A 43,602-nucleotide genomic window follows, 5' to 3' on the forward strand; every position below is an offset into this window, starting at 1 on the left:
CGGCGGCGCGCGCGCCCCGCGGCTCCGACGGCGGTGGCGGTGCCCCGGGGCGGCTGGTCGGAGGCGGCGCGCGCGGCGGGGGCGTCCGGCGCGGCCATCGCGCTCGCGGAGGTGCGGGACGAGCTGGCGGAGCGCTTCTCCCACGGGCTGGCCTCCGTGTCCCCGCGCGCGGTGGAGCCGCTGGTGGCGCGGCTGCGGGAGCTGGGCCTGGAGAAGCCCGCGGCGCTGCTGGAGGCGCTCGCGCAGCGCCCGGAGGCAGGGGCGCGGCTGGACGACTTCATCAAGGTGTACCAGGTGCTGGGCATCGCCCTGGTGCGGCTGGCGGGCGCGGTGCAGGTGGAGGCGGGGACGCTGGAGCCCGTCGCCACGCACCCGAGCGTCCGCGTGCGCCGGCCCGAGACGCCGCTGCCGCCCGACGAGGCGCTCCGGCGGCGGGCCCGCGGCGAGCTGACGCGCTACGAGGCGGCGGAGCACATGGCGCGCCACTACGCGGCCCTGCCCGCCGAGACGCTGCTGGCGTCGCTCTACCCGGCCTGGAGCGACGGCGCGGCGGGCCCCGCGCTGGCGGCGGCGCTGGCCACCGTCGAGCGCCCCCGGGTGCTGGAGGTGGCCCGGCAGGCCCTCCACGAGCGCCACGGCCGCACGGTGCGGCGCACGGCCCTGCTCGTGCTGGCGCGGCTGGGGGGCATCGAGGCGCGGGCGCTGCTGGAGGTCGTGGCGCGGGATGATTCGGACGCGGGCATGCGGCGGCGCGCGGGCACGCTGCTCGAGAACCTCCTGGCGGAGCGCCAGGGCCCCAAGGCCGTGGCGGAGCTGGCGCGCAAGCGCAAGGCGCGGCTGATGCCGCTCGCGCACACCGCGCTGACGGCGGTGAAGAAGGAGGCGCGCGACCTCGCGGTGGAGTCGCTGAAGGACCTGGGGCTGCCGCAGGTGATTCCGGTGCTGCGTCAGGTGCACCACGGGGACCCCGCGCCCACGCTGCGGCAGCAGGCGGCGCGGGCGCTGGCCTGGCTGGGGGACGCGGACCTGCTGGACCCGGCCGTGTGCGCGGTGGAGACGCGGGAGACGGCCGAGGCCCCCGCGGAGCTCGCCGCCGAGGTGCTGGGCCTCCTGGGGGACTCGCGGGGCGCGGAGGTGCTGCTGTGGGCCGTGGCCGACGGGTGGCGCTCGAGCGACGCGGAGCTGGCGCTGCGCGAGCTGGGGCTCGGCGTCCTGGAGCCGGCGATGCGGCTGCTGGACGTCCGGCCGGAGGTGATGGAGCGCAAGGCGCTGCGCCAGCTCTTCGACCGGCTCCCCGGGGAGCCGGTGGCCGCGGCCCTGCTCACGCGCGTGGAGGCGGCCCGCGAGCGCCCCGACCGGATGTCCCGGTTCGAGGCCCTGCTGTCGCTCGCCACGGCGAACCTCCACGGCGCGGCGAAGCCGGTCGCCGAGGCGCTGCTGGCGATACCGGAGTTCGCCGCGGACAAGCGGCTCGCGCGGGCGGCGAGGAAGGCGCTCGGCCAGAAGGCGTGAGCGTCACCCCGTCTGCGAGGACGCGGGGGGCCTGCGCACCTGGGACTCCAGGAAGGAGCCGAGCGCGGCGTTGACGAGCGACGGCTCCTCCACCGTGGAGGAGTGCCCGCCCCGAGGCAGCCGCGCCAGGCGCGAGCCCGGGATGAGCTGGTGCAGGCGCTCGGCCTTGGCGGGCACGGTGGCCACGTCCTCCTCGCCCACGATGACGAGCGTGGGCACGCGGATGTTGGGCACCTCGTGGGACACGGCGTTGCGGCGGATGACGCCGTTGACGGCGCGCCAGATGTCGCGGCGGTTCTCCAACAGCCGCGCGCGCCACAGGGCCCGCTCCTCCGCGCGGTTGGGGTCCGACAGGAAGGTGCGGCCGAACATGATGCGCATCACCGGGTCCGCCACCGGGCGCAGGCCGGCGAGCCGGGCGATGAGGTTGAGCAGCGTGTAGCGCGGCACGTTGGCCAGGGGCTCCGGGTCCGCGGACGTCTCCACCAGGGTGAGCGAGCGCAGCAGCTCCGGCCGGCGCGCGGCGATGCGCATGCCGATGAAGCCCCCCATGGACAGGCCCACGAAGTGGCACGGCCCCAGGCCCAGCTTGGAGATGAGGTCCAGCGCGTCCAGGTACAGCGTCTCCATGTCGATGGCGTTCACCGACGGCACCGCGCTGCGGCCCTGGCCCCGGTGGTCGTACGCGACGCAGCGGTAGCGGCCTCGCAGCGCGTCAACCTGCGGGTCGAACAACCGGGTGCTCCACAAGAGCCCGTGACTGAAGAGGATGGGCTCGCCCGCCCCACCCGTATCCTCGTAGTGCAGCTCGGTTCCGTTGACGTTCAGCATCGGCATCTGGCGGTTCCTCCCCGGTCCGGGAAGATAGGCCAGTCCGTGACGCGTCACGGCGCCAGTCATGGCGCGGTGCGCGAGCTGTCGACTCTCCGACGCCGGATGAGGTCGTCCGTGCCCCGGTTACCAGAGCCCCAGCGATTGGAGCAGGGGGGCGGCCTGGGCGGGGGTCGCGGACACACCGGTGAAGAAGCGCGCGGCCGCCTCGGGGGAGGGGTCCTCCCAGACGAGCTGCCCGGTGGCCTCGTCGCGGCCGCACCGGGTGAAGGTGGCGCGCACCTGCTCGGGAGACTCGAAGGCGAGCAGGTCCAGGAGCAGCGGACTCTGGCTGGTGAGGAAGCTCTGCCGCTCCCCCAGGGTCGCCACCGTGGCGCGCACCAGGTCCGGGTGGAGCGAGTGCGCCACCTCGTCCGCCAGGGCCACCGCGCGCGCCTGTCCCAGGTAGTGCAGCAGGGCCAGGAGGCGCTTCTGGCCATGGCCCAGCGCGCGCGCCGACACGCGCGTGCCCCCGGGGCCCAGGAAGACCAGCTCCAGGCCCCCCAGCGTGAGGGACTCGTACTGGCGCCCCTCCTGGGGGGCGTCGGTGGGGACGAGCACCGCCTCCGCGCCGGCGAAGCCCAGGAGCCGGGCCGCCTCCTTCAGGAAGGGCACCGCGTCCGAGGGCACGACGTAGCGGGGCGCTCCCCACTGCTCCGCGGCCAGCCCCCGCAGGCCGTCCAGCAGGTCCTTGGAGGCGAGCCCCGAGCCCGCGGCGAGCACGCCCTGGGCGCGGCGCGACAGGCGCAGCTCCACCTGGAAGAGCTGCTCGAAGTAGCCCAGGCCCTCGTCGAAGCGGACCAGCCCGGCCAGCGCGGACACCTCGCGGGCCATGGCCAGCAGCGGCTCCACCGCCGCCGTGCCCTCGCCCGTCTTCTCCACCCAGGCGATGCCGCCGGACATGAGCACCAGCCACAGCCGGCCGGCGACCTCCGGGGCGATGCGCTCCTGGACGACGAGGCCCGGGTCGTCCAGCGGGGAGACGGAGACCTGGATGCCCTCGCGGCGGATGACCAGCGGCCAGGCCATGCCCACCGGGGCGACGGAGATGTCCATGGAGAGCCCGGCGGCCACCGGCTCCGTGGGCGTGTTGCGCACGCGCACGGTGATGTGGCCCGTGTCCGCCGCCAGCGCGTACTCCACGTCGAGCAGCTCCTGCCCCAGCGCCGTGAAGTCGGAGCTGGCCACCGCCGCCAGCAGCTCCAACAACTGCGTCTTCCCCGTGCCGTTGCGCCCCAGCAGGACGTTGAAGGTGGGGCTGAAGGACAGCCGCGTGCCGGGCTTCACGGCGCGGAACTGGTGGACCTGGAGCCACTGGAGCTTGAGCATCCCCGCCAGCCTCCCTTCGAGGATGCGCCAGGGTCAACCCCGCGAGGAAAGCCCCCGGAACCACGACGGACCGGGTCGCGTCCCCACCGGAAATTTCGTCCACCCGCCCTCCCCGCGCGCGGGCCCGGACGGTGGGCCTCCCGACGACCCAGCAGGACGGCACAACCCAGTCCTCCCAGGGAAGCCCGCTTGTCTCGCAAAGGCGCGACAGGCAGCATCGCGGACGGTCCGTCATGCGCCCCGCCCGTCCCGCCCTGCTCGCCTTCGTCCTGCTCGCCCTGCTCGGTACGGCCGCGGCGGTCACCTACTCCCGGCTCCGCGTGGAGCCCCCCGCCGCGCCACGGGCCGCGACGCCCGCGCCCGTGGCGCCCCCCACGCCCACCGCGAGCGCCGCGACGCCGCCCCCCGCCGAGGTGAATGACGGCCACCCCGCGCGCGGCGCGTTCGCGGGCTCGGCGGCGTGCGGCGAGTGCCACGAGGACGAGCACGCCGCCTGGGGCAAGGACTGGCACGCGCGCGCGCTGTCCCCGGCGACGCCGAGGTTCGTCGTGGGGGATTTCAAGAAGCACCCCCACTTCAAGGGCGACTCCAGCGAGGCGTGGATGCGCCGCGACGGCGAGCGCCACTTCATGCGCACCAAGGGCGCGGACGGGCAGCTCGCGGAGTTCCCGGTGCAGTGGGTGGTGGGTGGCAAGCGGATGCAGGACCCCGTCACGCAGATGCCGGACGGCCGCTGGCAGGTGCTGCCGGTGTACTTCCACGTCACGGGCAAGGGCGAGTGGGTGGACTACTCGGAGACGAAGCAGGGCCTCTTGACGCCGGACCACCCGTTCTTCTGGACCAACTTCCGCCGCAGCACGCAGCACGCGTGCCTGGACTGCCACGTCACGGGGCTCGACGCGAAGTACGACCGGGCGACGCAGCAGTGGACGACGAGGTTCACGGACGCGGGCGTGGCGTGCGAGAGCTGCCACGGGCCCGGCGCGCGCCACGCGGACACGCAGGACCCGAAGGACATCGTCCAGCCCGCGGACCTGCCGCCGGAGCTGGGCTTCGCGGTGTGCGCGCAGTGCCACGGGCCGCGCCGGCCGCTGTTCCCCATCCTCGACGCCGAGCACCGCTTCCGTCCCGGCCAGCGCTACGAGGACTTCTACCAGCCCGTCGTCCTCTACGTGGGCAACGAGCGCTCCGGCGACTACTTCACGGACGGGCGCCCCAGCACCTCCAGCTTCGAGTACCAGGCCCTCATCCAGTCCCGCTGCCACATGCAGGGCGGCGCCACCTGCCTCACCTGCCACACCGCGCCGCACGAGCCGCAGGCCGCCAACGAGCTGCGCCGCGCGGACAAGCCCTCGCCCGCGGTCTCCACGGGTTCGGCCACCTGCCAGCAGTGCCACGCGAAGACGTTCGAGGAGGGCACGGCCCACACGCGCCACACCGCGCGCGCGGCGCAGGACTGCCTGTCGTGCCACATGCCGCCCGTCGTCTCCGGCGTGCTGGACAAGTTCGCGGACCACGCGCTGGACGTGCCCGCGCCGCAGAACACCACGCGCCACGGCATCCCCAACGCGTGCAACACCTGCCACACGAAGCAGACGCCCGAGGCCATGGCCCAGGCCCTGACGACGCTGTGGCCGAAGTCCGCGGAGCGTCAGCAGCGCCGCGTGCGGCTGGCGGACGCCTTCGACGACGCGACGGCGGAGAGCGGAGGCCGGGCGGCGCTGGAGGCGGTGCTCGCGGACACGCGGGAGACGCCGTCGCTGCGCGGCGTGGCGGCGCGGGTGCTGGCGCGGCGGCACAAGCGCGAGGCGGTGCCGCTGCTGCGCGCCGCGCTGAAGGGCGCCACCGACAGCCACCTGCGCTCGGACCTCATCGAGTCCATCGGCACGGTGGGCGGCAAGGAGGCCACCGAGGAGCTGGTGCCCTTCCTCCAGGACACGTCCACCTGGGTGCGGCAGGCCGCCGCGCTGACGCTGGCCAGCTTCGGGGACGCGCGCGGGCTGAGCGCCGTGGAGGCCCTGGCGAGCCGGCCGGAGACGACGGGGCTGGTGCAGCCCCACGTCATGCTGGGGCAACTGGCCATGCGGCGAAAGGACCTGACCACCGCGACGCGCGAGTTCGAGCGCGCGCTGGACCTGCAGCCCTACAACACGGACGTCCTCATCCGCCTGGCCGATGTCTATGTCTTCCAGGGACAGGAGGAGCGCGGCAAGCAGCGGCTGCAGGAGGCGCTGCGCTTCGACCCCCAGAGCCGCGCGGCGAAGCAGCGCCTGTCGATGCTCCAACAGGGCCGCTGAACGTCGGCCCTCCGGCGCGCGGGCACGCCGCCGGTAGCATCCACTGCTGAGCAGGCACGGGAGGCATCTGTCCGGCAGCCACGCGGGGGGCCCCGCGGTACGTGGTCACTGCGGGAAGCACCCCCTACCTCAGGGCGCTCGATATGAACGCCCTGCTGCTCGCCCTCCTGCTCTCGCGCGCCGGCCCCGTCGCAGGCGCGCCGCCCGTCCCTCCCGGGCCCGGCTCCGCCGCGCGACAGCGGACCCCTGGCGTCCTGCGCGCCGCGTCCCCGCCCCAGGCGACTGCCGGGGCGACGCCCCGGCAGGGCGCGGCGGGGAGCGCTCCGACCCCGGAGGAGCCGACCGGAGGCGCCACGCCCCGGACGGGCGCGCCCACGGAGGACACGGGGGAGCCGCCCGTCCCGGAGGTCTCCGACCCGCTGTTGACGCCGGTGCCTCCCGCGCCCGTCCTGGTGAAGTCCTGGGACGAGGCGCTGAACCTCGTGCGCCAGCGCTCCACCGACCTGCGCACGGCGCTCGCGCAGGTGGAGGCCGCGGCGGGCCAGGCGCGCATCGCGTTGGCGGCGCTGCTGCCCAACATCACCGGTACGGTGGCCGTGCAGCTCAACATCCTCGACCCCGACAACACGAGCCTGTTCTTCCTGGGCAGCGGCGGAGGCACGGGCGGGGGCGTGGGCGGCGGGATTGGCGGAGGCGGGACCGGGGACGGAACCGGCGGCGGGGGCGTGGGTGGAGGGAGCCTCGAGCAGGGGCGCCTCACCGCGTTCCAGGACGGGTCCACGCCGGTCGAGGAGATTCCGGAGAGCGCGTCGGTGCAGCCCACGAAGCCGCCGGCGGCGGGCATCCTCTCCGCCTCCGTGGCGCTGCTGGACTTCCAGGCCATCGCGGGGCTGCGCACCGCGCGCGAGGCCCAGCGCACCGCTTCGTGGTCCCTGGCGGAGACACGCCGGCAGATCAGCCGGACGCTGGCGCAGGCGCTGGTGCAGGTGGCCGCGCAGGAGCGGCTGGCGGAGGTCAACCGCGTCAACCTGCGCACGGCGCTGGAGCGCCTGGCGCTGGCGCAGCGGCGGCTGGAGCTGGGCGCGGGCACGCGGCTGGACGTGGTGCGCGTGGAGCAGGACACGGAGCGGGCGCGCGCGCTGGTGGTGTCGGGCGACGAGGACCTGCGACAGGCGCGCGAGTCGCTCGGCCTGGCGCTGGGGCTGACCCAGGCGGTGGGCCTGGAGCGAGGGGTCAACGTGGAGCAGATGCTGCGCCGCGCGCGCAAGGACTGCCGGCCCATCCAGGAGCTGGAGGAGCGCTCGGACCTGCGGGTGGCGCGCTCGCGCGTCCTCGTCGCGGAGCGCCAGGTGAAGGAGGTCACGGCGCAGTACCTGCCCTCGCTGTCCCTGAACAGCTCCACGGTGGCCATCACCGTGAAGAAGGACTGGGTGAACGTGCCGCTGTGGAACATCGGCGCCAACCTGGTGCTGCCCTTCTGGGACGGCGGCGTGCGCGAGGGCGCGCTGCGCCAGACGCGGGCGCAGGTGGAGGTGGCGCGCCAGGCGTCCGTGGAGCTGGAGCGCTCGGCCACCATCGAGCTGGTCCAGGCGCGCCGGGGCGTGGAGGTGGCGAGGGCATCCCGGGACATCTCCTCGCGCGAGCGTCGTCTCGCCGAGGAGAACGACCGGCTGACCCGCCGCAGCTTCGAGGTGGGCACTGGCACCAGCCAGGACCTCATCCAGACGGCGGCGGCGCTGCGGCAGGCGGAGCTGGCGCTGGTGGTGCGCGAGTTCCAGTTGGAGCAAGCCCAGGTCGAGGCATACCTGGCGGAGGCGGCATGCGACTGGTGAGGAGGACATGGGTGGCGGGGTGCGCGGCCCTGTTGCTGGCGGGGTGCAAGGGCTCCGACAAGGCGGACGGCCCCCAGGGCGGACAAGCCGGCGAGAACAAGGCCCTGCCGGTGCAGGTGCTGTCGCTGGCGCCTGGCGAGGTCCGCGACGCCGCCGAGTACGTGGGCACGCTCATCTCCCGCAGCAGCATCACCCTGTATCCACAGGTCGCCGGCTACGTGCAGGCCATCCCGGTGCGGCCCGGCGCCTGGGTGCAGCCCAACGAGGTCCTGCTGGTGGTGGACCCCCGCCGCGAGAGCGCCGGGCTGCGCGCCACCCAGGCCCAGCGCGCCTCCGCCCTGGCCCAGCGCGAGTTCGCGCGGCGCACGCGCGAGCGCAGCGCGCAGCTCCTGCGCGAGGGCCTCCAGAGTCGCCAGGACTACGAGCAGGCGGTGGCGCAGGCGCAGCAGGCGGACGCGGAGGCGCGCGCCATCGAGGCGCAAATCCAGTCGCAGAAGGTCCAGCTCGGCTATTACGAGGTGAGCGCGCCCTTCAAGGGCGTGGTGGGCAACTTCCCGGTGAAGGTGGGGGACTACGTCTCACCGCAGACGCCGCTCACCACGCTGGACCAGAGCAAGGTGTTGGAGATCTCCGTGGACGTGCCGGTGGCGCGGGCCCACGAGGTTCGCGTGGGACGGACGCCCATGGAGGTGCTCGACGCGGAGGGCAAGCCGGTGGTGGGCGCGCCCGTCTTCTACGTCGGCGCCATCCCCAGCGCCGCCACGCAGCTGGTGCAGGTGAAGGCGGCCTTCGAGAACACGGACGGCCTGCGCGCCGGGCAGCTGGTCCGCGTACGCGTCACCTACGACATCCGCGAGGCGCTCACCGTGCCCACCGCGGCGGTGACGAAGATCAGCAGCCAGTCCTTCGTCTTCGTCGCGACGCCGTCGGACGGGGGCACGGTGGCCAAGCGCACGCCGGTGGACGTGGGCGACGTGACGGGCAACAACTACGAGGTCACGGGCGAGCTGGACGCGGGCGTCACCGTGGTGGTGAGCAGCATCCAGCTCCTGCGCGACGGCCAGCCCATCCACCCCATGACGGGCAAGCCCGAGGCGCAGGGCATGGGCGGAGGCGCGGACGCGGGCACTGGCGGCGCGGCGGACGCGGGCACTGGCGCCCCGGACGCGGGGCACTGAGGGGACGGCATGTTCACGGACTTCTTCATCCGCCGGCCCATCTTCGCCAGCGTGCTGTCCATCATCATCACCCTGACGGGCGTCATCAGCATCCCGGGGCTGCCCATCGAGCAGTACCCGGACCTGTCGCTGCCCCAGGTCCAGGTGACGTCGACGTACGTCGGCGCGTCGGCGGAGACGGTGGAGAGCGCCGTCACCACGGTGCTGGAGCGGCAGCTCAACGGCGTGCAGGACATGCGCTACATCTCGTCCACCAGCAGCAACAACGGGACGAGCACCATCATCGTCACGTTCGACCAGGGGCGCGACCTGGACATCGCGGCGGTGGACGTGCAGAACCGCGTGGCCACCGCGTCGCCACAACTGCCCGCGGCGGTCAACGCGCTGGGCGTCACCGTCAACAAGGCGCAGACGCAGTTGCTCATGGCCTTCGGCCTGTTCGACCAGAACGGGCGCTACGACACGGGCTTCCTGAGCAACTACGCGGACGTCTACATCCGCGACGCCATCCTGCGCGTGAAGGGCGTGGGCGACGTGCGCATCTTCGGCGAGCGGCGGTTCGCCATGCGGCTGTGGCTGGACCCCACGGAGCTGGCGCGGCGCAAGCTGACGGCGAACGACGTGGTGGCGGCGCTCAGCGCGCAGAACGTGCAGGTGGGCGCGGGCAAGGTGGGCCAGGAGCCGGCGCCCAAGGGCCAGAACTACCAGTTCACCCTCCAGGTGAAGGGCCAGCTCGCCACGCCGGAGGAGTTCGGCGCCATCGTCGTGCAGCGCGGCGCGGACGGCTCGCTCGTGCGGTTGCGGGACGTGGGCCGGGCGGAGCTGGGCGCGGAGGACTACTCGCAGCTCCTGCGCTTCGACGGCAAGGACGCGGTGGGCCTGGGCATCTTCCAGCTCCCGGGCTCCAACGCGCTGGACGTGCGCGACGGCGTCCTCAAGGAGCTCTCGCGCCTGGAGAAGAACTTCCCCCCGGGCATGAAGTACCGGGTCGCCTTCGACACGACGGCCGCGGTGCAGGCCTCCATCGAGGAGGTGCTCATCACGCTGGGCGAGGCGGTGGTGCTGGTGGTGCTCGTCATCTTCGTCTTCCTCCACGGCTGGCGCAGCGTGCTGGTGGTGGCCACGACGCTGCCCGTCTCGCTGGTGGGCACGTTCCTCTTCGTCAGCGCGTTCGGGTTCTCGCTCAACACGCTGACGCTGTTCGGCCTCACGCTGGCCACGGGCCTGGTGGTGGACGACGCCATCGTCGTCATCGAGAACGTGGAGCGGACGATGGAGGAGGGCCTGCCGCCGCGCGAGGCCACCCAGCGCGGCATGCGCCAGGTGGCCGGCGCGGTGGTGGCCATCGCCCTGGTGCTGTCCGCGGTGTTCGTCCCCGTGTCCTTCTTCCCCGGCACCACGGGCTCCATCTACCGGCAGTTCGCGCTCACCCTCGCCTTCTCCATCAGCCTCTCCGCCCTGGTGGCGCTCACCCTCTCCCCCGCGCTGTGCGCGCGGCTCCTGCGGCCGCACGAGGGGCAGAAGTGGAAGGTGTTCCGCCAGTTCGACCGGGCGCTGGACCGCTTCCGCGACGGCTACGGCCACCTGCTCCAGCGGCTCATCGGCCCGCTGAAGTGGCCGGTGGTCATCGTCTTCTGCCTGTGCCTGCTGGCCACGGTCTGGGTGTACAGCGTCACGCCCTCCGGCTTCATCCCGGACGAGGACCAGGGCTACCTCATCATCGCGGTGCAGGGTCCGGAGGGGACGTCCCTGGACTACACGCGGCGGGTGCTGCTGCAGACCGAGGACGTGATGCGCAAGCAGCCGGAGGTGGCGGACATCTTCACCGTGGGCGGCTTCTCGCTGCTGGGCACGGGCGCCAACTACGGCACGCTCTTCGTCAACCTGCACCCGTGGGACGACCGCAAGAAGAAGGACCAGAGCGTGGCGGCCATGGTGGAGCGGCTGCGCATGCCGCTGCTCGCCATCGGCGGGGCGCGCGTGCTGCCCTTCCAGCCGCCGGCCATCCGCGGCGTGGGCAGCGTGGGTGGCTTCGAGTTCGTGCTCGAGGACCAGTTGGGCAACCGCACGCTGACGGAGCTGGCGCAGACGACGGAGTCCCTGGTGGGCCAGGCCAACCAGTCCCCGGTGCTGCGCAGCGTGTTCTCGTCCTACACGGCCAACACGCCGCTGCTGAACATCGAGGTGGACCGCGAGAAGGCGCTGTCGCTGGGGGTGCCGCTGGAGTCGCTCTTCTCCACGCTCCAGGTGTACCTGGGCAGCCAGTACGTGAACGACTTCACCTTCTCCAACCGCGTGTACCGCGTGTACGTGCAGGCGGCCATGCCCTTCCGCAGCAAGCCCAAGGACATCGGCTCGCTCTACGTCCGCGCGGCGTCCGGGGAGATGGTGCCGATGGAGAACCTGGTGCGCATCCAGCCCATCACCAGCGCGCAGAACATCCAGCACTACAACCTGTATCGCTCCGCGGAGCTGTACGGCCAGGCGGCGCCGGGAGCCAGCACCGGCCAGTCGCTCGACGCGATGGAGGCGAAGGCGCGCGCGACGCTGCCGGAGGGCTACACCTTCGAGTGGACGGGCCTGTCCCTGGAGCAGAAGGAGGCGGGCGGCAAGGTGCTGCTCATCTTCGCGCTCGGCATCGTGTTCGTGTTCCTGGTGCTGTCCGCGCAGTACGAGAGCTTCGCCCTGCCCTTCGTCATCCTCCTGGGCGTGCCGGTGGCCATGCTCGGGGCGCTGGGCTTCGTGAACCTGCGCGGGCTGCAGAACGACGTGTTCTGCCAGGTGGGGCTGGTGATGCTGGTGGGCCTGTCGAGCAAGAACGCCATCCTCATCGTCGAGTTCGCGGAGCAGCTTCGTCACCAGGGCCGGAGCGTCATGGACTCCGCCATCCACGCGGCGCAGACGCGCCTGCGTCCCATCCTGATGACGTCCTTCGCGTTCCTCATGGGCGTGGTGCCGCTGGTGCTGGCGTCGGGCGCGGGCGCGGCGGCGCGCAAGGCGCTGGGCACCACGGTGTTCGGCGGCATGCTGTTGTCGACGTTCGTCAACCTCATCTTCATCCCCGTGCTGTACGCGGTGGTGGAGGCGACACGCTCACGACTGCTCAAGCGTCACGAGCACGCGCGCCCGGGTGACGGCGGTGGCACACCGCCGAGCGAACCGCCGCAACAGCCGCAGCCGGCGTAATCCACGTATCGGTCCACTCCACTCCGCGTCCGGCCGGGGCCATCGAGACCCCATATCCCTCGCCGGAGGGTTCGCTATCTTCCGGTGATTCATGGCCCGCTCCACGCCTCTCGACGTCCAGCGTCGTCGGCTCTACGCGCTCAAGCGAGCGCCCGCGCTGCGCCACACGAGCAACACCGTGCTGCTCCAGTTGCTGGAGCTGGCCTGGGAGGTGAGCTGGGCGAAGGACACGGTGCTGTGTGAAGAGGGCCAGGAGGCGCAGGGCTTCTTCCTGCTGCTGGAAGGCGAGCTGGAGGCGCACCGCGACGACGAGCTGCTCTTGACGCTCCGCCCCGGGACGCCGCTGGGCTTCGAGGCGCTGGTGGGCGGGCGCTACACCGTCACGGCCCGGGCGGCCACGACCTGCAAGGGATTGTTCTTCCCGCGCGACGCGGTGTGGAACCTCGTGCAGGGGCGCGCCGGGCTGCGACAGGATTTGAAGCGGCTGCTGGCGAGCGCGCCGCGCGCGGAGGAGGAGGGGCCGCCCCAGGTGGAGGTGGTGGCCTTCGACAGCCAGGTGCGCGGCGCGCCGCTGTCCCGGCTCATCGCGCTCATGGCCAAGGTCATCAGCCATGACTTCAAGGACCGGGTCCTGCTGGTGCGCCCCTGCGCCGAGTCCCCGCCGGACGCGCCGGTGGTGAAGGGCGCGGATGGCGTGCTGCGCACCACGGTGCCCGTCACGGCGGACGGGGCGCCGGGCCGGCTGGAGCTGGCGCGGCTGCGCGACATCACCCGGGAGCACGACCCGCACTACGTCTTCCTGGATGGCTGCGACGTGGACGCGCCGCTCGTCGACAAGGAGGTGCGGCTGGTGTCCCGGCTGGACGACCTGCGCGCGCGGCGGGGGGAGGAGCGGCGGGTGCTGCCCACGGTGGTCATCGACCCGAGGGCGCCACCGCGCGGCGGGGCGCTGGGCGGCGAGCCCCATGAACACTCGCGGCCCATGACGGGGCTGCTGCCCTCGTGCGTGCTGCGGCTGGAGCTGGAGCGGTTGGAGCGGCTGGAGCTGGACGCGCGGCCCTTGTCGGCGCTGGGGTTGGAGCGCGCGGAGCGGGCGGCCCTGTCGCGATGGGCGCGGGCCCTGACGCACCGGCGCGTGGGGCTGGCGCTCAGCGGTGGCGGCGTGTGGGGCTTCTACCACGTACACATCCTGCGCTGGCTGGTGGCGCACGGCGTGCCGGTGGACTTCGTGAGCAGCTCCAGCATGGGCTCGCTGGTGGGGGCGTACTTCTGCGGCACCGCGCTGGACGGGCGTGATGGGTTGGAGGGGCTCGCGTGGCTGGAGGAGCGGGCCATGGGCCGGCAGCTCTCCCTGGCCGCGGCGGCGGCGTTCGTCACCACGTATTCGCTGGAGCGCTTCGTGGCGAAGGACCTGGGGGACGTGTCGCTGGAGGAGCTGCCCATCCGCTTCCTGCCGGTGACGACGGACCTGACGAGCGGGGACTGCGTGGCGCTCGAGCGGGGGCCGGTGGCGCGGGCGGTGCGCGCGAGCGGCTCCGCGCCGGGCATCTGGGCGCCGACGATGGTCCCGCCCGCGCGCTACGTGGACGGCGCCTTCACCAGCATGGTGCCCGCGAGCGTGCTGGTGAACGCGGGCGCGGACCTCGTCTTCTCCAGCAACATCTTCCCCTTCGGTCCGCGCGAGACGGCGTGGACGCCGGACAGCCGCATGGGCCGCTTCCTGGCGGGGCTCGACCCGGTGGCGCGAGTGCTGGACCTGGTCGCCAGCGGTGTGTTGCTGTTGCACCGCAACGGCGATGCGGAGAGCCTGATGGCCGACGTGAGCTACGACATCCAGTCCGCGGACGCGCCCTTGCTGACGGCCATGGAGTTCACCAAGGCGCGGGACATCCTGCGGCGCGCGGCGGGCGACGAGGCGCTCCAGTGGAAGCTGGAGGAGCTGAAGGCCCACTGGCGGCGGCTGCGCGCGCGGTGTGGCCCCCACGGGCGCCGGGGTGGGAGGCGACAAGCCGCATGATTCCGGTGCGCATCCTGGGGACGGCGAGCTTCCAGCCGGGGCCCGCCGTGACGACGGCGGAGCTGTGCGAGCGCGTGGGCCGGGACGCGGCGGAGGTGACGCGGAAGACGGGCATCCACACCCGGCACTTCGCGCCGCCGGGGATGACGAGCGCGGAGGTGGCGGCGAGGACGCTCGGTGACGCGCTGGAGGCGGCGGGGCTGGAGGCGAAGGCGCTGCGGCGCATCTTCTGCGTCACGTCCATGGGAGGCGACGTCACGACGCCCGCGACGGCGAACCGGGTGGCGGCGGCGCTGGGGCTCTCGGGGAGCTGTGACGCCATGGACCTGGGCAACGCGTGCATGGGCTTCCTGAGCGCCTTCGACCTGGCGGCGCGCTCGGTGGCGACGGGGTTGGGGCCGGTGGGCGTGGTGTCGGTGGAGCTCTTGTCGCGCACGACGACACCCGAGGACCCTCGGCCCTACCTGGTGCTGGGGGACGCGTCCGCGGCGGCGGTGTTGGGGACGGCGCGGCCCGGCGAGGGCGTGCTGGGCGTGGCGCTGGGCAACGACGGCTCGATGCCCACGGACGTGGTGCTGGAGAACCCGCACGCCACGGGGCGGCTGGAGCGGATGCGCTTCCTGACGCCGAGCCGGGAGATGACGCGCGTGGCGCTCGGGGCGCTGACGCGCGCGGCGCACACGGTGCTGGGCGAGGCGGGGCTGACGATGCGCGACGTGGAGTGGGTGGTGACGCACCAGCCGAACGGCAGCATGTTGGAGGCGGTGCTTCAGGCGCTGGAGGTGCCGCCGGAGCGCGGGGTGCGCGTGGTGGACACGGTGGGCAGCGTGGGCTCCGCGTCGCTGCCCACGAGCCTGGACCGGCTGCTGCGCACGCGTCCGGTGAAGCCCGGGGACCGCATCCTGATGGTGGGCGTGGGCGCGGGCGTGGCGCACGGCGCGGTGCTGTACCGGGTGGGAGGATGACGGGCGCGAGGAACCTGCCGCTGTCGACGTGGCTGACGTTCTTCGGCCTGCTGCGCCGCTACCACCGCTACGAGGTGGTGAACCTGGAGCCGCTGCTGCGGCCGGGGGCGAAGCTCATCGTCGGCTATCACGGACGCCCGCTGGCCGTGGACCTGTGCATGCTGACGGTGACGCTGCACGAGCGGCTGGGCTACCTGCCGCACGGCGTGGCGCACGCGGCGTTCGACCAGCTCCCCGGGATGCGCGCGGTGGCGGAGGGGCTGGGCTTCGTCACCGGGGATGACCCGCGACTGGCGGAGGCGGTGGCGCGCGGAGAGCATGTGCTGTTGCAGCCGGGTGGCACGCGTGAGGGGTGTCGGAGCTTCCGCCACCGCTACCGCGTGGACTGGGGGGAGCGGCTCGGCTACCTGCGGCTGGCGGTGCGGTACCGGTTGCCCATCGTCCCGGTGGGGGGCAGCGGAATGGATGACGCGTACCTGGGGCTCAATGACGGGTATGCGCTGGGGCGGCGGGTGGGCATGCCGGCGCGGCTGCCATTGTGGTTGGGATTGGGCGCGACGGGGGTGTGGCCATTGGCGCTGCCCTTCCCGGTGAAGATGACGCAGTGGGTGGGTGAGCCGCTGACGCGACACCTGGGGCCGGGGTTCGACGCGGAGGACCGGGCGTCGATGCTGGGGATGCATCGGGAGGTCGCGGGCGCGGTGCAGGCGCTGCTGGACCGGGCCCGTGGCCGACACGACGCGCGCGCGCGCGGAGAGGCAGCGGCGACATGAGCGACACGGAGGGACGCGGCGCGGAGGGTCGCCAGTGGGCACTCATCCTCGGGGCCTCCTCGGGCACGGGAGCGGGCATCGCGGTGGAGGTGGCGCGCAAGCCGGGGCTGGATGTGTTCGGCGTGCACCGGGGACGGTATGCCGAGCAGGCCGAGCGGTTGGAGCGACAGGTCCGCGAGGCGGGGCGGCGCGCGGTGCTGTGGCAGGCGGACGCCTCCACGCCCGAGGCGGCGGAGGCGGGGGTGGAGGCGCTGCGCGAAGTGGCCGGACCGCGCTCGGTGAAGCTGTTCGTGCATTCGATTGCCGGGGCCTCGGTGGGGCACTTCCTGTCGGAGGGAGAGGACCGGCTGCACGCGAAGCGGGTGCGGCGCACGTTCGACACGATGGCGCACTCGTTCGTGTTCTGGGCCCAGGCGCTCGTGGCGCGCGACATGCTGGCGCCCGGGGCGCGGCTGCTCGGCTTGCAGAACCCGTTGGACGATTCGCACCTGTCGAACACGGGGCTCATCAGCGCGTCGAAGGCGGCGCTGGAGATGTACGTGCGCTACCTGGCGATGGAGCTGGGGCCGCGGGGGCACCGGGTGAACCTGCTCAAGTTCGGCACGGTGATGACGCCGGCGCTCCAGCACGTGTACTCGCCGGAGGCACGGGCGCGACTGGAGACCGCGCATTCGCGAATGAACCCGGCCGGGCGCATGTGTACCGTGGAGGAAGTGGCGCGCTTCGTCGGCGTGCTCACGGGCGACGACGCGGCCTGGTTCAACGGCGCCACCATCGACTTCACCGGAGGCATGACGCTGCGCCTGCTCGACCTGGTGCTCAATCCGTGAAGCGACTCACGCGTCCCGCATCCGGAACGTGAGGCTGTAGAAGAACGGGGACACCTGCTCCGCCACCACGTCCGTGGCGCCCTCCGGGAGCAGCTCCGTGGGACAGTGCGGGTCGCGCGAGTAGAACGTAATCGCGCGGAACGCGGCGCGCTGGAGCAGGGACGGCCGGAAGTCCGGGTCCATCTGCTCGTCCACCACGACGATGGGCGTGCCCGGCTTCGCCACGCGCGCCAGCTCCTCGAGCGCGCGCCCCGGGTCGCGATAGCCGCCGATGCCTCCCACGCTCAGCACCCGGTCGAACGTCTCCGCCGGGAAGGGCAGCGCGTGCCCGTCCGCCATCAGCAGCCGGACCGCCCCGAACCGCCCGTGGCGCAGCCGACGCTGACACTGCCCCAGCATCCCCTCGCTCAGGTCCACCCCCCACACCTCCACCGGGAGGTCCGCGGGCAGCGCGCGCTGGATGAGCGGCAGGTTCGCCCCCGCCCCCACGCCCACCTCCAGCACGCGCACCGGAGCCTCACCCTCCAGCGCCTCCAGCTCCAACCTGCGCACGTAGCGCCCCCGCATCCGCGCCTCGGACACGGACTGGAGCAGCGGCGTCAGCACCGTCGTCAGCGGGTCATGCAGCGAGGGGAGCCCGTCGTAGATGACGCGCATCAACCGGTCCGTGCCACGCACCGCGTCCTCGCGGTACAGCCGGGCCAGCCCCGCCTCCACGCCCCAGGCCTCGCCACAACCGCCACAGCGGAGCTGGCCGGACTCCAGCCGCCCCGCCTCCTCCTGACCGTGGAACACCAAGGTCCCGCCACAGGCCGGACAGGCCAGCAGCGCGACGTCCCCCGCTTCCAGTCCGCTAGGCACCCGGCGGTTGTAGCACCCTCGCCAGCGTCAGGTCGTCCTGGGTCCCTAGCTGTGCGAAGCGTTCCACGGCCCGTGCCATGTGGGTGCTCCGTCCCGGGTCGTCCTCGGGCAGGTGCCGCGCCAGCTCGTACCGCGCGCGCGCCTCCTCGTAGGCCGTCTCCTTCGCCGTGCCCACCGCGATGCACTCGCGCCAGGCGTCGTACGCCCCCTGCGCGTCGCCCGACAGCCACGCCTCGTAGCCCCGCCACAGCCGCGCCGCGGGCTCACCGAACGGGAACACCCGCGCGAAGCCCTCCACCGCCCGGACCGCGGCCCGCGTGCTCTCCACCAGCGCCGCGTCCCGCCCGCCCTCGCGCTCCCACAGCGTGAGCAGCACCTCCGCCACCGTGGTGACGCCGAAGTACACGAAGTGCGCCACGGCCTTGCCCGCCGACAGCTTCTCCAGCGCCTTCTCCGCCGCCACCCGCGCCCCGGCCACGTCGCCCTCGCGCAGCCGCAGCAGCGCCTGCGTGCCCTCCACGATGATGCGGTCCGTGAGGCCACCCTGCGCCTCCGTCCACGCCACCGTCTGGTCCAGCGCGATGCGCGACTTCACCAGGTTGCCCAGCCGCAGGTGGATGAACGCCTGGTAGTGCAGCGCCCAGTGCTGCGTCTGCAGCGCCCCGCGCCGCCGCGCCGAGTTCTCCAGCCACTCCATCAGCGGCAGGCCCCGGTGGAACTTCCCCTGGTAGCACGACGCCACCGTGAGCAGCGCCCGGCACTCCTCCGCGAGCCGGAAGTCCCCCACCGAATCCACGATGCCGATGGCCCGCTCCAGCCACGCCTCCACCTCCGCCCACCGCGCGACGTACGTCGCGTACACGGCGTTGCGGTTGAGCACGTAGGCCAGGTCCGCGGGGCTGCCCACGCGCTCGGCGACCTCGCGCGCCCGCCCCATCCACACCTCGGCCACCGGACGGATGGGCACCGTGCCCGCCACCACCGCCATGTTCGTGTAGCCGCGCGCCAGCTCCGGGGACGCGCCCGCCGGCTCGCACAGGTTGAGCGTGCGCAGCCCCGCCCACAGCACCGGCAGCGCCTCCTGCGCGTAGATGAACGCGTCGATGAGCCGCATCAGCAGCCGGCCCGCCACCCGGCGCACCCGGCGCCGCTCCTCCGTCTCCTCGTCGTACGCGTCCGGCCGCGCGCTCTGCGCCAGCCGCAGCACCACCTGCGACACCGTGCCCAGCGCCCACCCCATGCGCGACGTGGGCACCGGCCAGCCGAAGTGATTGAGCGCGCGCTCCGCGTGCCGCCGGAACGTCTCCAGCTCCCCCAGCTGGAAGCGCGCCTCCGCCAGCAGCGCCTCCAGGTGCCCCATCCGCAGCACCTCGCGGGACGACACCCGCTCCAGCGCGCGCGTCAGGAACGGCAGCGCCTCGCGGCACGCGCCCACGCGCAGCGCCGCCTCGCCCGCGCGCTGCGCGTACTCCGCCTCACGGCGCGAGTCGCCCGCCTCGCCCCAGTGGTAGCACAGCGCCGCCGTCCACTCGTCGGGGACGTCGCGGTACGCCGCCTCGAGCGCCTCCGCCACGCGCCGGTGCAGCAGCGGACGCTCCGCCGCGGCCAGCTCCTCCAGCACGCCCTCGCGCAGCTTGTCGTGCGCGAAGCGCCAGTGGCCGTCCGCCACGTCCAGCACCGCCGCCGCCGCGCAGTCGGACAGCCAGCGCTCCACGTCCACGCCGGGCGCCGCCGCGCGCAACAGCGGCGCGTTCACCTGTCGCCCCAGGATGGCCGCCACGCGCAACAGGTCGCGCGAGCCCACCGGCACCTTCTCCAGGCGCCGTCGCACCAGCCGGCGCACGCCACCGGCGAAGACACGCTCGGGGAGCGCCTTCTCCCCCAGCCGGTCCAACCCACCCGCCTCCTCCGCCAGCGCGCGCGCCACCTCCACGAGGAAGAAGGGGTTGCCCTCCGTCTCGCGGCGCAGCAGCTCCACCAGGTGCGGCCGGGCCCCGGCCGGGCCAATCATCGACTCGCTGAGGACGGCGATCTCCCCCGCGTCCAGCCGGGGCAGCCGCAGCACGTCCAGCCCGGGCAGCTCCACCGGCAGCGTGGGCGCCTCGTCGTCGCGGAAGCTGCCCAGCAGGAGCAGCGGCAGCCGCGCCGCGCGCGCCGCCAGACGCGACAGGAGCAGGAGCGACTCGCCGTGGGCCCAGTGCAGGTCCTCCAGCACCACCACCGTGGGCTGCGCCAGCCGCTCGAACAGGTCCTCCACCAACTGGAGCAGGCGCGCGTGGGCCATCTCCGCGCCCAGCTCCGCGGGGTCCGCCACGGGCCGCCCCAGCAGCACCTCCAGGTCCGGCACCAGCGGCTTGAGGACGCTCGCCTCGCGCTCGTCCAACGGCACGAGCACCGACAACCAGCGCAGCACCGGGCGCCACTCCTGGTACGGACTGCCGCCGGCGGCCACCGCCTGCCCGCGCAGCACCACCGCGCCGCGCACCAGCGCCATGGGCCGCAGCTCGTCGAGCAGGCGCGACTTGCCCACCCCGCTCTCGCCGCCCACGAGCATGCCGCCACCGCGCCCCGCCAGCGCCGCCTCCAGCACGGAGCCCAGCCGCGACAGCTCCCGCGCGCGCCCCACGTAGCGCGCCGCCTGGAGGAAGCTCTCGCGGGTGGTGACGGTCTCCACCGGCACGGGCCGCCCCGTCGCGGTGCACAGCGCGGAGATGGCCGCGTCCGCGCTCCGGGGACGCTCGCGCGGGTCCTTCGACACCAGCCGCTCCAGCACCGTGCGCAGCGGCGCGGGGAAGCCCGCCGGGGCCTGCACCTTCCCGTCGAAGGGCAGCCGCCCGAACATCATCTGGCACGCCATGGCGCCCACGCTGAAGAGGTCCGTCACCTCCGAGGGCGGCTGGTCCTCGAACAGCTCCGGCGCCAGGTAGCCCGGCGTGCCGCCCGGCTGCGCGTGGTGCACCCGGTCGCGCCCCACCGCGAGCCCGAAGTCGAGCACCTTCACCTGCCCGCGCGTCACCAGCACGTTGGCGGGCTTGAGGTCGCGGTGGATGACGCCGCGCCGGTGCAGGTACGCCAGCGCGTGCAGCGTCTGCACCAGCAGGTCCACCTGCGTGCTCAGCGGCTGGTTGGCGCCCGCCTGCACCAGGTGCCGCGCGTCCTCCAGCAGGTCCATGGCCAGGTAGGGCCGGCCCTCCGCGTCGAAGCCGTAGTCCAGCACGCTGATGACGTGCGGATGGCGCACGGACGCCAGCGTCTGGAACTCGTGCGCCAGCGACAGGGCCAGCTCGTGGCGCGCCGCGGAGGACGGGGTGCTCTCACCCGGCGGCAGCTTGACCAGGTCCTCGACCGTCTTGTGCAGCCGCTTGATGGCGACGGGGCCCGCCAGCAGGTCCTGCGCGCGCCACACCGTCCCCGCACCGCCACGACCCAGGAAGTCCAGGATTCGGTAGCGCCCGCCCACGACCTCGCCCTCGGCGCGAAAACGCGCCGGCTCCTCGGGCCGAGGGACCATCGCTTCGAGTGGGAGAGGACGCATGTGCGGGGGGCCGCCCGGCACGCATGATAACGAGTTTCAGGAATCCCGGGAGTCGGATTCCCGGGCTGATACACGGGTTGTCACACACCCGGCACCCGTGGTGATTCCTCACTCCCTGAGAGGTAGGCCGCCCCGCGTCCGGCCGGTGGCTCAGCCGCCGATGAGGCTGGCCAGACCGCGGCCGCCCTGGATGGCGCCGTAGATGAGGGCGCCGAAGTAGCCCATGGTCCCCAGCGTCATCGCGTGGCCCGCGAGAATGGAGTAGCCGTCACGCTGCAGGATGCCGATGGCGAAGAACAGCGCGGCCAGCGCCGGCAGCGTGTTGCTGAAGGGCACCAGGCCGAACGGCGCCATCAAGAGCACGCCGGCCACGAAGAGCATGAACCCGTTGAAGCGGTTGGTGCTGGCGCCGTGGGTGAGCGCGAGCAGGCGCGGCTTGCTCAGGCGGTCCACCTTCATGAACACGTCGGCGCCCTTCTCCAGCGCGGGGGCCAGCGACACGCGCGACAGGCGGCGGTCCATGAACCGGCGCGGCAGCCACGGCACGCGGTTGAACATCACGCCCAGGCCGATGAGGACGATGAGGGCCCCGAACACCGTGGAGACGCCCGGGACGGAGACCGGCAGCAGGAAGGGGAAGGTGAGGATGCAGCAGAACAGCAGCAGGCCCTGCTCGCCACAGGCCTCCATCAACTCCCGGACGGTGAGCGACTCGGGCAGGCGCGCCGCCAGCGCGCGCAGCGTGGCGGACAGCTGGACCTGGGTGTCGGAGAAATTGGCGGACGAGGGCGTCGACGAGGGCGTGGACATGGACGCCCGGTGACTACCACGGTCTGGCGCCCCCCGCTCAACCCCAGGCGATGTCGTATACCGCCTTCTCGCCCTCTCGACGGACGACCTGCACCGAGGGGCGGGGCGCGCCGCTCGCCTCCAGGCCCGCGAGGAAGAGGCCCACGTAGAAGCCCGCCACCACCACGGGCTGGCAGGTGAGCGCGTAGCGCCCGGGCCCCACCGGCTCCAGCGTCGCCTGGAGGTAGTTGGTGCCGGTGCGCAGGTTGCGCGTCATCCGCGCCAGCATCCGGTCCGGGCCGAGCAGCCTCACGGAGGACAACAGCGCGCTGCCGATGAGGGTGGAGCCGAAGCCCTCGACGAAGCGGCGCCCCACGACGGCGGCGCCCTCCTCCAGCGGCAGCTCCGGGGCCAGCGTCTCCGAGGCCACCTTCAGGGCGCCCAGCCACACCTCGAGCGGGTAGGCCGGCGCGAGGCGCCCCTTGGGGTCCACCCCCACCTGCTTGAGGCGACCGACGCAGCGGTCATCCAGTTGGTCCCCCAGGGCACGGAGGAGTCCTTCGAAGCTCTGGGGGAAGACCAGCGGCTCAGGGGTGTCCAAGGCGGGCGGCATGCTAGCCACGGGCCGGGGCCTTCCGCATCCGGCAGGTTGCCGACCTGGGGGGTCGGAAGCGTCCTCCCGTGAACACCCGCCTCGGTCCGGGGAGCCGCCTGGGCCCTTCCCGCGCAGGGGAGTGTGGTGCCGCGTACGGGTCGGCACCGGCTTCGAGGCGGAGGTGAAGCCTCGGCTAGAGGCGCCGGGATGACGGGCACACCGGCACCCTCCGCTGCCGGCGGATGAGAACCTGGCACGCAATCACCACGAGCTGCAGGGACTGGCCATCGACGCGAGGCTCGGGGATGGCCTGCGCGAGGACGTGTGGCGGGACACGAACGCGCGCGTGACGGGGTCGGTGGTGAAGCAGATGCAGCAGGCGTTCGCGGAGAACTGGCTGGGTCCGTCGACTACGACCCGCGGTCCTTCACCGTGTTGGAGGAGGGCTCGCGGATGGAGGCGTTCTTCTTGGCGGACCTGTCACACGCGCGTGAGGTCGGGGTGGATGAGGTGCCTTAAGCCGGGGCGTCCGGTAGCGGCCAGTGACACGGGCAGGGCTGGGCAGCGCGGCGGGGCTGTGCTGAAGAAGGGCTCCCCTCTTCCGTCGGGAGTCACCATGGCATCACAGGACGCGCGTCTTCTCTTCGTCGCAGGAGCCACGGGGGCCACGGGCCGCAACGTGGTGAAGCAGGCGCTGGCGCGCGACGTGCCGCTGATCGCGCACGTGCGACCGAAGAGCGCGGAGACGGAGCCGGCGAAGGGGTGGCCTCGCAAGGCGGTGGTGGAGCTGGCGGACGGGCCTGGGCTGGCGAAGCAGATGCAGGGGTGCACGACGGTGCTGCAGCTCATCGGCACGATGCGCAAGCGCTTCGGGACCGGGGACACGTACGAGACGAGCGACATCGGCACGACGCGGCAGTTGGTGGAGGCGGCGAAGACGGCGGGGGTGGACCACCTGGTGCTGCTCAGCTCGATGGGCGCGGGGAAGCCCGTGGGGGCGTACCTGAAGGCGAAGGCGGAGGCGGAGCGGCTGGTGCGCGAGAGTGGAATCCCGTGGACCATCGTGCGTCCGCCCGCGTTCGAGGGCGAATACCACCGCCCGCCCGCGCTGTTGGGCGTGCTCGCGAAGCTGCGCCCGTTGCGCGGGCTGCGCCCCATTCATCTGGACCAGCTCGCGGCGGTGCTGCTGCGCGTGGCGGAGAAGCGAGCACCGCTGGGCGCGGTGCTCGAGGGGGACAGCTTGTGGGAAGAGGTCGCGGCGGCGGGGCGGTGAGGAGTCGATTCGTCCCGAGGACCACGGGAGAACACTTCCCTCCGTTGGTCGGCCCACACCATGCTGGAGCGTGGCGTCCCGCTCAGGGAGAAGCAGTCTGGATGGGAATTGGCTGCTTCTTTCGCTGAGAGTTCCCGAAGACCCAATTCCCTTCCGCCTTTTCGCCAGTCGGAGTCGTCAAGGTGGCATCCACGCGAACCTCATCGGGACGATTGGTCCCTGGAGTCAGGTACTCCGGAGTGATGCGCACCCTGACGGTGTTCCCGTCTCGGACATACCGAGCCAAGTCCATCTCCAGCTCATACCAATTGCGGACGAAGTGACGATCTACCCGCTTCTGCTTCGTGGGGCTTCTCGGGTCCTCCTCGTTCTTTCTCACCGAACCATTCTGATAAACCGTCTGCGGGAAGTAGTTGAGAAGTTCTGGCGGCCCGCCGAATTGGGCACCGATGAAATGCCCACCCTGGTCTCCGTCATACCTGAGATGCTCGTCACCAGGGCTCGTGCCTCCATTCGCGCTCTGGTCGGGCCCCGGCCTTGTCATGACGGGCGTCCGCTCGCCATTGGCGTCGACGTTGAACTCGAAACTACCCTCGAGCTGGAGTCCGTCGTCTCGCACGCCGTTCTTCGTATAGACGAGGTCTCCTTCAATCGAAGCAATCCGGCCGCGTTCATCCGTCACGTACAGATATCGCCCATCAATCCAATACGCACTGTTGGGCTTCGGCTGATTCAGCTCTGGATTCACTTTGCCCGTGGTGGCCTTGCTCGCCTCGACTCGAACGTCTTCGGGTCGAATCCCTGGGGGCAACGTTGTCGCGACCCAGGGAGGAACATTGGGAGGCAATCTGGAAGCAGGATCCCCGACAGGCGTGGTCGTGTCCTCCATGGCAACATGACCACGCCCCTTGTCCACTGAGTCGACCTGCGCGGCGTGTTCGCGAATCTGGTTCTCGATACTCGCGATGCGATTCTCCAAGTCCGCACGCTGCTGCGCCGTCGCGGGAACGGAACTGTTCGTCGCCCCCTTGATGCTCTGTTCGAGCTGCGCCTGGGTCGTCTGGAGACTCTCGAGGATGCCGGAGAGCTTCTTCACCTCCAGCCGTGACTCGAAGCCCTGGCTTCCGTATCCGGGCATACCGGTGATGGCCTGCTTCACCTTGTCGATGAGCTGGCGCACCTTGCCCACGGCGCCCTCGTAGCGCTGGAGGATGCGCGCCGTCTCCATGTGGGCCTGGATGTCCTCCTTCGTCGCGGCCGGGCCCGCCTCGATGCGGACCTTCCCATCGTCGTAGCGCACCTGCGTCGTGCGTCCCGGAAGCGCGGGGTTGCGCACCACGGGCACCGGCGCCTTCCCCGTGTTGTCGGTCCCCTGCTCCGGAGTCGCCGGCCTCGTCTCCGTCGTGCCGGGGTTCTCCGCGCGAGGCTTCTGCGGCCCGGGAGCGATGATGAGCTGTCCCGTGCCGGGGTTCACCCGGAACTGCTGCGGAGGCAACCGAGGAGCAGGCGGGCGCGCACCCTGCTCCGGAGCCGGAGTATTCGCCGTCGTCCCCGGCTGCGTCCCATTGCCCGTCTTCGACGTGTCCCCTGGCTTCGCGGACGTGCCCGTCTCTCCCGTGCTCCCCGTGGGCTTGCTCCCATCCGCGCCATTCGAGCCGCTGCTCCCCGACGAGCCACTGCTCCCGGACGAACCACTGCTCCCCGAGCTCCCATGCTTCTTCTTCTTCGACGTGCCCCCACCGTCCCCGTCGCCGCCCACTTCGATCTTGGGTCCGCCCTCGGCGCCGCTGCCCTCGGCGGTCATGTCGCGGTGCCGCGCGTTGATCTCGAAGTCCACCACGCCGAGCTTCGCGCCGAACCCCAGCTCGCGGTCCTTGTACGAACCGGTCGTGGTCGACTCCTCGTACTGCACACCCTCGAAGGCCGTGTCGAACTTGCCGTCGATGAGGTTCTTCATGACCTTCTGAAGGTCCTCACCGCGCAGGCCGCTGACCTCGGAGGTGTAGAACTTGCCCTCCTTCCCCAGGTCCATCGAGCCCTCGATGGAGATGGTCGTCTCCGCCGAGTCCACGAGGGCCGCCGTCGCCGGGCTCGCCACGAACGCCAGGAGGTCCTTGGGGTCCGCCGTGCTGGCGTCGAGCGGGATGCGCGTCTCCAGGCTCACCGTGCCGGTGACCTCGCCGCCGTACTGGCCGCCGAACTTGCCGAAGCCCGCGGCGACGCTCGCGCCGGCGGAGCCCTCGACCTCCAGCGTGCTCACCAGGTGCGTCGGCTTGCCGTTCGCGAACTCCACCCGGTAGCTCTGCGTCGCGCCGATGCTGGCGGACAGGTCCGCATTGGCGGGCCCCAACTTGAGGCCGAGTCCCGCCTCGGCCTCGGCGCCCAGGTTCACCTCCATCGCCGTCAGGTGGTCGAGCATGAACTTCTGGTCCTCGCCCCCCGAGGCGATCGCCGCCGGTCCCTTGCCCAGGATGACGGCCGCCTTCGCCGCCTCCTCCGGCGTGTCGAACGTCATCTCCATGCGCCCACCGGCCGACAGCGACGCGGACCCCACCACGCCCACGCCCACGTCGCCCGTCACCTCGGCGGAGAGCTGGTACTTGCCGTCCGAGGTCATCTCGACCTCGATCTCCCCGTCGATGCCGGCCTTGAGCCCGACCTTCCCATCGAGGTTCCCGCTCAACGTCAGCGTGTCGCCGGGGCTGTTGAGCGTCTTGATTTCATCCGCCAGCGCGCCCTCGACCGGCGCGGTCATCTTGTCGATGGCCGCGTCCACCGGCTTGAGCAGCACGTCCTTCGTGAAGCGCATCGTGTCCACGGCGACTTCGCCGGCCGACAAGGCCAGGTCCGTCAACGTGTCGACGGCGAACTCCTTGACGTCCTGGGTCCACGGAAGCTGGCGCTCCCGGTCGAGCGTCTTCGGCGCCTTGCCCTTCACGGGCTTCCCGTCGCCATCCACCTCGAAGCCGGCGTGGTCGTACTTCCAGCGGTTGCCGCCGGCCTCCTGGAGGGTCTTCGCCTCCAGCGGCTGGTGCTTCATCTGGAGCTGGCCGTTGGCATCCACCGTGCCAGACGCCTGCGTCACCACCTGCGTCCGGCTGGCATGTCCCTTCTCGAACGTGGAGCCATCCGGGTCGTACGACGTCACCGTGGTGCGGCTGGTCACGTTGCCCGGCGTCTTCGACGACACGGCGGGCAGCGAGTCCGTGGAGGTCGCGTCCTTGGGGCCACGCGTCACCTCCTGCTGGTTGCGCACCACCTGGATGCCATTGCCGTTGGCGTCCTTGGGCACGGCCTTGAGCTGCACCGAGTCCGACTTCTGCGTGGTGACGGCGGGCTCGCCCTTCGCGTTGTAGCGCGTCTCCTCGGTGAGGGTGAGGCTCGAGCCCCCTGGCTTCAGGGACGTGGCGGGGTTGTTCGCCTGGTGGTGGCCTTCCCCCTTGGACGCGTTGTCGAGCGCCTGGCGCTGCGCGGCCTCGTGGTCACCCACGGCCTTGGCGTCGAAGCCCGGCGTGTGCACCTCCGTGGTCTTCACCGACTTCGTCTGGACACCCCGCGCGTCGAACTGCGTCTCCGTCTTCACCGTCGCCGGGCCCTGGGGCACGTCGGGCCGGTTCGCCAGCTCCGCGGGAGGCTTCTCCATCTGGAGCTCCTCCGTGCGCGACTTCAGCACCGGAGGAGACTTCGTGATGTCGTAGGCGGACGTCGTGGAGGTGGTGGTCGCGCCCGTCTTCGGGTCCTGCTTCGTGGAGGACGAGCGCGACTCGAGGCTCTGGGGCGTGCCTCGCGCGTCCACCGTCCGCGTCCACGTGAGGTCCTCCGCACCGGCCTTGCCCTGCGCCGGCTGGGGCTTCTTCACCGAGGACGTGTAGCCGCCATCCGGCTTCACGGTGACGGTGTGCCCGCTCTTCGGGTCCGACAGCGTCAGGTCGCCCGTCTTCGCGTCCTTCTTCACCTGGTACTTCCCGCCGGACGACGGGTCCGTGAAGGTCTGTCCGTCGGCCAGCTTGCGCGCCGCCTCGATGTCCCGCCCGTCCACCGAGTCGAGCAGGGCGAGGGGCGGTCCCCCCTTCGAGCGGTCCACCTCCGGCGACGCGGTGGTGCCGAGCACCCTCTCCAGCTCCGCCAGCCGGGCGGGGTTCTCGAACGCGGAGGCGAGCTCGTTCTTCTTCGGCTTGAGTCCGTCGAGGTCCCTCTGCGTGAAGGGCGGCGTCTTCTTCTCGCGCGTGGCGGCCGCGTTCGCCGTGCGCATGCCCTCCTCCGCCATCTTCCCCGACAGGGCCGCCAGCGCCTCGGAGCCCTGGAGCTTCGCCTCCGCGGCGGTGAGCTTCCCCTTCGCGCGGGTGTTGGCGAGCTCCGCCGCGTCGGCGGCGGTCTTCGTCTTCTTCGCGCCCTCGGGGGTCTGGCCCGGCGCCTTCGCGGCCTTCTGAGCATCCGCCAGGGCCTTCTGCAGGGCGGCCTGTTGCTGCCGCGCCGCCTCCACCGCCTGACGTGCGGCCTCCACGGCCTGCCGCGCCGCCTCCGCGGCCCGACGCGCCTCCTCCGCGGCCTTGCGCGCGGCCTCGGCGCGTTGACGTTCGGCTTCGGCACGACGCGCGGCCTCCGCCGCCCCCGCGCCCGAGGTATTCGATCCACCACCCGTGGGTGAAAGACCCATTTGGAATGTCCCCTTTTGTGAAACGAATTCTCAAAGATTATCGGGAGGAGGGTGCAAACCGTCCCAGGCTTTTCCCGCGAATCCCAACTCGTTGCCGGATGAGGGGCATCCGCCAATCCCTCGCGCGCGGCGGCAAGGAGGGCGAGCGGGCCCGCCCCAAGGCAACCCCATGAATTGATGGAGGCTTTCCATGCGGCCACCCGCGCGCACACAGGGACCGCCGGGCGTCAGCGATTGAAGAGTGATTGCAACCCAACGCCCCCGCTGGAACCACCCATCTCGCCGGACACGAGGAGGCCCCCCCTTTTCGGGGTGGAAATCCTCACGAAGCGAGAGGGCGGCGGCGGTGGGGCGAGGTCAGGCGGAGGCGCGAATCTGCTCCACGAAGGCGTGGGCGGCGGCGGCCTCGACGCCATGGAGGCGGGCCATGTCGCGGGCGATGTCGGCGGGGTCGTCGCCCATGCGCAGCTGCATGCGGACGTTGTGCTCGAACGGCTGGAGGATGCGCAGGGCCGCGTCGCCCCGGGCGGCGGCCACGACGGGCGTCGCCTGTCGCGGAGAGCGGCCCATCTCCGCGCGGGCCTGCACGTAGGTGACGAGGTTGGACAGCAGGTAGTACCAGGTCACGAAGAAGGAGATGGTGCCCCACCAGCCGAGCGTGAGGTTGCGCAGGGTGTGGTGCCAGAAGGCCTTGCCCAGACACCCGCGGCACAGCTCGGCGGCCGTCGTGTAGGAGCGGCGCGCGAACACCATGCCCACGTTGTGGTTCAGCTCGACGTAGGCCGTCGCCTCCGAGCGGGAGCAGTGGTCGCATCGCATGGCGACGCACCCTAATGGGTTCCACGCTCGGGTTCGAGCCCGCGCGCACGAGCCCGGGAATCCCTGGCGACCCGCGCGGTCCAAAAGAAAGAGGGGCCACCGAGTCCTCTCGGGGGCCCCTCCTCGATTGCGCGCCTCGGGCGGAGGAGCGCACGGACGCGCCAGTCACCTCACGGTGACGGGGAGTTCACGCGTCTTCAGTGGGCGACCGCCGGCTTGATGCCGTTGCGGAAGTCCTGGTGCCACGCCTTGGGCAGGCGCTGGAGGATGGAGATCTGCTCACGCTTGGGCAGGGTGAGGGCATCCTGCATGCGCAGGTCGCCCACGAGGAAGCCGCCGGCGTAGAGGGTGCGGCCGTTCTTCTTCACCGCGAGCAGCTCCTGGTCGGTGCCCAGGGCCAGGTTGTAGACGCGCTGGCCTTCCGGCGAGACCTTCGTGATGGAGGTCAGCGTGCTGACGCCCTGCTCGGTGCGGACCTGGTCCTGCACGCGCAGGTCCTTGGCGGCGACGACCTCGCCCGTGGCCATGATGACCGGGTGCATCTCCGTGAGCGTCGCGTCGTGGCCCGCGGCGTCGCGCAGGCGCAGCATCGGCTTGACCTCGTTGCCGCGGGAGATGTCCGTGACGGTCAGCGCCGTGCCCTGCGCGTTGGCGAGGACCTTGTCACCCATCTGCACCTCCTCCACCGGCACCACGCGGCCGTCCGCCAGCTTCACCTGCGTACCGGAGGCCATGCAGCTGTTGCGGAAATAGATGTTCGGCGTCACGCCCGAGTTCGCCTTCGGGTAGATGACGAGCAACGGCAACTCCACGCCGTTGCAGCGCACCTTGCCGGTGATGGTGATGGTGTAGCGCGTCATCTCGTTGACGACCGTGGACGCCTTGCAGTCCGACGGGCTGGTGCCCGTGCCCGCCGTGTTGAAGAGGCGGTTCATGTTCGTGAGCACGTTCAGGGGCGTCACGTTGCTCCCCAGCGGCAGGGAGGTGACGAACTCCGTCTGGTTGAGGCAGGTACGACCGGACACATTGGTGATGAGCTGGATGCGCGCGCGCGACACGCTGTTCAGCGTGCACTGGAAGCCGCCCTCCGCGCCGGCGTTCACGGTGCCGCGCACGGGGACGTAGAGGTTCTCGTAGTCGTACGGCGCGCCGAAGGTCCAGTAGTCGGCGGGGTTCAGCGTGCCCGCCAGGGTGGGATAGGTCGCCGCGACACCCGCGGGCACCGACGGATAGGGAACCAGCGAGCCGTTCTGGTAACCCGCCACCGAGTAGTCGCAGTCAGCCCCACCGCGCAGCTGGCAGGCATAGATTTCCGCGTTCGGCGCGTTGACCAGCACCTTGCGCGGGTGGGTGAAGGCCACCGTCGGAGGCGTGCTCACCGACGCGCCGCGCTCGACGATGTACGACGTCTGGTCGAGGTCCGCGCCGAGCGCCATCAGCAGCGACTCCATGCGCAGCACGCGGCCCTTGCCGGAGGCCACGGTGGCCGGGGCGCGGACGTCGTCGAACGCCAGACCGCCGCCGTACTCCTCACCCGAGGCGGAGGAGACGAGCACGGAGTTGGTCTCCGCCACGTTCGTGTCGTAGTTGAAGAGGTCGGCGTAGACGTAGTCCGCGCCGTCCTTGCACGCCACCTCCACCACGGGGAAGAACGTGGTGAAGCCGTTGGAGTTGACCGGGTCCTGGCTGTACTTGAGGAAGTGGTTGCACCACGCCCCCTCCACCAGGTTCGCCGGTTGCGTCCCCGCGGCCTGCCGCGCCAGCGCGCGCTCACGCATGAAGTCCAGGCGACGGAACAGCTCCGGCGCGTTGCGCTCGCTCTTCCCGGCCGACGTCAGCCGACCGACCAGGAACTGCCAGTCCCCGTCGTTCGCCAGGTCCAGGTCGACGCGAAAGACACCCGTGTCCTTCACCGCCGCGTCGAACCGCTCCACCAGGCTCTGGGCGTTGGCGCGGTCCTCCTTCGGGGGCGTCAGGGGGTTGCTCCAGCCCGCGGTCAGCAGCATCACTCCGGCCAACGGCAGCATTCGAGACAGCTTCGTTCCTGCCTTGTGCATGATGACTCCTCCGGTTCGACGGCTCGGCGACGACATGACGACAGACACGGCCCGGCCGGTCACGGGGACGTGACCGGATCGCTTCGTCCTGGCCTGGGAGTGGAGACGTCGCGGGTGACTGACGGACCGGTCGCATTCCGGTGACGCGCGAGCCCCCCGCCTCAACCCTCCGCGCAATTCTTCACCACGCCAGAAAATCTGGACTTACAAGTCTTTCAGGCATAATGATTTGACAACACATTCAATGGCAATAGCACCCGGACGTGTTTCCAAGAAGTTTGCCTTTCCTCCGGAGACCCCATGATTGCAACGTCCATTGGTCAACGCCCACACCTGGGCTCGGCGTTGGGACGTCTGGCCATGAAATGGCTGGTCGTGGCCCTCGCCGCGGCGCCGCTGGTGCACTGCTCGGACACGGAGGAGGACGGCGCTCCCGACGCGAGCACGCGCGAGGACGGAGGGGCGGATGGTGGAAACCCCGATGGCGCCACGCCGGACTCCGGCCCCGACGGAGGAGGCGCGTCCGACGGGGGCGCGGATGGTGGAAACCCCGGAGATGGGGGCTCGGACGCCGGCCCCTTGCCCACCGTCACGGGAGCGTGCGGCCAGGACGGGTGGTGCTGGGACAATCCCATCCCTTCTGGAGACTCCCTCCAGGCGGTCTGGAACGGGGGGCCCTCCGATGTCTGGGTCGCGAGCGGGAACCACGCGCTGCGCTGGAATGGGCAGACATGGGGGCTGCGTGAAACGGGACTCACCGGCAATCCCTTACGACTTTCGGGCAATGGCCGCGAGGATGTCTGGCTCGCGGGTGACTCGGCGGAGCTGGCCCGGTGGGATGGACAGACCTGGGGGCATGTCTCACTGGGTCAGGCGGGACAGGTGAGCGGCTTGAGCGTGTCCTCCGGCACGGAGGGCTGGCTGACGCAGGCGCCGAGCACCGAGGCCCCCAACGGCCGTGTGTGGCGCCGGACGGCGACGGGCTGGGCGCCGGCGGACGGGCTGGCCGGCCAGACGCTGTCGGCGGTGTGGAGCCGCGCGCCGTGGGACGTCTGGGCGCTCGCGGGGGAGCAGGGCCTGGCGCGGTGGCGGGGCCAGGGCTGGAGCGCCGCGGGGCTGCTGCCCGGAGCAGCGGCGAGCGGCGAGGCCTACACCGCGCTGTGGGTGGCGCCGGACGCGGACACGGGCTTCGCGGTGACGGCGTCGGGCGCCATCGCCCGCTGGGCGGGCTCCGGCTGGGTGTCGCTCCAGTCACCGCGCGCCGTGCCGCTGCACGGCCTCTGGGGCAGCGGCGCGAACGACGTGTGGTTCGTGGGCGACCTGGGCACGCTGCTGCACTGGAACGGACAGGCGGTGTCGGTGGTGGACGCGGGAACGCAGGAGGACCTGCTCGCCATCTCCGGGACGGGCGCGGACCACGTCTGGGTGTCGGGGGCGCGCGGAACCCTGCTGGTGAGGAACGCCTCGGGGTGGCACAAGTTGACGCGGGACCTCGCGCCCGCCGCGAGCTGGAGCGTCGTCACCGGCTCCGCGGCGGACCAGGTCTGGGTCTTCGGTCGGATGGGCACCACGGGCGCGGCGCTGCGTTGGGATGGACAGACGTGGCGGGCGGCGGAGGCGCCTCCCGAGCCCATCGTCGCCGCCTGGGCGGCGAGCCCCGAGGAGGTCTGGGCGGTGGGCACGCAGGCGCACCGCTGGAACGGGAAGAAGTGGGAGGCCTTCGCGCTGCCGGAGGGGCTGGTCGCCCGAGCCATCCACGGCGCGAGCCTCACGGAGGTATGGCTCGTCGGCGCGGAGGGGCGGCGCGCGGTGTGGCGAGGGCGGAACTGGTTGGACGCCGGGCGGAGCGACGTGGAGCTGCACGACGTGTGGATGCTGACGCCGGGGTACGCGTGGGCCGTGGGCGCGAAGGGGACGTTCGAGAACTACAACGGCGCGGACTGGGTCCCCATCACCGTGGAGCCCGCGCACACGCTGCGAGGCGTGTGGGGCACGAGCGACGAGAACGCCTGGGCCGTGGGCGACCAGGGGTTGATCGTCCACTACGAGGGCATCGTGTTCCGGGTGGACACCACCAGCGCGCGGGGCGCGGCGCTCCGGGATGTCTGGGGCTCGGCCGCGGACGACGTGTGGGCCGTGGGTGACGGCGGCGTCCTGCTGCACTTCGACGGGACGCGCTGGCAGCGCCAGGAGAGCGGCACCGTGCAGGGACTGGCGGGCGCCTGGAGCGCGGGTGGCGCGGCGTGGGCCATCGGCGAGCAGGGGGCGGTGCTGCGGCGGCGCTGAGGGCCCACGACCCGGGCGCGGTCCCGCGTCGGACCGGGCCCGGGCCGCGCTCCGTTCAGGGGAGCTGTTGGTCCATACAGGTGGGGAACTTCACCAGGTACGGCTCGTTCGGGGAGCACAGCACGCAGGTGCCGCCCGAGCAGTAGGAGCCCGTGCCGCAGCAGGAGCCATTGCACGGGGCGGTGCCATTGGGGCAGCAGACGCGGGTCCCGGAGGCGCAGAAGCCGGAGGCCGTGCAGGCATCTCCGGAGGTGCAGCTGTCGCCGTCATCGCAGCTCGAGCCCGCGGGCCTGCGCAGGTACGTGCACTTGCCGTTCGAGCAGGAGCCGGTGCCCTGGTAGCAGACGCCCGGCGGCGAGTCGCAGAGGAGGGCCGTGCCCTGGCAGGTGCCGCTGGAGCCGCAGGTGTCGTTCGTGGTGCAGGTGTTGCCGTCGTCGCAGGCGGAGCCCGCGGGCTTCAGATTGTACTGACAGGCGGCGTTGTAGCAGTAGCCATTGGGGTCGTGGCACGCGCTCGGCGGGGTGTTGCAGGCGCCGCACGTCGAGGGGACGCCGGTGATGTCCAGCTGGAAGCTGCCACAGGAGGCGCCCTTCCCGTCCACGGACACGCGGACCTGCTGGTTCTGTCCCAGGCTCACGGTGACGGAGGACTGTGGTGTGGACTCGAAGTCGTCGTTGCAGCCGAGCACGACGCTGTCCACCCAGCGGGTGACCTGGACGACGGTGTCGTATGTCGTCCCGTTGCCCCGGGTGGAGAACGTGAACGCGCCGTCATAGGGCGCGACCCAGTGGAAGTTGAAGTCCGAGGACGCGCCGCTGGCGCAGCTCGGGGCGACTTCGTTGCCGGAGCCGCAGGTCATCCCGGAGGCGACCCCCGTCCCCGTGCGCATCCGCAGGTCGAGGTACGACGAGGAGACGCCCAGCGCCGAAGGGGTGGTCGCCACCTCCGGCTCCGGGGAGAGGTCTGGCGGCGCTGGCTGCTCGCACGCGGACAGCGAGAGGACACTCCAGCCCAGCGCCAGCGCGCTGGCCCACTTCATTCGTGACATGGCTCACCCCCGGGGACTGCCAGGGATTATCCGGAGCCGCGCAAACCCACACAATCGACCCCTCGTCCTTCCTGGACGCGGACGCGTCCGTCGCGAACGCGTCACGTGGAGCGGAGCCATTCACAGCACACACCCAGGCATGGCGTGCGCGCGAGGAGCACTCGTGGCACTGGCGTTGCACCACAACGGGGAAACCGAGACATCGAAGACCCAGGGTATCCCCCAGGGTCGGTGCCGTCCCACCCGCCCGAGCCCCGGGGCGACCGAGGTTCCCTTGCGCGTCGAGACCAGCTGCGACACCGCCCGCTTCCTGTTGGACGGTGACAACTTCTTCGCGGAGTTGCACCGACGCATCATCGCCGTGGAGGAGGCGGGGAACGGGGCCTCCATCCGGCTGGCGTACTGGAAGGCGGACCCGAGCCTGCGCTTGCCCGCGGTGGATGGGAAGGACGAGCGGACCTTGTCAGAGGCGCTGTCGTCGGCGGTGAAGGCGGGGGTGAAGGTCCAGGTCATCCTGTGGAACGGCTGGAAGTCGGAGTGCTTCGTGCCGCACCACCACTTCTGGCGGCAGGACTGGTCGGAGTGGATCGACCGGTGGAGGAGCATCCTCCTGAAGTGGAAGCTCCCGGAGGGGTCCATCGAGTTCAAGTACCACTCGTACGCGGGCAACAAGCTGCATCCCTTCACGAGCCTGCACGTGAAGATCGCGTTGTTCGACACGGGGGAGGAGCAGGTGGTGCTGCTCGGGGGGATGAACCTGGGCGAGGACTACAAGTCGTCCACGGTGCACGACCGGGAGAACCACTGGCACGACGCGGCGGTGAAGCTGACGGGCGACGTGTACCGGGTGGTGGGGCATTACTGGTCGGAGCTGTGGGCGGGGAGGAAGCCGCCCAAGGCGCCGAGCTCGCCGGACCGGAGTGGCGGAGAGACGCCGGTGACGTTCGTGACGACGGACGTGCAGGGCAAGGCCGAGCGGGACATCCGGACGGAGCTGGTGCGGTACTTCCAGTTGGCGAAGGACTACATCTACATGGAGAACCAGGCGCTCACGGACCCGTGCATCATCGACGCGCTGGTGGCGGCGGCGGCGCGGGGGGTGAAGGTCATCATCGTGGTGCCGCACCCGAAGCAGACGGTGCTGGGGGACTACAGCGGCTATGCGTACGTGATGAACTTCGCGTTCCGGGCCATCGCGATGGCGCGGATGACGCAGTTCACGTACGCGGGGACGCTGGGGAAGAAGTACACGGTGCGGAAGTCGGACATCGCGGAGTCCAGCCTGCGCTACGAGGGCTGGCTCTTGAGCGGGCGCGTGTTGAAGACGGCGTCCCAGACGTCGATGTGGGCGGAGTCGAACGACAGCTACATCACCAACCTGGAGAAGCAGCTGCGCAACGGGGACGACAGCCTGATGCGGGTGTGGCGTGCGCCCAACCTGCCCTTCCGTCCGGCGTCGCAGTTCATGAACCGCGGGTTCCACTGGAAGACGAAGAACGCGTGGGTGGGGACGTGGGTGTACCTGGAGCACGTGACGGACATCGAGAGCACGTCGTTCAGCATGTACTCGCCGCTGCTGACGGGCACGCAGGGGGCGTCGCCGTACGTCCACTCGAAGGTGGCGCTCATCGACGACGAGGTGGCGTTCATCGGGAGCAGCAACTGGACCTACCGCAGCATGCAGTTCGACGCCGAGGTCAGCGCCGTCATCCAGGACGGGGACTTCGTGCGCGACATGCGCGAGGAGCTGTTCGAGCACTGGGGCATGCCCAAGGACCTCGACCAGTGGCGGGAGCGCGCGGAGGAGAACCTCGACAAGGACGACGACGGCTCCGTTCGCATCGTCCCGCTGACGCTCGCGGACCTCCAGGTCCCGTACACGAGCCTCACCGCCTGGGGCTCCTGGGCCGCGGGGAACATGATTTGAGGGGGGCCGAGGGGCCGCTTACGTCGCTCCAAGTTCGTGTGGACCTGTCACGCGTTCGAAGCAGACCCCAAGGTTCCCTACTCGCTCGAGCGCCGCCTTGACCGTGGCCGAGACGATGAGGGCGGACGGATATCCCTGTATCCGGAAGACCTGGGCCCCGCCGACCCTGGCGGGGTCGATGCGCAGGCCGAGGATCGCACGATATGAGCCGGCTCGCTCTGGCGCCGCGCCATCGGGCGGATAGCGCTGTACCTCCTTGGACGTCCCTTCGTCGACGCAGGCAAAGCATCGAGTGGCGTTGACGATGTAGAGAGGCGTGTCCGCCCCGTCGACATGGATGGGGAATACCTGGACGTCGTCGGGCGCGAGTTGGAGAAGCAGTCGCGCGACCTGCTCATTCGCGATGGGTGTTCGACCGGAGTTCGCGACCGAGAAGGAGCGCTGCGGACCGTCGCGGAACGGCCTGCTCTTCAGCGCTCCGGGGTCTGGCAGACGCCTTCCATCCCCGAACATCCACGGGTCGTCCAACTCGCCACCGACAGCGGGGACGGGAAGCTCCAGGACCCACTGTGGGACGTCGGCGATTCCTATGTCGTAGAAGGCATCTTCGGACATCGTCTATCCCTCATGCGGCACGATCAGCCGCCGAAGCCCGCTACCGGGGGTCAGCAACTCGTCCGCGACCTTCGCAAGCTCCTCGACCAATCGACCCCGACACGCTTCGGTGTTTCTGCACCGTCCCAGGGCGTCGTTCAACCGCCGCAGGATGGCCTCGTGGTACTCGCGTGAGTGAGGCCCCTGGTGGCCACCAAGTCGAACCTTGTTGGCGGCATCTTCCAAGGACATTCCAGCCCGGGAGAACACCTCTTCGCACAATGGAGTCCAGGGACCTCCGGATGCCGCGGAGATGGAGTTCTTGTTCGTGCAGATATGGTGAACCGAGCCTTCCGGCTCTCCTGGGAAGCGTCCCTCCGAGTACATCGCCATCACCGCGACGGCTCCAGGTGCAAGCGCGACATTGAGCACGCCCGCAGCCGGCAGCGCGATGGAAGTCACGCCACCACCCAGGGCGGCTCCGAGCTGAATTCCCGCCTCCGCCTCCACGCGCAGCGCCGCCTGGGGAAATCCAGGCAGTCTGGGCCCCTGCGCCGCCATCGCGCTTCTTCCGCCAAGCGCCGCGGTGACCAGTAGGACCAGGACCCGTGCCCCGTTCGTCCCCAACACCCGACCCAGTTGGTGCCCGATGGACTGGAGTTCGACGACGCTCGTCGCATTCCCTGCGTCGTCCCACAACTGGACGAAGCCTCGCCCCAATTCCCAGACCGGGACCACGCCCAGATAGGCAACCATCGCCGCCGTCAACGCGACCGCGAGGGCCTTGGTGACCGGCTCGGGGAGGGTCATCGTGAGGAGCAAGGTGAGCGCGACGGAGGTTACCATGGCCTTGAGCACCGCCGGGTTCAGCGTCTTGCCGACCTCCGCCTCGACACTCTCCCACACGGTGTCGAGGGCGAAGGACAGAGCCATGAGCGTCCGGTCCTTTCGAGAGAACATGAGCCCCGTCCCGCTCGCCAGGGACAAGCACGCGTCCTGTTCGGGACAGACGCGCGAATACAGCGTCTCCAAGGAAGGGGCTGAACCCGCGTCCACGATTCCGTCCGAAGTGGCAAGGAGTGCCCTCGACCTCGCCCACCGCGCCCGGTCCACCTCGTCGGTCTCGCGGAGTGCAACGTCCAGGCGAAGCTCGAGGAGAAGTCGCGCGAGGGCCGACCTGAACTCGGCTTCGCTCACCTGGACCGGAGCCATCTCGACCGAGTTGTGAATGACCTGCTGACCTGCGCCGACATCCAGGCGGACGACTCGGGTTGGCGCGCATCCGGCGACAAGCCACATCAGAGCGACGGTGCCAACGAGCTTCATGGAATCCCCCACGTCCCCTGGAAGTCAGGACCACCGAATCCTGACCTTGGGGTCTGACGACTTCAACGCAGGGCAAGCTCCCAAGTGCAAAGCACTCGATTCCGCGCACACAACACAGCCAGCGCCTCCCGGCATCACAGCCAGCGGGACCACAAGGCAAGGACCAGCAGCCCCCTGCCGCTTTGTGCTCAACGCCTCGCGGAATCACGGTGGAGCTGCGCCGTCAAGTCTGACACGGTCAGAGGGTTGAAGTCGCGAGTCGGAACTCGCTCGTGCACTGCCGGCGCTGTTCGGACAAGCTCTCGAGCCACTTCACACTCAGCACCGACGGCATGAGCAACCGCGCCACGACGAGCACGGGGCTGTGATGCGTGGAGCGCTCGAAAATGACGTCAAGGGCCATGACTCTCCCTCCAGTCACGCCTCTCTGAATGGTGTCCTTGGCTGCCTGCCCTAACGCTCCAAAGTCGAAGCAACCGCTGCCTCTCCCGTTCCCTCTCGCGGCAGGGCCCTCTCTCTCGGAACGGGATGAGGGTCACGGCCTGGGTATAGAGCGGCTGGAGCACATCGACCGCCATCGGTCGTAATGCGTCCTTCCCAGTCGGCGCAAAGGACGCGATGGTTCCTCCCTTCCCCCTCTGGAGTGAGTCGCATGCGCATCCTGTCAATGCCCCTCATCGTCGCCACCCTCCTGGTCGGTTGCCGAGAGGATCCAGAACCCACGCCATCGGACTCGGGCACCTCGCAGCAGGACTCGGGCGTCCCTGGAGACGACGCGGGTGTCCCTGGAGACGACGCGGGTGTCCCTGGAGACGACGCGGGTGTCCCTGAAGATCCGCTCCCCAGCGGTCCCCCGGTTCCGCAGGGCCCGCCCAACGTGCCCGAGTTCAATCCGGCCTTCCCAGGGCAGACGCGCGCCCCCGCCATCCAGACGAAGACGCCCATCCAGGTCACGGAGATTGCCTCGGGCTTCAGGAACCCCTGGGCGATCGCCTTCCTGCCTGACCAGCGCATGCTGGTGACGGAGAAGGCCACCGGCTCGCTCTACATCGTCACGCAGCAGGGCGCGAAGTCCCCCGCGGTCAGCGGTCTGCCCGCAGTGGACGCACGCGGTCAGGGTGGGTTGCTCGACGTGGAGGTGAGCCCGGACTACGCCGAGAGCCAGCGCATCTACTGGACCTACTCCGAGCCTCGTACGGGCGGCAACGGACTGACGGTGGCGCGCGCGCGCCTCGTGGACGGTGCGCAGCCTCGCGTGGAGAACGTCCAGATCATCTTCCGCATGATGCCCACGCTCGAGTCGACGCTGCACTCCGGGGGACGGATGGTGTTCACCCCGGACGGCAAGCTGTTCGTCACGCTCGGGGAGCGCTCCATCCTCGCGGGCCGTGTCCAGGCCCAGGACGTGAAGAGCCACCTCGGCAAGGTGGTCCGCATCAATCCCGACGGCACCGTGCCCCAGGACAACCCGTATCTGGGCAACCCGGAGGCGAAGCCGGAGATCTGGTCGGTGGGGCACCGCAACGTCCTGTCCGCGGCGCTCGACAGCCAGAACCGGCTGTGGACGGTGGAGATGGGTCCGCAGGGAGGCGACGAGGTCAACCTCACCGAGGCAGGCAAGGACTACGGCTGGCCCACCATCGGGTATGGGGAGGAGTACTCGGGCGCGCCCATCCACCAGAGTCCCCAGGCTCCGGGCATGGAGCAGCCCGTGTACTACTGGGACCCGGTGATTGCCCCCTCGGGGATGACCATCTACTCCGGGACCCTGTTCCCCGAGTGGCGGAACAACCTGTTCATCGGCGGCCTGGCCTCCCAGGCGCTGGTGCGGCTCATGGTGCGCAATGACCGCGTGGTGGGCGAGGAGCACCTCCTCAAGAACCTGAACGCGCGCATCCGCGAGGTGGTGCAGGGCCCCGAGGGCGCCCTCTACCTGCTCACCGACGCCACCAACGGCAAGCTGCTCAAGCTCACACCGCAATGACGCATCCGGAGGCCACGGTGCCATCCCCGCGCCCCGAGCAACGCAAAGCGCGGGGATGAGCACTCCCTGGGGCCCCTTGGAGCAGCGGACGTGGCGCCCGACGAAAAGCCCTCCGTGCCCAGCTGAATGGAAGGGCGCCAGCGTCTCCCCTCCTGAAACCATTCGCATTGAGCCACCCGAACGAGAACATGGGACTCCATGGGAGCGTCAAGCCACGGCGGCAGCTGATGAATGGGTCAAGGTCGACAGTGCTTTCGAGCGTCTCGAGCGCTATCGCGTGCTTCATCCGGCGCTGGCGGCAATGAGGAGGCTCGTCGACATGCTCAAGCATGACCCGGCGTTCGCCGACGTGCATCCGGTTGTGTCGCATGCGTCGCTGGTGCTCTCTCGGGGGCGCGCGAAGCGAGGCGTGGACGTGGCCTGCCATGAGGACGACGTGTATCCGGGGCGAAGATGGGTTCGCGGGGACGACGTGGTTCGGGTGCTGTGCGAGTACCTCAGCGAACTCGGCGACACCTGATCCTACAGTTGTAGGTCGAGAGAAGCGCTCCCGCGCCTACGGCGCGGGCGCCGCTACAACCTCCAGCGCAGGGAGAGCAGCCCCAAACGAGCACGTCCAACGCACCTTGGGTCAGAGAAAATCGAGGAATCCGACTCCAAACGTGACATCGAAGGTCGGGCGTGGAGTGAACCCCAGGCGCGTGTCCTCCCATCCCCCACGCCCCGCGAGCATCAGGTGCAGGTTCTTGGTACTTGCCTGGAGGCCGAGGCTCACGCGGACAGGGACCTGCAGTTGTGCATGGGCGGGCGACATCACGGCGGTGCCCTGCAGTCCGGCGAAGGCCTTGAGATTGTCCAAGCCAGGTGCATCAATCGGGTCGCGAATCCGTCGGACGAGGTCGCGGGTGAGGCTGAGTCCGAGGGAGGGACCCAGGCCTGCGTCCTCGCTATCCGACGAAGCCGTGCGGACGTGGAGCCCCAACTGGATGACGACGCCCATCGGCGCGTAGCGTTTCGAGGCGGACATCCAGTACGCGGCGTCAACGCTGATGGCGGCGTTCGTATAGCGCTGCCGGGTCTCGAGTACGAGCCCATCCAGTTGCTTGGTGCATCTGAACGGAAAGGCAATGCTCGCTCCCATCTGGCCAGTGCCAGCGAGGATATCCGTGATGATGGCTTGATCCGTGAGCAACCCGACGGAGAGGATAGGCAGCTCGGCGGAGGCACGGCCTGGAGTCAGGACCGTGAGGCCCAGTGCCGCGCAAGCCAGGACTCCTCGCCAGGAGGCCACTCGTGCTGCACACGCATTCCACTTCCAGACCATGAACCCACTCCTCTTGGTTGAATGGGTTCAATGTATGAAACGCGTGAATATCGATCTTCACGGGAACCTCACGATTTCATCATGAGCAGGGCGGGGCCGTTGGTGTCCTGCGACTGGCTCCTCGGCGTGCGCAGGAGTTGGGATGTGTCTGCACGCGGAGCAGGACGTCGGCCAGGGACACCTCGGGGTTGACGCCGTTGGCCTCGCAGGTGGCCACCAGGGCGTAGCGGCCCGCGAGATTCTCTCCCGCGGACTCGTGTCCGACGAAGAGGAAGTTCTTGCGGCCCAGCGCGGCCTTTCGCAACGCCGCCTCCGAGCGGTTGTTGTCCAGGGGCAACCGCGGGTCCTCTGCGAAGCGGGTCAGCGCCGCCCATTGCTTCGTCGCGGAGGAGAGCGACTGCCTCAGCGGACTCTTCGGCGGATGGCGCGGCCGTCGGCGCCCGCGGGGAACCGCAGCCGGGCTCCGCTGGCCAGCACCACCTCGAGCAGCATGGGCCCCACCTGCGCGACGGTCGCCACTTCCACCGGCAACAGGCGCACCGCTGGGGCCTTCCGGGCGTGCTGGCGTCGGCGCCGGTACACCCACGACTGCAACGTGCTCAGCCTCAGCCCTCTCTGCGCGGAGAACGCCTCCTGCGTCAACCCGCTCGCCTCGAACGCCTCGGCGACCTGCAACCACTCCTGCTTCTCACCCGGCTTCGACATTCCGGCCAGGGTCCACCACGACTGCTACCCCGGCAAGGCCTCCCGCCACGTCGCTCGCCGGACGGTTACCTCTCATTGACGAGCCGGGCCCGCTCGGAGCAGCGCGCCCGTCCCAAAACCGACTTCTTCAGCAGCCTGCCAGCTCGGTTGTCCTCCACAGATCACGCCGATGACGTAATCCGGTTCAGTCAGCAGCCTTTGCTGGAGCCCGATAGCATCTCCCCCAAAACACAAACTCATCAACCAGCGCCTCAGCCCCCTCAATCGAGTTCAGTACATAGACAACGTCGGAGAGTTCCCCGCAAGAAAAATCGAGCAATCCAAATCTAACGTCCCGGAAAAGCCTTCCGACAAAAAACCGAGCCAACACATCTCCTCGCTTCGAATACAACTCCTCCACAATCGGAAACCCAAGCCTCTGCATTTCCTCTCCCCCGGCAAACTCATCACCCCGCGGAGGGGAACTGCGCAGCTCATCCATCCACTCATTGAACTCCTTGCGCACGAAGTCAGAAAACTCCTGACGCCCCAGCGATATGCGGTAGCTGAAGTTTGGCAGCCAAGAAACCTCCTCGCCAAAGCCAATCTCCCGCGCAGCCACCTCCTTCGGCGCGCGTTCAATCCCATCAATCCAGACCTTCATGGCGACCTCCTTGGGGGCGCTGGCACGACCGCAATGAGCCCATTGGGCTCGACCGAATATATCCAGATGGGCTGCGCACGAGGGCGGCCCTTTCGCCACTCGTAGAGCATCGGTCCGGAGACGCTCAGCTTCTTCGTTGCGTCCGTCACGGCCCCACCTGTCACCACGGTGTGTTCTGTATAGCGCACAGCGCACGTGCGCAGCGCCTCGGGGAACGGCGACGAGCCGCTGTGCCGCCCGGCTTTCAACTGCTGCGATTCCTGTCTCCTCAGCGTCAACTACTCGTTCCCCGCGGCGACAACTATTTCTCCCCACCGGGTTGACCTGCTCGAACGTGTTCGCGTCGTCGTAGTTGTCGTTGGCGTGGTAGTGGTCCACCTCCTTGGAAGA

29 protein-coding genes and 2 pseudogenes are annotated in these 43,602 nt (G+C 70.7%); 14 read left to right on the plus strand and 17 right to left on the minus strand.

Features of this window, described 5'->3' with window-relative positions; genetic code table 11:
• Positions 1-1,512, plus strand: a pseudogene (locus LZ198_RS39700) (HEAT repeat domain-containing protein); the annotation flags it as partial.
• A gap of 3 nt (positions 1,513-1,515) precedes the next feature.
• On the opposite strand, the gene LZ198_RS39705 reads toward LZ198_RS39700, so the two are convergent.
• Together LZ198_RS39705 and LZ198_RS39710 are read right to left on the minus strand one after the other, a co-directional pair.
• The gene (locus LZ198_RS39705; protein WP_253977378.1) at positions 1,516-2,349 is read right to left on the minus strand and encodes an alpha/beta fold hydrolase; all 834 of its coding nucleotides are present in this window, start codon (positions 2,347-2,349) and stop codon (positions 1,516-1,518) included.
• A gap of 120 nt (positions 2,350-2,469) precedes the next feature.
• Positions 2,470-3,711 (minus strand): ATP-binding protein, encoded by a 1,242-nt coding sequence (locus LZ198_RS39710; protein ID WP_253977379.1) that lies wholly within the window; start codon positions 3,709-3,711, stop codon positions 2,470-2,472.
• A gap of 233 nt (positions 3,712-3,944) precedes the next feature.
• On the opposite strand from LZ198_RS39710, the gene LZ198_RS39715 reads away from it, so the two are divergent.
• From LZ198_RS39715 to LZ198_RS39750, 8 genes are all read left to right on the plus strand, one after another.
• Positions 3,945-6,008: a HEAT repeat domain-containing protein gene (locus LZ198_RS39715; protein WP_253977380.1), complete on the plus strand. Its 2,064-nt coding sequence runs from the start codon at positions 3,945-3,947 to the stop codon at positions 6,006-6,008.
• Positions 6,009-6,151: 143 nt separating this feature from the next.
• Positions 6,152-7,840: a TolC family protein gene (locus LZ198_RS39720; RefSeq protein WP_253977381.1), complete on the plus strand. Its 1,689-nt coding sequence runs from the start codon at positions 6,152-6,154 to the stop codon at positions 7,838-7,840.
• Complete coding sequence (locus LZ198_RS39725; RefSeq protein ID WP_253977382.1) at positions 7,828-9,018, plus strand: efflux RND transporter periplasmic adaptor subunit; 1,191 nt, start codon at positions 7,828-7,830, stop codon at positions 9,016-9,018. The genes LZ198_RS39720 and LZ198_RS39725 overlap by 13 nt, the downstream gene beginning before the upstream one ends.
• A gap of 9 nt (positions 9,019-9,027) precedes the next feature.
• The gene (locus LZ198_RS39730) at positions 9,028-12,204 is read left to right on the plus strand and encodes an efflux RND transporter permease subunit (RefSeq protein ID WP_253977383.1); all 3,177 of its coding nucleotides are present in this window, start codon (positions 9,028-9,030) and stop codon (positions 12,202-12,204) included.
• Between the two features lie 91 nt (positions 12,205-12,295).
• The gene (locus LZ198_RS39735; protein ID WP_253977384.1) at positions 12,296-14,221 is read left to right on the plus strand and encodes a patatin-like phospholipase family protein; all 1,926 of its coding nucleotides are present in this window, start codon (positions 12,296-12,298) and stop codon (positions 14,219-14,221) included.
• Entirely contained in the window at positions 14,218-15,186 is a 969-nt protein-coding gene (locus LZ198_RS39740; protein WP_253977385.1) for a 3-oxoacyl-ACP synthase III family protein, read from the plus strand. The genes LZ198_RS39735 and LZ198_RS39740 overlap by 4 nt, the downstream gene beginning before the upstream one ends.
• Positions 15,183-15,959: a lysophospholipid acyltransferase family protein gene (locus LZ198_RS39745; protein WP_253977386.1), complete on the plus strand. Its 777-nt coding sequence runs from the start codon at positions 15,183-15,185 to the stop codon at positions 15,957-15,959. The genes LZ198_RS39740 and LZ198_RS39745 overlap by 4 nt, the downstream gene beginning before the upstream one ends.
• On the plus strand, positions 15,956-16,789 hold the full coding sequence (locus LZ198_RS39750) for an SDR family NAD(P)-dependent oxidoreductase (RefSeq protein ID WP_253977387.1): 834 nt from the start codon (positions 15,956-15,958) through the stop codon (positions 16,787-16,789). The genes LZ198_RS39745 and LZ198_RS39750 overlap by 4 nt, the downstream gene beginning before the upstream one ends.
• A 6-nt stretch (positions 16,790-16,795) precedes the next feature.
• Here the strand turns inward: LZ198_RS39750 and LZ198_RS39755 are convergent, their stop codons facing one another.
• From LZ198_RS39755 to LZ198_RS39770, 4 genes are all read right to left on the minus strand, one after another.
• Positions 16,796-17,650: a methyltransferase domain-containing protein gene (locus tag LZ198_RS39755; protein ID WP_253977388.1), complete on the minus strand. Its 855-nt coding sequence runs from the start codon at positions 17,648-17,650 to the stop codon at positions 16,796-16,798.
• The gene (locus LZ198_RS39760) at positions 17,643-21,161 is read right to left on the minus strand and encodes a serine/threonine-protein kinase (protein WP_253977389.1); all 3,519 of its coding nucleotides are present in this window, start codon (positions 21,159-21,161) and stop codon (positions 17,643-17,645) included. Before LZ198_RS39760 ends, LZ198_RS39755 begins: the two co-directional genes overlap by 8 nt.
• Positions 21,162-21,335: 174 nt before the next feature.
• Positions 21,336-21,995, minus strand: coding sequence for an exopolysaccharide biosynthesis protein (locus LZ198_RS39765; RefSeq protein WP_253977390.1), 660 nt, complete (start codon positions 21,993-21,995; stop codon positions 21,336-21,338).
• Between the two features lie 37 nt (positions 21,996-22,032).
• Positions 22,033-22,575 (minus strand): DUF2378 family protein, encoded by a 543-nt coding sequence (locus LZ198_RS39770; RefSeq protein ID WP_253977391.1) that lies wholly within the window; start codon positions 22,573-22,575, stop codon positions 22,033-22,035.
• 610 nt (positions 22,576-23,185) lie between these two features.
• On the opposite strand from LZ198_RS39770, the gene LZ198_RS39775 reads away from it, so the two are divergent.
• Positions 23,186-23,842, plus strand: a complete 657-nt coding sequence (locus tag LZ198_RS39775) for an SDR family oxidoreductase (RefSeq protein ID WP_253977392.1) — start codon at positions 23,186-23,188, stop codon at positions 23,840-23,842.
• Positions 23,843-23,924: 82 nt separating this feature from the next.
• On the opposite strand, the gene LZ198_RS39780 is transcribed toward LZ198_RS39775, so the two are convergent.
• The 3 genes from LZ198_RS39780 to LZ198_RS39790 all read right to left on the minus strand — a co-directional run bounded on the left by LZ198_RS39780 (position 23,925) and on the right by LZ198_RS39790 (position 31,375).
• A complete protein-coding gene (locus LZ198_RS39780) occupies positions 23,925-28,499 on the minus strand; it encodes a DNA/RNA non-specific endonuclease (RefSeq protein WP_253977393.1) in 4,575 nt (1,524 codons plus the stop codon).
• Between the two features lie 357 nt (positions 28,500-28,856).
• Positions 28,857-29,318 (minus strand): hypothetical protein, encoded by a 462-nt coding sequence (locus LZ198_RS39785; protein WP_253977394.1) that lies wholly within the window; start codon positions 29,316-29,318, stop codon positions 28,857-28,859.
• A gap of 197 nt (positions 29,319-29,515) precedes the next feature.
• A complete protein-coding gene (locus LZ198_RS39790; RefSeq protein WP_253977395.1) occupies positions 29,516-31,375 on the minus strand; it encodes a Hint domain-containing protein in 1,860 nt (619 codons plus the stop codon).
• Positions 31,376-31,735: 360 nt separating this feature from the next.
• Here LZ198_RS39790 and LZ198_RS39795 point away from each other — a divergent pair, with 360 nt between their 5' ends.
• The gene (locus tag LZ198_RS39795; RefSeq protein ID WP_253977396.1) at positions 31,736-33,661 is read left to right on the plus strand and encodes a beta propeller repeat protein; all 1,926 of its coding nucleotides are present in this window, start codon (positions 31,736-31,738) and stop codon (positions 33,659-33,661) included.
• A 55-nt stretch (positions 33,662-33,716) separates the two neighbouring features.
• Here the strand turns inward: LZ198_RS39795 and LZ198_RS39800 are convergent, their stop codons facing one another.
• Complete coding sequence (locus LZ198_RS39800; protein ID WP_253977397.1) at positions 33,717-34,709, minus strand: hypothetical protein; 993 nt, start codon at positions 34,707-34,709, stop codon at positions 33,717-33,719.
• A gap of 274 nt (positions 34,710-34,983) precedes the next feature.
• Between LZ198_RS39800 and LZ198_RS39805 the strand changes: the two genes are divergently transcribed.
• Positions 34,984-36,636 carry a phospholipase D-like domain-containing protein gene (locus LZ198_RS39805; protein WP_253977398.1) on the plus strand — a complete coding sequence of 551 codons (1,653 nt, stop codon included), beginning with the start codon at positions 34,984-34,986 and terminating at the stop codon, positions 36,634-36,636.
• A gap of 18 nt (positions 36,637-36,654) precedes the next feature.
• On the opposite strand, the gene LZ198_RS39810 is transcribed toward LZ198_RS39805, so the two are convergent.
• From LZ198_RS39810 to LZ198_RS39820, 3 genes are all read right to left on the minus strand, one after another.
• Entirely contained in the window at positions 36,655-37,251 is a 597-nt protein-coding gene (locus LZ198_RS39810; RefSeq protein WP_253977399.1) for an imm11 family protein, read from the minus strand.
• Positions 37,252-37,254: 3 nt separating this feature from the next.
• Positions 37,255-38,556, minus strand: coding sequence for an AHH domain-containing protein (locus tag LZ198_RS39815; protein WP_253977400.1), 1,302 nt, complete (start codon positions 38,554-38,556; stop codon positions 37,255-37,257).
• 238 nt (positions 38,557-38,794) lie between these two features.
• Positions 38,795-38,959, minus strand: coding sequence for a hypothetical protein (locus tag LZ198_RS39820; protein ID WP_253977401.1), 165 nt, complete (start codon positions 38,957-38,959; stop codon positions 38,795-38,797).
• A 249-nt stretch (positions 38,960-39,208) separates the two neighbouring features.
• Here LZ198_RS39820 and LZ198_RS39825 point away from each other — a divergent pair, with 249 nt between their 5' ends.
• Positions 39,209-40,540 (plus strand): PQQ-dependent sugar dehydrogenase, encoded by a 1,332-nt coding sequence (locus LZ198_RS39825; protein ID WP_253977402.1) that lies wholly within the window; start codon positions 39,209-39,211, stop codon positions 40,538-40,540.
• A gap of 319 nt (positions 40,541-40,859) precedes the next feature.
• Positions 40,860-41,060 carry a hypothetical protein gene (locus tag LZ198_RS39830; protein ID WP_253977403.1) on the plus strand — a complete coding sequence of 67 codons (201 nt, stop codon included), beginning with the start codon at positions 40,860-40,862 and terminating at the stop codon, positions 41,058-41,060.
• Between the two features lie 111 nt (positions 41,061-41,171).
• Here LZ198_RS39830 and LZ198_RS39835 read toward each other — a convergent pair whose 3' ends face one another.
• The 4 genes and pseudogenes from LZ198_RS39835 to LZ198_RS39850 form a co-directional block, all read right to left on the minus strand.
• Positions 41,172-41,864, minus strand: a complete 693-nt coding sequence (locus LZ198_RS39835) for a hypothetical protein (protein WP_253977404.1) — start codon at positions 41,862-41,864, stop codon at positions 41,172-41,174.
• Between the two features lie 79 nt (positions 41,865-41,943).
• A pseudogene (locus LZ198_RS39840) lies at positions 41,944-42,291 on the minus strand (IS66 family transposase); the annotation flags it as partial.
• Entirely contained in the window at positions 42,267-42,569 is a 303-nt protein-coding gene (gene tnpA, locus LZ198_RS39845; RefSeq protein ID WP_253977405.1) for an IS66 family insertion sequence element accessory protein TnpA, read from the minus strand. The gene tnpA and the pseudogene LZ198_RS39840, both read right to left, overlap by 25 nt.
• A gap of 184 nt (positions 42,570-42,753) precedes the next feature.
• Positions 42,754-43,212, minus strand: coding sequence for a hypothetical protein (locus LZ198_RS39850; protein ID WP_253977406.1), 459 nt, complete (start codon positions 43,210-43,212; stop codon positions 42,754-42,756).
• Between the last annotated feature and the right edge of the window lie 390 nt (positions 43,213-43,602).

It is taken from the genome of Myxococcus dinghuensis (genome assembly GCF_024198235.1).
In the GTDB taxonomy this organism is placed as follows: Bacteria; Myxococcota; Myxococcia; order Myxococcales; family Myxococcaceae; genus Myxococcus; species Myxococcus dinghuensis.

Excerpts from the sequence above, each read along its gene's own strand:
- LZ198_RS39705 (WP_253977378.1), bottom strand. The coding sequence starts at position 2,349 with ATGCCGATGCTGAACGTCAACGGAACCGAGCTGCACTACGAGGATACG.
- LZ198_RS39710 (WP_253977379.1), bottom strand. The coding sequence starts at position 3,711 with ATGCTCAAGCTCCAGTGGCTCCAGGTCCACCAGTTCCGCGCCGTGAAG.
- LZ198_RS39715 (WP_253977380.1), top strand. The coding sequence starts at position 3,945 with ATGCGCCCCGCCCGTCCCGCCCTGCTCGCCTTCGTCCTGCTCGCCCTG.
- LZ198_RS39720 (WP_253977381.1), top strand. The coding sequence starts at position 6,152 with ATGAACGCCCTGCTGCTCGCCCTCCTGCTCTCGCGCGCCGGCCCCGTC.
- LZ198_RS39725 (WP_253977382.1), top strand. The coding sequence starts at position 7,828 with ATGCGACTGGTGAGGAGGACATGGGTGGCGGGGTGCGCGGCCCTGTTG.
- LZ198_RS39730 (WP_253977383.1), top strand. The coding sequence starts at position 9,028 with ATGTTCACGGACTTCTTCATCCGCCGGCCCATCTTCGCCAGCGTGCTG.
- LZ198_RS39735 (WP_253977384.1), top strand. The coding sequence starts at position 12,296 with ATGGCCCGCTCCACGCCTCTCGACGTCCAGCGTCGTCGGCTCTACGCG.
- LZ198_RS39740 (WP_253977385.1), top strand. The coding sequence starts at position 14,218 with ATGATTCCGGTGCGCATCCTGGGGACGGCGAGCTTCCAGCCGGGGCCC.
- LZ198_RS39745 (WP_253977386.1), top strand. The coding sequence starts at position 15,183 with ATGACGGGCGCGAGGAACCTGCCGCTGTCGACGTGGCTGACGTTCTTC.
- LZ198_RS39750 (WP_253977387.1), top strand. The coding sequence starts at position 15,956 with ATGAGCGACACGGAGGGACGCGGCGCGGAGGGTCGCCAGTGGGCACTC.
- LZ198_RS39760 (WP_253977389.1), bottom strand. The coding sequence starts at position 21,161 with ATGGTCCCTCGGCCCGAGGAGCCGGCGCGTTTTCGCGCCGAGGGCGAG.
- LZ198_RS39765 (WP_253977390.1), bottom strand. The coding sequence starts at position 21,995 with ATGTCCACGCCCTCGTCGACGCCCTCGTCCGCCAATTTCTCCGACACC.
- LZ198_RS39775 (WP_253977392.1), top strand. The coding sequence starts at position 23,186 with ATGGCATCACAGGACGCGCGTCTTCTCTTCGTCGCAGGAGCCACGGGG.
- LZ198_RS39780 (WP_253977393.1), bottom strand. The coding sequence starts at position 28,499 with ATGGGTCTTTCACCCACGGGTGGTGGATCGAATACCTCGGGCGCGGGG.
- LZ198_RS39785 (WP_253977394.1), bottom strand. The coding sequence starts at position 29,318 with ATGCGATGCGACCACTGCTCCCGCTCGGAGGCGACGGCCTACGTCGAG.
- LZ198_RS39790 (WP_253977395.1), bottom strand. The coding sequence starts at position 31,375 with ATGCACAAGGCAGGAACGAAGCTGTCTCGAATGCTGCCGTTGGCCGGA.
- LZ198_RS39795 (WP_253977396.1), top strand. The coding sequence starts at position 31,736 with ATGAAATGGCTGGTCGTGGCCCTCGCCGCGGCGCCGCTGGTGCACTGC.
- LZ198_RS39800 (WP_253977397.1), bottom strand. The coding sequence starts at position 34,709 with ATGTCACGAATGAAGTGGGCCAGCGCGCTGGCGCTGGGCTGGAGTGTC.
- LZ198_RS39810 (WP_253977399.1), bottom strand. The coding sequence starts at position 37,251 with ATGTCCGAAGATGCCTTCTACGACATAGGAATCGCCGACGTCCCACAG.
- LZ198_RS39815 (WP_253977400.1), bottom strand. The coding sequence starts at position 38,556 with ATGAAGCTCGTTGGCACCGTCGCTCTGATGTGGCTTGTCGCCGGATGC.
- LZ198_RS39820 (WP_253977401.1), bottom strand. The coding sequence starts at position 38,959 with ATGGCCCTTGACGTCATTTTCGAGCGCTCCACGCATCACAGCCCCGTG.
- LZ198_RS39825 (WP_253977402.1), top strand. The coding sequence starts at position 39,209 with ATGCGCATCCTGTCAATGCCCCTCATCGTCGCCACCCTCCTGGTCGGT.
- LZ198_RS39830 (WP_253977403.1), top strand. The coding sequence starts at position 40,860 with ATGCTCAAGCATGACCCGGCGTTCGCCGACGTGCATCCGGTTGTGTCG.
- LZ198_RS39835 (WP_253977404.1), bottom strand. The coding sequence starts at position 41,864 with ATGGTCTGGAAGTGGAATGCGTGTGCAGCACGAGTGGCCTCCTGGCGA.
- tnpA (WP_253977405.1), bottom strand. The coding sequence starts at position 42,569 with ATGTCGAAGCCGGGTGAGAAGCAGGAGTGGTTGCAGGTCGCCGAGGCG.
- LZ198_RS39850 (WP_253977406.1), bottom strand. The coding sequence starts at position 43,212 with ATGAAGGTCTGGATTGATGGGATTGAACGCGCGCCGAAGGAGGTGGCT.